This is a genomic window from Zooshikella ganghwensis, assembly GCF_018263875.1.
Taxonomy (GTDB): Bacteria; Pseudomonadota; Gammaproteobacteria; order Pseudomonadales; family Zooshikellaceae; genus Zooshikella; species Zooshikella ganghwensis.
In genome coordinates, this window is record NZ_JAEVHG010000021.1 from 1 (window position 1) to 57,671 (window position 57,671).

The 57,671-nt window shown below is 39.0% G+C and carries 61 protein-coding genes and 2 pseudogenes (1 of these 63 running past the window's edge); 36 read left to right on the top strand and 27 right to left on the bottom strand.

Going from position 1 to position 57,671, the window contains the following annotated elements; genetic code table 11:
• Positions 1-858: 858 nt before the first annotated feature.
• A complete protein-coding gene (locus KHS79_RS21365) occupies positions 859-1,872 on the bottom strand; it encodes an ATPase, T2SS/T4P/T4SS family (protein WP_212721896.1) in 1,014 nt (337 codons plus the stop codon).
• Positions 1,869-2,567 carry a hypothetical protein gene (locus tag KHS79_RS21370; RefSeq protein WP_212721898.1) on the bottom strand — a complete coding sequence of 233 codons (699 nt, stop codon included), beginning with the start codon at positions 2,565-2,567 and terminating at the stop codon, positions 1,869-1,871. Before KHS79_RS21370 ends, KHS79_RS21365 begins: the two co-directional genes overlap by 4 nt.
• A gap of 202 nt (positions 2,568-2,769) precedes the next feature.
• Here KHS79_RS21370 and KHS79_RS21375 point away from each other — a divergent pair, with 202 nt between their 5' ends.
• From KHS79_RS21375 to KHS79_RS21400, 6 genes are all read left to right on the top strand, one after another.
• Positions 2,770-4,821 (top strand): TraM recognition domain-containing protein, encoded by a 2,052-nt coding sequence (locus KHS79_RS21375; RefSeq protein WP_212721900.1) that lies wholly within the window; start codon positions 2,770-2,772, stop codon positions 4,819-4,821.
• A gap of 139 nt (positions 4,822-4,960) precedes the next feature.
• A complete protein-coding gene (locus KHS79_RS21380) occupies positions 4,961-5,389 on the top strand; it encodes a hypothetical protein (RefSeq protein ID WP_133296228.1) in 429 nt (142 codons plus the stop codon).
• Between the two features lie 415 nt (positions 5,390-5,804).
• The gene (locus KHS79_RS21385) at positions 5,805-6,350 is read left to right on the top strand and encodes a hypothetical protein (RefSeq protein WP_212721901.1); all 546 of its coding nucleotides are present in this window, start codon (positions 5,805-5,807) and stop codon (positions 6,348-6,350) included.
• Positions 6,351-6,746: 396 nt separating this feature from the next.
• The gene (locus KHS79_RS21390; protein WP_212721903.1) at positions 6,747-7,766 is read left to right on the top strand and encodes a DUF4214 domain-containing protein; all 1,020 of its coding nucleotides are present in this window, start codon (positions 6,747-6,749) and stop codon (positions 7,764-7,766) included.
• A gap of 283 nt (positions 7,767-8,049) precedes the next feature.
• A complete protein-coding gene (locus tag KHS79_RS21395) occupies positions 8,050-8,514 on the top strand; it encodes a DUF1203 domain-containing protein (protein ID WP_212721905.1) in 465 nt (154 codons plus the stop codon).
• A gap of 787 nt (positions 8,515-9,301) precedes the next feature.
• Complete coding sequence (locus KHS79_RS21400; protein ID WP_027709591.1) at positions 9,302-10,939, top strand: WD40/YVTN/BNR-like repeat-containing protein; 1,638 nt, start codon at positions 9,302-9,304, stop codon at positions 10,937-10,939.
• A gap of 254 nt (positions 10,940-11,193) precedes the next feature.
• Here KHS79_RS21400 and KHS79_RS21405 read toward each other — a convergent pair whose 3' ends face one another.
• The 4 genes from KHS79_RS21405 to KHS79_RS21420 form a co-directional block, all read right to left on the bottom strand.
• On the bottom strand, positions 11,194-11,961 hold the full coding sequence (locus tag KHS79_RS21405; RefSeq protein ID WP_212721907.1) for an N-6 DNA methylase: 768 nt from the start codon (positions 11,959-11,961) through the stop codon (positions 11,194-11,196).
• Positions 11,962-12,100: 139 nt separating this feature from the next.
• On the bottom strand, positions 12,101-13,138 hold the full coding sequence (locus tag KHS79_RS21410) for a hypothetical protein (protein ID WP_212721909.1): 1,038 nt from the start codon (positions 13,136-13,138) through the stop codon (positions 12,101-12,103).
• Positions 13,139-13,299: 161 nt separating this feature from the next.
• Positions 13,300-13,677 carry a hypothetical protein gene (locus KHS79_RS21415; protein ID WP_212721912.1) on the bottom strand — a complete coding sequence of 126 codons (378 nt, stop codon included), beginning with the start codon at positions 13,675-13,677 and terminating at the stop codon, positions 13,300-13,302.
• 10 nt (positions 13,678-13,687) lie between these two features.
• The gene (locus KHS79_RS21420) at positions 13,688-14,854 is read right to left on the bottom strand and encodes a ParM/StbA family protein (protein WP_212721917.1); all 1,167 of its coding nucleotides are present in this window, start codon (positions 14,852-14,854) and stop codon (positions 13,688-13,690) included.
• 265 nt (positions 14,855-15,119) lie between these two features.
• On the opposite strand from KHS79_RS21420, the gene KHS79_RS21425 reads away from it, so the two are divergent.
• The 3 genes from KHS79_RS21425 to KHS79_RS21435 are packed head-to-tail and all read left to right on the top strand — an operon-like array spanning position 15,120 to position 17,012.
• Positions 15,120-16,073, top strand: coding sequence for a ParB/RepB/Spo0J family partition protein (locus tag KHS79_RS21425; protein WP_051311684.1), 954 nt, complete (start codon positions 15,120-15,122; stop codon positions 16,071-16,073).
• Positions 16,074-16,075: 2 nt separating this feature from the next.
• Positions 16,076-16,633, top strand: coding sequence for an AcaB family transcriptional regulator (locus tag KHS79_RS21430; protein WP_027709587.1), 558 nt, complete (start codon positions 16,076-16,078; stop codon positions 16,631-16,633).
• Complete coding sequence (locus KHS79_RS21435) at positions 16,587-17,012, top strand: hypothetical protein (RefSeq protein WP_212721931.1); 426 nt, start codon at positions 16,587-16,589, stop codon at positions 17,010-17,012. Before KHS79_RS21430 ends, KHS79_RS21435 begins: the two co-directional genes overlap by 47 nt.
• 140 nt (positions 17,013-17,152) lie before the next feature.
• Here the strand turns inward: KHS79_RS21435 and KHS79_RS21440 are convergent, their stop codons facing one another.
• Together KHS79_RS21440 and KHS79_RS21445 are read right to left on the bottom strand one after the other, a co-directional pair.
• The gene (locus KHS79_RS21440; RefSeq protein ID WP_212721933.1) at positions 17,153-18,796 is read right to left on the bottom strand and encodes a hypothetical protein; all 1,644 of its coding nucleotides are present in this window, start codon (positions 18,794-18,796) and stop codon (positions 17,153-17,155) included.
• 3 nt (positions 18,797-18,799) lie between these two features.
• On the bottom strand, positions 18,800-18,976 hold the full coding sequence (locus KHS79_RS21445) for a hypothetical protein (RefSeq protein WP_157365546.1): 177 nt from the start codon (positions 18,974-18,976) through the stop codon (positions 18,800-18,802).
• A 979-nt stretch (positions 18,977-19,955) separates the two neighbouring features.
• Here KHS79_RS21445 and KHS79_RS21450 point away from each other — a divergent pair.
• Both KHS79_RS21450 and KHS79_RS21455 read left to right on the top strand, forming a co-directional pair.
• A complete protein-coding gene (locus tag KHS79_RS21450; RefSeq protein WP_212721936.1) occupies positions 19,956-20,315 on the top strand; it encodes a hypothetical protein in 360 nt (119 codons plus the stop codon).
• Positions 20,316-21,441: 1,126 nt separating this feature from the next.
• Positions 21,442-21,792 (top strand): hypothetical protein, encoded by a 351-nt coding sequence (locus tag KHS79_RS21455; RefSeq protein ID WP_212721938.1) that lies wholly within the window; start codon positions 21,442-21,444, stop codon positions 21,790-21,792.
• 72 nt (positions 21,793-21,864) lie between these two features.
• Here KHS79_RS21455 and KHS79_RS21460 read toward each other — a convergent pair whose 3' ends face one another.
• The gene (locus tag KHS79_RS21460) at positions 21,865-22,356 is read right to left on the bottom strand and encodes a hypothetical protein (RefSeq protein WP_027709867.1); all 492 of its coding nucleotides are present in this window, start codon (positions 22,354-22,356) and stop codon (positions 21,865-21,867) included.
• A 73-nt stretch (positions 22,357-22,429) separates the two neighbouring features.
• On the opposite strand from KHS79_RS21460, the gene KHS79_RS21465 reads away from it, so the two are divergent.
• Together KHS79_RS21465 and KHS79_RS21470 are read left to right on the top strand one after the other, a co-directional pair.
• Positions 22,430-23,470, top strand: a complete 1,041-nt coding sequence (locus KHS79_RS21465) for a hypothetical protein (RefSeq protein WP_212721940.1) — start codon at positions 22,430-22,432, stop codon at positions 23,468-23,470.
• A gap of 67 nt (positions 23,471-23,537) precedes the next feature.
• Positions 23,538-23,756: a hypothetical protein gene (locus KHS79_RS21470; RefSeq protein ID WP_212721941.1), complete on the top strand. Its 219-nt coding sequence runs from the start codon at positions 23,538-23,540 to the stop codon at positions 23,754-23,756.
• A 105-nt stretch (positions 23,757-23,861) separates the two neighbouring features.
• On the opposite strand, the gene KHS79_RS21475 is transcribed toward KHS79_RS21470, so the two are convergent.
• Entirely contained in the window at positions 23,862-24,128 is a 267-nt protein-coding gene (locus KHS79_RS21475; RefSeq protein WP_212721944.1) for a hypothetical protein, read from the bottom strand.
• A gap of 107 nt (positions 24,129-24,235) precedes the next feature.
• On the opposite strand from KHS79_RS21475, the gene KHS79_RS21480 reads away from it, so the two are divergent.
• The 14 genes from KHS79_RS21480 (at position 24,236) to KHS79_RS21545 (ending at position 36,288) form a co-directional block, all read left to right on the top strand.
• Positions 24,236-24,583, top strand: coding sequence for a VirB3 family type IV secretion system protein (locus KHS79_RS21480; protein ID WP_212721946.1), 348 nt, complete (start codon positions 24,236-24,238; stop codon positions 24,581-24,583).
• A complete protein-coding gene (locus tag KHS79_RS21485; RefSeq protein WP_212721949.1) occupies positions 24,552-24,896 on the top strand; it encodes a hypothetical protein in 345 nt (114 codons plus the stop codon). The genes KHS79_RS21480 and KHS79_RS21485 overlap by 32 nt, the downstream gene beginning before the upstream one ends.
• A complete protein-coding gene (locus KHS79_RS21490; protein ID WP_212721953.1) occupies positions 24,896-27,412 on the top strand; it encodes a VirB4 family type IV secretion system protein in 2,517 nt (838 codons plus the stop codon). Before KHS79_RS21485 ends, KHS79_RS21490 begins: the two co-directional genes overlap by 1 nt.
• Positions 27,409-28,296 carry a hypothetical protein gene (locus KHS79_RS21495; RefSeq protein ID WP_212721955.1) on the top strand — a complete coding sequence of 296 codons (888 nt, stop codon included), beginning with the start codon at positions 27,409-27,411 and terminating at the stop codon, positions 28,294-28,296. Before KHS79_RS21490 ends, KHS79_RS21495 begins: the two co-directional genes overlap by 4 nt.
• A gap of 77 nt (positions 28,297-28,373) precedes the next feature.
• Positions 28,374-28,817, top strand: a complete 444-nt coding sequence (locus KHS79_RS21500) for a hypothetical protein (RefSeq protein ID WP_027709875.1) — start codon at positions 28,374-28,376, stop codon at positions 28,815-28,817.
• A 117-nt stretch (positions 28,818-28,934) separates the two neighbouring features.
• Positions 28,935-29,891, top strand: a complete 957-nt coding sequence (locus KHS79_RS21505) for a hypothetical protein (protein ID WP_212721957.1) — start codon at positions 28,935-28,937, stop codon at positions 29,889-29,891.
• Between the two features lie 3 nt (positions 29,892-29,894).
• The gene (locus tag KHS79_RS21510) at positions 29,895-30,653 is read left to right on the top strand and encodes a hypothetical protein (protein ID WP_027710244.1); all 759 of its coding nucleotides are present in this window, start codon (positions 29,895-29,897) and stop codon (positions 30,651-30,653) included.
• Positions 30,650-31,489, top strand: coding sequence for a TrbG/VirB9 family P-type conjugative transfer protein (locus KHS79_RS21515; protein WP_027710243.1), 840 nt, complete (start codon positions 30,650-30,652; stop codon positions 31,487-31,489). Before KHS79_RS21510 ends, KHS79_RS21515 begins: the two co-directional genes overlap by 4 nt.
• 1 nt (position 31,490) lies before the next feature.
• Positions 31,491-32,897, top strand: coding sequence for a TrbI/VirB10 family protein (locus KHS79_RS21520; RefSeq protein WP_212721959.1), 1,407 nt, complete (start codon positions 31,491-31,493; stop codon positions 32,895-32,897).
• On the top strand, positions 32,875-33,246 hold the full coding sequence (locus KHS79_RS21525) for a hypothetical protein (RefSeq protein WP_212721962.1): 372 nt from the start codon (positions 32,875-32,877) through the stop codon (positions 33,244-33,246). The genes KHS79_RS21520 and KHS79_RS21525 overlap by 23 nt, the downstream gene beginning before the upstream one ends.
• A gap of 11 nt (positions 33,247-33,257) precedes the next feature.
• Positions 33,258-33,845, top strand: coding sequence for an OmpA family protein (locus KHS79_RS21530; protein WP_212721964.1), 588 nt, complete (start codon positions 33,258-33,260; stop codon positions 33,843-33,845).
• Positions 33,842-34,285: a TrbM/KikA/MpfK family conjugal transfer protein gene (locus tag KHS79_RS21535; protein WP_212721967.1), complete on the top strand. Its 444-nt coding sequence runs from the start codon at positions 33,842-33,844 to the stop codon at positions 34,283-34,285. The genes KHS79_RS21530 and KHS79_RS21535 overlap by 4 nt, the downstream gene beginning before the upstream one ends.
• A 50-nt stretch (positions 34,286-34,335) precedes the next feature.
• Complete coding sequence (locus KHS79_RS21540; protein WP_027710283.1) at positions 34,336-34,812, top strand: hypothetical protein; 477 nt, start codon at positions 34,336-34,338, stop codon at positions 34,810-34,812.
• 150 nt (positions 34,813-34,962) lie between these two features.
• The gene (locus tag KHS79_RS21545) at positions 34,963-36,288 is read left to right on the top strand and encodes a protelomerase family protein (protein WP_212721969.1); all 1,326 of its coding nucleotides are present in this window, start codon (positions 34,963-34,965) and stop codon (positions 36,286-36,288) included.
• 53 nt (positions 36,289-36,341) lie between these two features.
• Here KHS79_RS21545 and KHS79_RS21550 read toward each other — a convergent pair whose 3' ends face one another.
• From KHS79_RS21550 to KHS79_RS21570, 5 genes and pseudogenes are all read right to left on the bottom strand, one after another.
• Positions 36,342-36,569: a DUF4113 domain-containing protein gene (locus KHS79_RS21550; protein ID WP_212721979.1), complete on the bottom strand. Its 228-nt coding sequence runs from the start codon at positions 36,567-36,569 to the stop codon at positions 36,342-36,344.
• 68 nt (positions 36,570-36,637) lie between these two features.
• Positions 36,638-37,846, bottom strand: coding sequence for an IS256 family transposase (locus KHS79_RS21555; protein ID WP_212722104.1), 1,209 nt, complete (start codon positions 37,844-37,846; stop codon positions 36,638-36,640).
• Positions 37,847-37,877: 31 nt separating this feature from the next.
• Positions 37,878-38,930, bottom strand: a complete 1,053-nt coding sequence (gene umuC / locus KHS79_RS21560; RefSeq protein ID WP_212721993.1) for a translesion error-prone DNA polymerase V subunit UmuC — start codon at positions 38,928-38,930, stop codon at positions 37,878-37,880.
• A gap of 186 nt (positions 38,931-39,116) precedes the next feature.
• Positions 39,117-39,362 (bottom strand): hypothetical protein, encoded by a 246-nt coding sequence (locus tag KHS79_RS21565; RefSeq protein ID WP_212721996.1) that lies wholly within the window; start codon positions 39,360-39,362, stop codon positions 39,117-39,119.
• Positions 39,359-39,571, bottom strand: a pseudogene (locus tag KHS79_RS21570) (integrase core domain-containing protein); the annotation flags it as partial. The gene KHS79_RS21565 and the pseudogene KHS79_RS21570, both read right to left, overlap by 4 nt.
• A 206-nt stretch (positions 39,572-39,777) precedes the next feature.
• Here KHS79_RS21570 and KHS79_RS21575 point away from each other — a divergent pair.
• On the top strand, positions 39,778-40,788 hold the full coding sequence (locus KHS79_RS21575) for a type VI secretion system Vgr family protein (RefSeq protein WP_212721999.1): 1,011 nt from the start codon (positions 39,778-39,780) through the stop codon (positions 40,786-40,788).
• Between the two features lie 94 nt (positions 40,789-40,882).
• Positions 40,883-42,544, top strand: coding sequence for an IS66 family transposase (gene tnpC, locus KHS79_RS21580; protein WP_094789102.1), 1,662 nt, complete (start codon positions 40,883-40,885; stop codon positions 42,542-42,544).
• A gap of 47 nt (positions 42,545-42,591) precedes the next feature.
• Here tnpC and tnpB (KHS79_RS21585) read toward each other — a convergent pair whose 3' ends face one another.
• From tnpB (KHS79_RS21585) to tnpA, 6 genes are all read right to left on the bottom strand, one after another.
• Complete coding sequence (tnpB, locus tag KHS79_RS21585) at positions 42,592-42,948, bottom strand: IS66 family insertion sequence element accessory protein TnpB (RefSeq protein WP_094789101.1); 357 nt, start codon at positions 42,946-42,948, stop codon at positions 42,592-42,594.
• Between the two features lie 2 nt (positions 42,949-42,950).
• The gene (locus KHS79_RS21590; protein WP_212722002.1) at positions 42,951-43,412 is read right to left on the bottom strand and encodes a hypothetical protein; all 462 of its coding nucleotides are present in this window, start codon (positions 43,410-43,412) and stop codon (positions 42,951-42,953) included.
• Between the two features lie 961 nt (positions 43,413-44,373).
• Entirely contained in the window at positions 44,374-45,420 is a 1,047-nt protein-coding gene (locus tag KHS79_RS21595) for a Fic family protein (protein WP_212722005.1), read from the bottom strand.
• 155 nt (positions 45,421-45,575) lie between these two features.
• Entirely contained in the window at positions 45,576-45,779 is a 204-nt protein-coding gene (locus tag KHS79_RS21600; protein WP_212722008.1) for a hypothetical protein, read from the bottom strand.
• Positions 45,780-45,921: 142 nt separating this feature from the next.
• The gene (tnpB, locus tag KHS79_RS21605; protein ID WP_212722010.1) at positions 45,922-46,278 is read right to left on the bottom strand and encodes an IS66 family insertion sequence element accessory protein TnpB; all 357 of its coding nucleotides are present in this window, start codon (positions 46,276-46,278) and stop codon (positions 45,922-45,924) included.
• Positions 46,275-46,565 carry an IS66 family insertion sequence element accessory protein TnpA gene (tnpA, locus tag KHS79_RS21610; protein WP_212722012.1) on the bottom strand — a complete coding sequence of 97 codons (291 nt, stop codon included), beginning with the start codon at positions 46,563-46,565 and terminating at the stop codon, positions 46,275-46,277. The genes tnpB (KHS79_RS21605) and tnpA overlap by 4 nt, the downstream gene beginning before the upstream one ends.
• A 48-nt stretch (positions 46,566-46,613) precedes the next feature.
• On the opposite strand from tnpA, the pseudogene KHS79_RS21615 reads away from it, so the two are divergent.
• A pseudogene (locus KHS79_RS21615) lies at positions 46,614-46,832 on the top strand (transposase); the annotation flags it as partial.
• A gap of 208 nt (positions 46,833-47,040) precedes the next feature.
• Here the strand turns inward: KHS79_RS21615 and KHS79_RS21620 are convergent.
• Entirely contained in the window at positions 47,041-47,325 is a 285-nt protein-coding gene (locus KHS79_RS21620; RefSeq protein ID WP_212722030.1) for a hypothetical protein, read from the bottom strand.
• A gap of 337 nt (positions 47,326-47,662) precedes the next feature.
• On the opposite strand from KHS79_RS21620, the gene KHS79_RS21625 reads away from it, so the two are divergent.
• Positions 47,663-48,754 (top strand): GmrSD restriction endonuclease domain-containing protein, encoded by a 1,092-nt coding sequence (locus KHS79_RS21625; RefSeq protein ID WP_212722031.1) that lies wholly within the window; start codon positions 47,663-47,665, stop codon positions 48,752-48,754.
• A 353-nt stretch (positions 48,755-49,107) separates the two neighbouring features.
• Positions 49,108-49,242, top strand: a complete 135-nt coding sequence (locus tag KHS79_RS26180; RefSeq protein WP_267910769.1) for a hypothetical protein — start codon at positions 49,108-49,110, stop codon at positions 49,240-49,242.
• A 435-nt stretch (positions 49,243-49,677) separates the two neighbouring features.
• Here the strand turns inward: KHS79_RS26180 and mep72 are convergent, their stop codons facing one another.
• From mep72 to KHS79_RS21640, 3 genes are all read right to left on the bottom strand, one after another.
• Positions 49,678-51,531 (bottom strand): biofilm-associated metzincin protease Mep72, encoded by a 1,854-nt coding sequence (gene mep72 / locus KHS79_RS21630; protein WP_212722032.1) that lies wholly within the window; start codon positions 51,529-51,531, stop codon positions 49,678-49,680.
• 46 nt (positions 51,532-51,577) lie between these two features.
• Positions 51,578-52,258 carry a biofilm-associated metzincin protease inhibitor BamI gene (gene bamI / locus KHS79_RS21635; RefSeq protein ID WP_212722033.1) on the bottom strand — a complete coding sequence of 227 codons (681 nt, stop codon included), beginning with the start codon at positions 52,256-52,258 and terminating at the stop codon, positions 51,578-51,580.
• A gap of 274 nt (positions 52,259-52,532) precedes the next feature.
• On the bottom strand, positions 52,533-53,381 hold the full coding sequence (locus tag KHS79_RS21640) for a transporter (RefSeq protein ID WP_212722036.1): 849 nt from the start codon (positions 53,379-53,381) through the stop codon (positions 52,533-52,535).
• A gap of 562 nt (positions 53,382-53,943) precedes the next feature.
• Here KHS79_RS21640 and KHS79_RS21645 point away from each other — a divergent pair.
• From KHS79_RS21645 to KHS79_RS21660, 4 genes are all read left to right on the top strand, one after another.
• The gene (locus KHS79_RS21645) at positions 53,944-54,597 is read left to right on the top strand and encodes a hypothetical protein (protein WP_212722039.1); all 654 of its coding nucleotides are present in this window, start codon (positions 53,944-53,946) and stop codon (positions 54,595-54,597) included.
• A gap of 231 nt (positions 54,598-54,828) precedes the next feature.
• Positions 54,829-55,131, top strand: coding sequence for a hypothetical protein (locus KHS79_RS21650; protein ID WP_212722041.1), 303 nt, complete (start codon positions 54,829-54,831; stop codon positions 55,129-55,131).
• Between the two features lie 12 nt (positions 55,132-55,143).
• The gene (locus KHS79_RS21655) at positions 55,144-55,566 is read left to right on the top strand and encodes a type 2 periplasmic-binding domain-containing protein (RefSeq protein WP_212722044.1); all 423 of its coding nucleotides are present in this window, start codon (positions 55,144-55,146) and stop codon (positions 55,564-55,566) included.
• Between the two features lie 152 nt (positions 55,567-55,718).
• Positions 55,719-56,468, top strand: coding sequence for a substrate-binding periplasmic protein (locus KHS79_RS21660; protein WP_212722046.1), 750 nt, complete (start codon positions 55,719-55,721; stop codon positions 56,466-56,468).
• Positions 56,469-56,625: 157 nt separating this feature from the next.
• On the opposite strand, the gene KHS79_RS21665 is transcribed toward KHS79_RS21660, so the two are convergent.
• Together KHS79_RS21665 and KHS79_RS21670 are read right to left on the bottom strand one after the other, a co-directional pair.
• Positions 56,626-57,036 carry a hypothetical protein gene (locus KHS79_RS21665; RefSeq protein ID WP_212722049.1) on the bottom strand — a complete coding sequence of 137 codons (411 nt, stop codon included), beginning with the start codon at positions 57,034-57,036 and terminating at the stop codon, positions 56,626-56,628.
• A gap of 590 nt (positions 57,037-57,626) precedes the next feature.
• On the bottom strand, positions 57,627-57,671 hold the final stretch of the coding sequence (locus KHS79_RS21670) for a hypothetical protein (protein WP_212722064.1). 357 nt of this gene lie beyond the right edge of the window; the window shows 45 of its 402 coding nt (coding positions 358-402); the start codon falls outside the window, past its right edge; it ends in the stop codon at positions 57,627-57,629.

Genomic DNA, 57,671 nt, shown 5'->3' on the forward strand with positions numbered 1-57,671 from the left:
GCCTATGGGTGTATGCGTTAACCATGCGTGTATCCCCACCCCCTATAACAATCGACATTTAATTTATTTATTTTATTTTTAATTAATTATTTTTATTTATTTTATTTTCCTATTTATTTTTTAATTAATTAATTTATTTATTTATTCTGCTATTTATTTTATTTTTAGTCGTTTTTTTGAAGTGCTTTGGGATTTATTAATTAAATTAATTCTATAAATTATTCTGGCTAGAGAGATTATATTTTTCAGTCAAATATCTGATTTATTGTTTGAATTAATTATTTTAATGTTGATTTAATGGTGTCTTTCTTTGGGGAGTTATCTGTGGGGGTGATCTTATATCAATCCATCATCCTGATAATATGTGATGTGTTTTTTTGGTAACTGCTAACTCTAAACTACAAGTGACTACTTTCAACGCAATACTCATAAACTCGCCACTATGGGGGTGCAAGCCTTTGTATTACTCTGGGGGTGTATATGATTTTACCTATGAGAATGTACCAATCCCTTGTTTTTCATTGCCAATTCATACCAAGATCAACAAAACCAATTGCCATTTGCCTATCTTCCATTTCCAGCTCTCCCAAGCCTTTCTAAGCCCTCATTACATGATACCCGCTCCAATAACCTCACAGCCTCAAATTACACTCTGAGAGCCTAACAGCTCCTCTGATAACCTATTTGGGCTTCCATTCTAAGATAGATAGGTCAACCAAGAAATCTCAATAAGTGCAATAGGTGCAACCTAAATAAGGGAAGCATCGTTAGGCCTGATATAATTGGATACCTTGCTGTTTTAAATAATTACCAAAAATGCGCGTAAAGCCTCGCCCAATGCGGGCGGGGAGTGTCAGACTAACACTTCACAAAACCACTTATTTTTGGATCAAAACGAAATTTGTCTATCAACTCTCCATCACACATTTCAGCAATTTGCATAATACGACGACCATACATTGGATGATATGCAGTAATAATAATAATATCCAAACTACGTTTCAGGTCTTTGTAAATTGTCTCCCAACGGGAAACTGATACTGCATCAGAAACAAGATCAGTTAAGCGCTCTAAAGCTCCCTGAGCTGTTTCTGCATGCATAGTAGTCGCTATCCCTCTATGTCCAATACTCAACATCTCATAAAACACTTTAGCCACTTGAGGGTTACGAATCTCACCACACAATAACCTATCCGGCATTTTCCTTAACACTATCTCCATCAATCCAGCAAAAGTAATTGCTTTACTTGCGCGAGGACAGACCAAAGGCTCATAATTCTCCTGCTTAATAAATAGCTCATGCGTATCTTCAACAGAAATCACTCGTTCATGAACACCTATAAATTCAGAGAGCATACGTAGCAACGAAGTTTTACCACTTCCCATTTCCCCACCAATAAGAAAAATTGACTTTTTTTCCATATGCATTTTTAAATAATCAAGTATTTCCTGATTGAACATACTTCTTTCAAGCAAGCCAGCACTTGTCAAAGGAGTCTTAGAAGTCAATCGAATGGTCATTGCATGTCCACGCGGAGAGATAGATTTATGCGTACAGTTCGCCCTACTATGATCAGGAAAGGCTATATCAACTACAGGTTGAGCTTCACCAAACTTGATATCGTTACCTAAAGTCTTAGTTAGCGAATGTATCAACCTAAATAGATGGTCTTCCGAGTCAAACTGTGCATTTGTTTTGATATTTTTCCCGCTTTGTCTCACAAATATTAAGTTGTAACGTACAACCATAATCTCTTCATTGCGACTATCTGCATATAGATCCAGGAGGGGGGCCATGTTATTCATCACCACCGACCAAAGTTGATCCCCTTCAGGTAACAGCCCAATAATAGAATCTCGCATCCCTGTCATAAGTAGTCCTCAATGAGTCCAAACTGGAAGAAATTGCGACCATGAATAGCACTAGCTTCAAATGTCGCATCTGTTTTTACCAAACTATTACCCTTGCTTTGGTAGTACGGCCAACGTGCTTGGTGAAAAAGTTTTTCATAGGTATCACGCATCACAGCATGCTGAAAGAGATAGATTACTCGCTGATAATGCCCCTTTTTAATATTTTGTAAATGAGATAAATAAGCGTTAAAAATCCATTTTGATGATTTGCGTGTTACCTCAATTTCATAAGCATTTTTACCCACCAGCAAGTCTGGTATTTTGATATTTTTACCATGAAGATATTTTTTAGCATTTTTAACTTGTAGAGGCTCATCAAAGGCCGCAGCAACCCCTTGTACTCGCGATTCATGCAAGTAAGTTGAGTACGCCACATTGTAAATTCTTTTTGTATCGGTAGGTGGAAATAAGTACTCCGCTAATTTTGCACCATTACTACCCAACCTATATAACTTGCGTGGTAATATTTTTTGATCAATAGCTTCAATGATGCGTTCTTTCTCTAGTTTACTAAAATAGTAGCCTTGTCCTAAGTGGTTTACTTTAAGTGCCTTTGACAGTGTAAATCGATCACTGAAACCAAACTGACAAAGCCACCACAACACCAATTGATTTTTTTCAGTATGGCGTGCACGCGTCATTAATTTTTCCATTTAGTCAGCTAATCCTTTTAGCTAGATATGAAAATAAGATACTACTAATTATCCTTAAAATATAATAAGTTAATAATAATATTATGTATTTATTTTATAAAGATTTTCATATAGCATTCTATATAATCTACTAATAAAAAGCTATATAAAATAATTGTATATTTTTTGACCGTTTACTCGAGTAAACAAGGACTTTTCTAACATGGACTCGATCTTAAATTCGCTTTTACAAGCATACTTTTACTATAGTCACTTCTTTATAGCTGGCTTTTTAAGTTTCATGATTATTTTTGGTTGGAGCAAAGTTCAAATTAGTCAAGATGACACGCTCTTAACTATAGGTTTAACCTATATACGTAGAGTGCTATATGGAGGCGTACTTTCACTGGCTTTTGCCTTTCCACTAGTACTACATGGAGTCAGCTATGCATTCAATCAAAATACTCAAGTTGCTTTTAAAATATGGTTTTTAATCAAAGAAAGTCTCTTAAATCATGTACCATTAATTTTATTTTCAATCGTTTGCCCATTGTTTATACGGCTATTATTTGTACGATTGATACACCCATACTTATCCAAGCTAAAACGCGATCTTGGAGTAAAACAAAGTGCAGATAAACAATCTGATATTAGAACATTAGAGAACCGCTACAAAACAAAACAATTTGACCCACGGCAATACTACAAAGAAGGATATTTTTTCTTTGGAGTTGACCAAGATAGCCAACCTATCTACCTAACAGATGAAGAGTTTAAAAAGAATCAATTAAAAATTTTAGGCCCAACTCAAACAGGTAAAGGGGTAATACAAGGCTGTTTGATCGATCAGGCGATTCGTAAAGGCTATACCGTCTTTTTTATTGATAATAAGCCAGACGACTTTATTATCGATATAATGCGCGAATCCTGTGTTGCCAACGGTCGGGCGTCACCAATTATCATGGACTTAAATGGATACGGTCCAGGTAAATATGAACCTTTTTTATCAGGCTCAGACCTTGAAGCCTTAAGCCGAGTGAATTATCTATTTAACCTCAATCCTACAGGCACCAATGCCGATTTCTATAAAGGTGCTGAACGTAAGGAGATGATCCAACTTATTAAACGTGGTTTATGGGATAAACGTATCCGCTCACTTAAGCGAATTTTCCTTAGTATTGACCCTCATGCAGAATACTCAATTGACCCTAGCAAAGTACAAAACTCAATTAATTTATTAGATGAGTTGGAGTTCCTGCCTTCGCTTGGTGCTAGACAAGATCGTGGGTTTAGTATCGAGCGCAGTATCCGTGAAAACCGTGTTGTATATATCCGAGCTAGTATGAATAACCGACTGGTGCAGCGTATTGCAACTATTATGATGATGGACTTTGTACAAACAGCAATGCGAATTGGTAAACAAGAAAAACACACTTACTTATGTATTGATGAAGCAAAGTTTGTCATCAGTGATGTTTTAGCAGATGGACTTGCCACTGTACTATCAAAAGGTGTAAATATTTCGATTGCTTACCAATCAATCAAAGATCTATTAAATTTACCAGACAAGACACTCAACGCTGAAGCGATTAAGTATGCCGTAGAAACAAACGCTAAAATTACCATGGTTTATCAAAATAACGAAAAAGAGACAAAAGAGTGGGCCGCTAATATGTCTGGAACACTTATTAAAACTATTAAAAAATCAGAACGAACTAAAACTAATTCAGCTGGGGCCGAAGTGTGGGAAGGCGAGTCTAGCTTGGGAAGTATAGAAGAAAACCTTATCACTGAAAACGATATTCAGTCATTTGAACCCCAAGTTGCAGGGTTATTCATACCAGGGAAACTGTCTCGTATTCTATATACCGCATGGGTACCAGTCCAAGAACTAAGAGGCATGCCATTAAGACCCTCCTCACAACCTATGCAACCTATGCAACCTATGCAACCTATGCAACCTATGCAACCTATTGTAAACCCAGCTTCACTGGCTCCTACCAACATAACTGACGAAAATGAAAGCGATGGCCAAGAGTCACAAGTAACGACAGGCATACCACATACTACAGAACCTGAAGTTACTACAACACAGAATAACACCGCCCAAGAACCTGTACAGCCACCCCCGATTAATGAAGAGGAGTTAAACGAATGGCTTAACTCTCTCACAGATATTGATAATAACCAACCAAGCAGAAATAATATCTCTTCTCAAAATTCAGAAAGTAGCCTCCAAAATTCAACAAATGTAGTACGATATGTAGAACTTTAAGCTAGTAAATATAAGGAGATAAGAGTATGGGAAAAGGCATTAGAATGTTGGTGTCCCCTCGGACAGCATGCATAGTTTAATTTTTATGGCGCCACATACTCACTGTATGTACTGTTCTAATGCCATCGGACACTGTAATATGAAATCAAAAATATATTTATGGATAACTACACTCCTCATTGGTATTCCTGTATTTTTATTATTCAGGGGGGTTGGTTATGAAAAGGCTTATGGTTACGCCTCTATATACGAAACAGTATTTTATACCCTTGTGATTATCGCTCCACTTATAACTGGGGCGTTTTCTGTAAACAAGCAAAATAGATTAAATTTTATAATTAGACTATTGTCTGCGGCATGGTTAACTGTACTGCTAATATATAGCAATCAAACATGGATGTTCTCAACATCTAAAATGCTCAACTATTTTTTAAGTGGAAAGTTTATTGAAAACCCATTGGGAATTATTGTCACTATACCTATATTATTATTCTATATTGCTATTTTTGTCATATTACGAAATGATATAGGGAAGTGTATCAAGCGTATCAGTAAAAATGACTCGTAGACTGAATACAGTTAGCTGCTCCTTACCCACTTCGCTGGATACCAGAAACCATAAAACCTACAATGAGGTTAGGTTTGCGTAAGGGTAATGCTCATTAGTAGTTATGCGGAGAAGTATAGATAGCGAACGACTTTACAGTATCCCCTCTGCTAGCGTGTATGGGTGGTTAAAAATTTTTGTTCGTCGGATAAGCGGCATCTGGTAACAGGTGCCGTCTATCCAACTACTAAAAATATTTCCACCACTGCATGCTTACCGAGGGGACACAAACAAACAGATAGGTGTCCTCTCGGTAAGCGTATGCCATAAAAAAATTTTCAAGTCCCGCACGCCTGCCTAGGAATATATGAGGGAAATAGTATTAGCACAGGCTATAGGTTATTTAGTACTGAGCTGTCGTAATAGGTATAAATAAATGGAAAAGTATCAGGTAGAAGTTTTCATAGATGATGTTCAGTACTACGTAACGATGATGCCCAAGTTCTGTCTTGAAGAGCTCATACTTTGGAACTTTGATGATTACTATACAGATAGTGAAGTTATAGCTGATGGTGGGCCACATATATCAATTGATATAAGTTTGGATCAACTAATAAGTGCTATAAAGACAAATGAGTTGTTAGATCTAGGAAAGGGTGAAAGGAGCAAAATTTTTGGAGATGTTTCTATGTATCAGGGAAGAACAGCTTGTGACACAGGGACATATTCAAGGTATATAACTTCATTATCTCTTAAAGCTCAACTCTTTGACTCATATGCCAAGTTTGAGTTTGTTGGAACAGCTGGAGAGTTATGGAGTGTACATGATGGTAGAGGTGGAAATGAGCCAAGCCATATTTCACTAAAACTTTGGTTTATTTTAAAAGACTTTCAAATAGATGAGTTTTTTGAGGATGAAGAAGATAGCATCAAATATAAGGAAAAGATATGTTATCTTAGATCTAAAAAGGATGAGAGTTAATTTGTAGTCTTCTTTCATTAGGTGTACTGACTCATATCTGATCGTATCGTATTCCCTCAGTAAGCGTGTGCCATTGAAATTTTTTTGGCACCACATTAGCTGCTGAGGGGACACGCTTCTTTTCTACTTCCGCACTTCGTGGCCGTGCCATCCTTAAACCTCCGTATCCTCTCGGCAACTATGTGTGAATGATTAAAAAAATTTTTGTTTTCACGCATCTTCACCGAGAGTACACCAATATCATGCATTTTAAGGGGTTGTTGTAGGTAGCATTTGGCATTGGTATTATCCGCGCTCGGCTAACATCCCTTTATTATTTTGCTTGTATTCCGGCAAGCAGTAGAAAATGAGTGGCCGTAATAGAATCAATACCAATATTGTTGAGTAGACGTATATATGAAGCACTTACTGCTAGTTTTAGCGCTTATGCCAATGATGGCGTTTTCAGGTTACCCAGATCTGACGAAGACCTGGCCAAGCAATCGTATTGCTGTGTGTTTTGAAGAAATTAAGCCGGGCTTGATTGCTGGTGGACGGAATCTTTACCAAGAGGCTAGAGATGCGGTAACGAATTCTTGGCAGGCAAACTCTGGCCTAAGTTTTTATGGCTGGGGCAAATGTAGTGCGAATGCTCAAGGCATTCGTGTCCGAATTGTAAGTGATAGTCCTTTTCCAGATCAAGAAGACATTATCTTGATTGGTGACTCGCAAGTAAACGCATTGGGCTTTGATATTAATGGGAAGAAGGCTGGTCTTGAGCTTTACGTTGAGCGCCAATGTGCTGCCGAGAACGAAGATGGCTACGACCCGAAGACTTGTTGGAAATACGTCGTTATACATGAATTTGGTCATGCGCTTGGATTTGCGCATGAGCATAATCGATCTGAAAAACACTGCTCTGATAAAGTAGAGCAAGGACCTGATGGTAGTATTTATTTTGGTGACTACGATAGAACGTCTGTAATGAACTATTGCAGTAGCAAATCAAGACGAACCGTTTCGCTCAGTGCTGGTGACAAGCGAATGGTAAGCTGGATTTATCGATCTTATCCATTTACTAACCAAAATATCATTGATAATTATTACTACCACTTTACTGGGAAGTTTCCGAGTGTAAACGATAGTGGTTACGTCTACTGGCAGGGTGAGCTGGCATCTCGTGGTTGCAATGAAAATACCTTAAGAGACATTATTTGGACTTTTGTGAATCATGGATACACCTTGGATGATAATAAAGCTCGATTTGTAAGCGCTATGTATCAGGCTGCGTTTAATCGCGACCTTACCGCGAAGGAAAAAGATGATCCATATTGGGTTAAAGAAATGATTAAGGGTGCTACGCGAGCTGATGTCGCTTATGCCCTGTTACACTCTGAAGAATTCACCCAAGTCTCTCAGAAAATTTGCGGGCAGTAGGCTTACACCAGTTACTTGAAAAAACCACCGCTTAGCGGCACTACTGTCCCACAGTTGTGCCGCTAAATAGAAAAGCCTGAATCCATCTTGGTAACAAGTTAGGCCAACGTTGTCGGCGACTTTTAGCCATTACCAATCATCAGGCTAAGTGTGTCCAAAATAAGTTCGTTTTTATGCTGAATAATTTTTGCGACAGAACCCGTAAAATTACTTGTCCAGTTTTAGGTTGTAAGCGTGATAAATTATTGAGTATATTTTCGAAAAAAGTTACTTGATAATACTTATGAAAATTGATTTCTTAATTTTACCTTTAGATAGCAGCTTATTTAATTCATTGAGTCATAGTGAGTTAGAAGCAGCGAATGCAAAGTGGTTAGAGGTTGATATTTGCCCTGGTTACCCATGTCGTGTATCGCTTGAAGATGCAAAAGTGGGAGAAAGATTGTTGCTGCTAAGTTATACACACCATAAAGCAACAACACCCTATCAAAGTTCAGGGCCAATTTTTGTGAGAGAAAATGCCATAACAGCTGAAACTAAAGTCAATGAGATACCATATATGCTTCGCCACCGACTTTTATCAGTCCGAGGTTATAGCAATGATGGAACTATGTTAGAAGCAGATGTTACAGAGGGCGATGAACTTGAGAAACATATCAATGGTATATTCCAAAATGCTGACGTTGACTATATCCAGATTCATAATGCTAAACCCGGCTGTTTCAACTGTACAGTGGTAAGGGCTTAGTGTGTATCCTCGACAAGCGTGCGGATTAAAAAAATTTGCTTTCAGGCATGTTCACCAAGGGAACACACATCAGTAAGAATTTTTAGAGGTACCCTTGTGCTTTTAGCCAAACATCATCACTAGATGATAATACTGATCACGATTGACAACCTCACCGCCCTGAGGGCAGTGATTCCCATAGATAGGCTACGATCGGTTAACAGCAGTGCATAATCGCTGCGCTCCTCCCGCTCTCGAAACACAAGTTATTAGGCGCAAAACGATAACAAGCTACGGGTACTTTTCTTCTTTTGATACTAGAGCCCACATGCCTACCGTGATAGCTTTATTGTGTATGACCCGATATATAAGCGCCCCTTCGGCCAACGTTCGTGGCTCCCCTGTATACAATACCAAATAAGAAGACATGCCTGATGTGTCATACGATGCATGATAGAGACATCAATGCAGCTGTAGCCTCGCTGGGCTAACAGTTTATGTTCAAGCCTTACGTTATCAAAGACAACAAAACAGTTTAAATGTGACGACGTTAGAACTATAATCCCTTTCCTTTACTTCTAGTTATCATCATGCTCAGTGAATATATCCTGCATAAAATACACAGTCTGGCTTTTATTTATAAAGGTATTTCTCAATTCTTCAGGTGTCTTTTGGTATATACATAACCGTTTTGTAAATCAAGAATCAAAGCTAGAAAATAACGGCTTATTGTTGTACTAAATAAATTTAATATCTTGATATTTTAATTATTTAGAAATAAAGCTTACTCCATAACTAAGGTTAACTAATGTATTTTTTTTTAAAACTAAGAACAGCCATATTGATTTTATTGTGCATTTTCTTAGCATCTTGTTCTACTTTACAAAGCCTTCCGCCAGATCAACAAGTTAAGTCCCATGGCTTAGTTGTTGCTGCTGTAATTTCAAACACTGTAGCAATAAGTACACTTCATGCACAATTAACAGGTATAACCATTAAATCATCAAGTGATGGTACAACATATAACTTATGGGTTCAAAAACCTCAATTTGGTTCTACACAAATATTCTCAGGTATGATTCCACAAGGAAACTATAAAATTATTAGTATGTATGCTGAATCACCTGTAGGAAGTAGTGGGTTTTATGGAGCTGCCAATCTTTTAGACTCTTTTACTGTTGAGCCAGGCAAAATAACAAACCTTCAAACAATAATATATCAACCTCTAGGAAATAGAGAAGTAACTTTAATTCAAGCAAATAAAAGTATTGATTTAGAAAGTTATACTAGGCAAAATTATCCTTTACTTGCAGATCTTTTATTAGAGAATGGCTCACATAATGTCTCGTTTAAATCTAAGTTTCCATTAGAAAAAGCAGGAGTTGGAAGTGCCACCAATCAAGGGTTAATCGCAACAGCCTTAATAATTGCTTCAGAAAGTGCAAGCAAAATGAAAAAACAACTTCAATGGGATAAAGTGCATTCAAATAAAGACTTAGTTAAACTAGCAAAAAAATCTACTCTTACCCTTAATAATGTGTTTATAGATGACGATAACAATGCATACTTTGGCAGTAAACTAGGACAGGTTCTTACACGAGACAGTAAAGGTCATTGGAACTATTTAGATACTGGTTCTATTTATGAGGTTTTATCAGTCTATAAAGATAGTGATGGGCTTTATGCTGGGCTTGAAGATGGCCAAATAATAGTTACTCGTAACAAAGGGCTTTCTTGGGATTCAATAAACACTAGTACAAAACTTGGCCCAATCGTTCATATCTCAAAAACCGCTTCAAACCAACTATTAGTAGTGACTAGGGAAGGGGGCATTCCCAGCAACGTAATAAATGTTTATATGGTCTCAAAGGATAATACTGTTAATCAAATAAAAAGTGTTAATCAAAGTACAAATACTTTATGGACAATGCAACCAAGCTACTTTAAAAATATTCATGCACGAACAAAAAATAAGCTCTTTATTGCAAAAGATGCCTCTCATATAGAAGTGTATGATTTACCAAGTAATCAGTGGTCCACAATTGAATCAAAAGATAACTTTCAGTTGCTTAAATCAAATAACAATAGCAATACTCTTATCCTTGTGGATCTTATGGGATTAACAAGAAACCACTTTATTTCCAATGACGAAGGTAAGTCTTGGAGTTTAGTTAAAGCCCCTCATATGTCATCAAACCTACATTTTAGCGATAAAAATAATGGGTATGGAGTAGTGATTAACATGGGTATTTTGTCATCAAGTACTGGTATAATAAAAACTGTGAATGGTGGAAAAAACTGGCAAGAGTCCAAAGAGATGACTGAGAATTGTGTAAATATGATCGTTATTGATAATACTGAAGAAGTATTATGCTCCACACCTTCAGGAAAAATCATGAGCACAAAAGATGGAAACTCTTGGTTAATAGAAAGAGCTAACTATTAAATAAGGCTATAAAACCCTCAATTAAAAGCAAAAACCCACACTTATGTGGATTTTTGTACTTATACTCAGAGCGGTGAAGTTAAAGTGGTTTTATCATGTCCCCTCAGCAACTGTGTAGGTGGTAAAAAAATTTTTGTTCTCACTTACCTTCACTGAGGGGACACTTTGTTTTTATAATAAAGCGAATACTCAGTAGCATCACTTAAGACAAATATGTTGGTACATCCCCCTAGATAATCTAGGGGGACAAAGACTTAAAAATCAAAGCCAAATTGACCATCATCCGCAACAGTTATTGGAGATTCCTCCTCACACTGATAGGCCACTACAACGCTAGGCTTATCGTCTAGTGATTCTGATGTATCCAATATCCGCACATCATCAGAGACAAAAGCTGGATTTTCATAGTTCACAATGACTTGCTTTACCTCACACCTCAGCGAGTCACCATGAATTACTTGCAAGACTTTTATATCGCACTGATGAATCAGAACATGCGCCATAATTTGCACTGCACACATCTTCGTACAAATACGATCAAGGTCGATAGCCGTCAACGAAAGATAACGTATTAGCTCAGGTGCTTCAGCCTGGATAATAGACATCCAGGCTAATAACATCACACCCGAACCACACGTGGGTTCTAGGATAGACACCTCCCCTCTTTGCTGAGCAACCGCTTTAAGCTCATCCAGCGAAAATTGCATTCTCGCCATCATTTCAGCCAGCGGAAAAGGAGTGAAATACTGCCCCATACCTTTTCGGTTGTAGTTGTTACTGATTTCCAGATAAAGCACACCTAAAATGTCGTCGAAGGGATGGGCAATCACTGCCTTGGCATAATCACCAGAAACCGCATACAGTGCTTCACGACATAGTTCAGGGGGAATATCCTTTTCAGGGATACGACGCCCCAGGGATGCTAAACAATCATCAAGTAACCAATCAAACCACTGATCAATCGTGTATCCATGCCTTAAATTTAGTGCTAAAAAACGACTCACAAATTCTTGAGTTTTCATCACTACACCTGTGTTGTGTAGCGATAATTTCATCGTCCATTGACGATGAAACCATCGCCAATGGACGTTAAGCACTTTACAGCTAGCCATTAAGTGCTATTGCTAGCACTCATGAATCTGCCATAACTATCCGTAAACTTCAATTATTTGTTGCACTTTTTTTATCTGTGTTCTTTTTAAAAACCCAAGTCAAAACATCTTTTTTATCTACGATAAACTGAATATTTTCTTTTTCAGTTTCTAAAAAATACTCCTCACCTAGTCTTGATTTAATCATGATATTTTTAAGTACACAGTGCTCACCCTCTAATGTAATGTCGACTCCTGCACTTTTAATTGCCAAGCAAGAGTCCTTTTTAATAACTAATTTTTCAACTTGAAAATCTCCAAATTTGTATATTTTGTTAACTGCTGAGGGTATAACACCCCACTTTGACAAGTAACAAAAATACATAACTAGGATAACAAAGCCTGCGAATACAATCATTCCGAAATCTTCTTTAACTTCTCTAAAACTAATAGCAACAATGTTATATACAACAAGAGCAAGTATAAATAATACTTTATCAGAATCTTGTAGCTCTCCATCACTTAAAACTATATCAAAAGGAACAGCATATAAAATTACTGAAATTATAGATCCAACCCATATAACAAGTGAAACCACAACATCGTTTTTCTTAAAAACTTTAGTAAAATATTTTCTTTCAGGTTTTTCATTTCTTGATACAAATACATATTGATAGCTTATTAAAAAAATAGCGGCTTGCCAAAAAAATAGTAAATATAAACTTGTATATAATGCAATACCAATACCTAAGAAGTGGGCTAGTGTATAATAAAATGCTAATATCGCTAGTTTACGATCTTTTTTCTTATGTTGCGACTTATCTCTATTCCAGTACCTGTGTTTTTTGATACGCCTAATACTTGTAAATAAATTCCATCCAAAAGAGGGTAAAAGAAAAATAACTGTTAATATGAATAGGACCCAAATACCCGCTACAGCGGCACAAGTAACTACTGCCAAGTAAGACTCTAATTGAAACTCTGGTGTATACCCTATAGAACTCCAGTAAATAGTAAATACACCAAAACCTGTAACCAAAAATATAGATAGAAGTACTTTAATGACATTCTCATAAAAATAATTAACTAATTTTTCTTTATTTATCATACAAGTCCTTTGAACGAATAGTACTGCCTTTAAAAAAGCTATTTAAACCAGTGATATGTATACCCTGGTTTTACAACATCTAACGTAGGATTTAAAAGTGAAGATAGACCTTTAAGGGAAATAAACGTTCCCCCTAAAGGTGGCATAACGAGGACTAGCTCTTAACTCTTCTTGATGGTCTGCATCAACAAAGGAGCTGTGGAAGAAGGCTGGGGCGGTGTAGGATGAGATTCTACTGGCTTCTGAGGGCTTTCTTTGGCGCTTTCAACGACACCTGAAGGGTTTGCTTGATCCGCATTTAACATGGTCAGAATCGTCGCTAACGCCCGCTCAACAGGTAAGCCTCGATCATACATATACAGCACATCGTTGAGGATACCCCACTGATCAAGGATTGCGCCTGCTGCACTGAGTTGACGTAAACAGGCCATTTTATTTTTAGCCTGCTCACGCTTTTCATACACCAGTTTTTGTTTTTCATCATCCAAATAGAGGTCCATTGGACACTGGACTTTTTGGACTTTCTTCGTATTCGCCACAGATCACCTCTTATGCTGTCGCAGGTTCAGCGACATCCGTTACATCCGTTGTTACTGGCCCAAACACCGCATCAATCGCTTGATCAATGTTAATATGTTGCGCTTGGTCTGACATAAAAGTCATTATTTTCAGTAAACCACAGGCATTTTCAAATTCGACTTGTGACGTATCTTGATTGACGTAAGGTAATGCTTCAAGATGATCTTTGAATACATAAGCACCACCACCCACAATTTTAATTTCATTCAGCTGACCAAAATTGTGTTTCAGGCGCTTTGTAGCCTCATCCACGATATCCCGTGCAACTCGAGCCACTGCTTCTGCGACTAAATCACTGACATCCACTTGCTCTGCACCGTTCCAAAAGCGCTTGGTTTCGACAATATCACTTAATACTGAACGATGCCGTTTAGGGTCAAAGTAGTCTACATAAGTTGGGTATTGGCGAACTAATAATCGATACAGTTCATCATTAACATTTAACACACCCAAGGGAATCGTTTTCGCGGTGCTCGGATCAAGTTGGAAATGTTTTTTAATAATGCCGATTTCTGTAGTACCACCACCAATATCCAAATACCCTACAGCATTATGCTTTTCGTCCACTTGGCCTTCGTTATCACATACCGCATTCACGTAGGCTGAAAACATTTCAGCAAAGCAAGAAGCATGAGTGACATTAGCTAATTGATGATTTGGATTATGAGGCTGTATAGGTACCTGCTGGAATAATCCTGCTCGTTTAGCAATTAGCTCATGATTTTGCTCAAATAAGCCAGTTTGCTGATTTAGCTTAAAGTAGGAAATACCCCGCTCATGCACTAGTGGTAAATTGGTAGCTAGGGCTAAAGAGCGGCCACCTAGTCCAGCTAACATTAACATCGCATGCCCTAAGACAGCGATAGCATCTGACGTTGCCCCCCGCGAAAATAAATCAATACTGTCACTACACCCCTTCTCTACCGTGTAATACTCTTTGCCACGCACCAAAAAAGAATATTCTTGCGATTCAGCAGCCGGTAATCCCATACGCATATTGGGACCACCACTGCGCACATGGCTTGCAAGTTTATAACACATTATTTGTCGTTGACCGCTCTCATCTCGGCCCCACAGCGCCAGCTTTGTATAAGAGTTGCCAACATCAAGTCCAACAGGGATCAGGGTATCAGTCATATACATTACCTGTAGTTTACCTAGCTATTCTATAGTCTTTATTAATGAAACCTTGATGACTAAACCGCATTCACGGTTACTCATAACAGGCTAAACATTTAGTATAACTATACTACAACTTTCATATGTTTTTCACTATATTTTAATTAGTTTAATCTAAAACTATTGTATGAATATTGCTATTTTTATATACTACATGTTGAAATAACTATAAATATTAACCAAGTATTAGATATAATAAATACAAAAACTATATGGAAATTATATGAAAGATATGGATAAGCTACATTCAATTCCTGTTGAAAACATATACCCAGATACTCAACAAGATCGCCAAAATATTGATCAAAAAAAACTCGAAGAACTTGCAAGCAGCATTCGTACATCACAGCAAGTCTTCAGCCCATTGAGTGTGAAGCCTCATCCATCTGAAGCAAACAAGTTCATCCTTATTGGTGGAGAGCGTCGTTGGCGTGCAGCAAAACTCGCAGGTATGCAACAGGTTCCTGTTATCGTTCGTAACAACGATGCCAAAGCTAATAGCTTAGAAATGCTGATTGATAACTTGTTACGAGAGGACCTCTCTGGGTATGAACTTTCATACGCTCTACAAAAGCGTTTAAATGAGGGTTGGACTACGAGTGATCTGGCGAAACATTTAGGCAAAAGCAAACCATGGGTCTCGAAATACACATCTATCTTTAAATTAAATGAGCGTATTCAAGCGCTATATAAAGAAAAAATCATTACTGATATTAGTAAATTACAACGACTAGCAAAATTACCAGAAAAAACCCTAAATATTGCATTAAAAAAGATACGTGAAGGAGAAAATGCTACAGAAGTTTTAAAGGTTTCAGAAAATATAGCAAAATACCCTGAACCCTTACAAGACGCATATGCTGACTGTGCCATTCAAGATTTAAAATTACTAAAAAAAGCATCTAAATTAGATGATGACGAACTAGATGATTTTATAAAAAGTGCCCAAAAAGATAATTCTAGCGAACATTTATCAGAATTTTTAGAAGAGCGCATTCCATCAAAAACGTCCAAAAAGACTAAAGCTCACATTGCCTTACAGTTGAACTTACACACTGCACGTGAACTCTTGAAAGATCTGCGGTATGCTGCCGAAAGCATTGCTGAGATGGATTTACAGCAGTGTGAAGCAACACTAAATGCCTATTTATCAGAGAAAGCTACAGGTAGTGCTTAAAGATGAGGAAACATCTAAAGTTCAGACTAGCAAATGACGTTAGTTGTAGTATCTACGATCCGAGCATTTTCAACAATTCTGAGCAGCTGTCAGTTAAGACAGCTGTTGAGGCAATCGCTTCAATTTTGTATAACTTGAACAATGCAGATCCGCTGATTAAGCAAGTTACTCTCAAAGCCCAGGATATTATTGATAATAAGATTCACTATGACTTGCTAACACCACTCACAGATAAACTCAATGAGTTAAAAGGCTTGGCAGATACCAGCCTTGCTCTTGAACTAGTAAACAGCTCTGAACCGCATGAATATGTGCTTCAAGGTAAATATAATTACCCAGTTAATAACCAAGTCATACGCGCTATGTTAGTGTTTGACCAAATCATTGACCAGCTATTGTACTTACAGGCCACAGGGGTATTTTCTTCCAAAGTGTTTTACCGTGAGCGTAAAAACATCATGAAAATGCCTCGTCGCTTTATTTTGGACATACTAACACTGGCTAGACGCTATCATGACAACAAGAAAAAAAGGCTCGCCACCATCGAGGCCGCCGCTTGAGCGGCTAGCCACTGCTGATGATTACATACCCTCAACATTAGGAGGGTATGTCCTATCTTTTGATGATCGAATGATACCTGGTGTATGGACAGAAGATCCCAAGCAAGGGGCTGAAGAATATAACGCTTGGGTGATGAAAGCGGTTCAACAGAAAAAATACCACCAACAAGTACAACAGCTATATGATCAGTGTATGGAGCAACATGACTATAGCACAGCTTTCTTTTTACACTGCATACATGCCCATGATCCAAAAGGCTTTATAAAAGTACTCAATACAAAGTACAAGCTGTACGCTGAGTTAATTCAATGGTATGACGGAAAAGCCCTTGAAGAAGAGCAGCTGATAGCCTTAAAACAGAAGTTCTTATTACGATAGAGCAGATCTAGTTACAAATGAATTTTTTGAAAATAGTAGTGAGTTCACTACTTATGCAGTATAATTGACTTGTTTGATGCGTCGCAAAGCAAAATGTCTCGCAAACCTAAAAGGCCAGTGTTTCAGTACACTGGCCTTTTTTAGGCGTCTTCAGTCCCAGATTCAAACTTAAATTTGCCCGCCCAGCCAAAGTCATTTAGTTCTTCAGCCGTAGATCTATTTTTTAGTTTTAGCTCATCAACATGTTTACCTGTGTTGTCAGCATAAGCTTGATTAAGTTTAAGTTGGTTCATTTTTTTAGCACGAAACACCTCTAATGAACCACAAACATATGACAATACACGACTTACTTCTGTAGTTAAGCCTCTACTACGAACAAAATCATCAATTAAACAGTCCGCCAGATTTCGATCATACTCTTCGTCATAATGTGGGTTTTGCGCAAGTTTCTCAAACACTGCTTCTTTAAGCTTATCTGAGGTCCACTCATCTTCATTGACTGTCGTCCACCAATTCCAGCCCTTTTGAAGATATGCTTTTAACCTTCGAATCCACATGTCACGAGAGTGTTTTTTACCTGAATTGACTTCAGTAAATTGTGGCAATTTATAATCTAAAAAATGTTCACTGTACTTCTTAACGAGGTTACTTCTAATAGTTGGAGATAATAAGTTCTCAGAAAAACTTACTTTTTCGTTAAGTTTCTCTTGAGACTTATAGTTACCTTGTGCTTGATATGTATCATACTCCGTTTCAAATTGTCCAACGGACTTGGCTGTTTGGTTATAATATTGAGAGCTTTCTTTTCTAGAAATTTGTTGTTCATCTTGTTTAGAATGAGATTCAAGCTCAACAAGCCTATACGGTTTATCTACACTTTCTTTTTCATCTATTTGAATATAAGCTGAGACAACATTCCTATTCTCTTTATGCTCTATAACTTTAAGATCAATTGCAAATTCATCAGAGATTCTAGGTAGATATCTAGTGAGATTATTTCTTTTGAAATGCGCCCATTTTACTTCACTATCACCTAAATGAAATAAATCATACCAGCCTTTTACTGGCCACTCAGGAGTTTTTCCTTCATAAAGATTGTTATATATTATCTGAGATAATAATAATTGCTTTCCCCTTAGATTTTTCAAAATATTTTTGTCATAAATAAAAATATTTTTACTTTTTATCAGGGGAGTTAATGCAGCTATGCTTAACTCAAAAAAATTACACCCTTTGTACAGATCTTTATTAACATGAGAGTTCCATAGCTCTCTAATTACATAGGTTATGGAAGAAGGTGTTGCTGTTTTTCCAAAGTCAGTAAACCTAAACATTGGACTTTGATGGATATTAAGTAACACCTTCTCAGGTATAAACTTATGCTTTCTTACAAGAGACTCTTTTATCTCCAAGAAATCACAAATTTTTTGAGAACTCCATTGGAAAACAACTTTCTTTTGAAAGTCATTCACTAGAAACTCAGGGCTTTTTTCAATTTCCAAATTATCTAAATTTACAAAGAACTCTCCAGACTGAGTAAAGTTATAAAAATAGTTATATAAGTCATCCCCAGCTTCTACTTTATATATAAACTTTTGTACTAGTTCAGCTATTTTACTTTCAATGCCTAACCAAGTTCTTATTTCATTACTAGTAAACTTTTCCCACGCTCGACGACAAGACTCTATTAAATCAGGGTCAGTAACCTCTTGTAGACTTTTTAATAAAGTAGGTGATGCAGGTAGTAAGATATACTTACGTGACGCTGATATGTCATTGCTCATAAATTAACCTTTACGGTTTAACTCTTCTTGACATAGTGTAACCAGCAGTTCTCTACCTGTTTTAAACTTTCTTAAAGACTTAACTTTACTAATGAGCTGAGCTTCATTAGTAAGCAGTAGAGCTTGAAATGTTACTTTGTCTTTTCGGTGGTTGTTATAGTGTTTATCTTTATTCGACATTATACAAATATACTAGCTGTGTGTAATTAGTATACTATACGTCATGACGTGCCTAATGTCAATCCATGTATTGTTTAAATTTTATACAAAAATTTTTGGACCTAATATATATATATAAATATATTTATTTATTTTGTTTCTTTATTTATTTTTGTTTATTAGGAGCATTCTACAAATTTAAACAAACCAAACCACTGAAACTTTAAGTTGCTTTGATATTTTTGAAGTTTCAAATCCCTTATAACTCTCGACATGGCTTAATCCCTACGATATAAGACGTTTAGGTTGTAATTTAATACCCTATAGGCTCTCCAAAACATTGATCAAGTATGCGTGTAATGTTGTATAGCTCCAATTAAGCATATAAGGCCGTATATAGAATTTTAACTATTACCCTTTGGGGGAGGTGTGACTTGAATAAAAAAGTTTATTTGCGGGCCTCACGAGGGATTTAAAGTCTGCTTGATTCATGGGTTTCATCAAGCAAGGTGAATTATCTGATGTTGTATATTAATACTGTCGATCAATTTGGTGGTAAAACCAGTAGTTCATGGATCAGTTTGGTGGCAAATCCCCAGTCTCGTGGATCAATTTGGTGGTAAATCCCCAGTCTCGTGGATCAATTTGGTGGTAAATCCCCAGCTTCGTGGATCAATTTGGTGGTAAATCCCCAGCTTCGTGGATCAATTTGGTGGTAAATCCCCAGCTTCGTGGATCAATTTGGTGGTAAATCCCCAGCTTCGTGGATCAATTTGGTGGTAAATCCCCAGCTTCGTGGATCAATTTGGTGGTAAATCCCCAGCTTCGTGGATCAATTTGGTGGTAAATCCCCAGCTTCGTGGATCAATTTGGTGGTAAATCCCCAGCTTCGTGGATCAATTTGGTGGCAAATCCCCAGTCTCATGGATCAATTTGGTGGTAAAACCAGTAGTTCATGGAGCAATTTGGTAGGTAATTTTAAGTTTCGTGGATCAGTTTGGTGGCAAATCCCCAGCTCGTGGATCAATTTGGTGGTAAAACCAGTAGTTCATGGAGCAATTTGGTAGGTAATTTTAAGTTTCGTGGATCAGTTTGGTGGCAAATCCCCAGTCTCATGGATCAATTTGGTGGCAAATCCCCAGCCTCGTGGATCAATTTGGTGGTAAATCCCCAGTCTCATGGATCAATTTGGTGGCAAATTCCCAGCCTCGTGGATCAATTTGGTGGTAAAACCAGTAGTTCATGGAGCAATTTGGTAGGTAATTTTAAGTTTCGTGGATCAGTTTGGTGGCAAATCCCCAGCCTCGTGGATCAGTTTGGTGTTAGGAGAGAAAAGCCTTGTTTCTCGATGATGCTTTAAGGGCCAACTCCAAATATTTTGTCAGTTAAGGGCCAGATACCCCACAAATTTTCTCGGTTAAGGGGCAGGTACCCCACAGATTTTCTCGGTTAAGGGCCAGATACCCCACAAATTTTCTCGGTTAAGGGGCAGGTACCCCACAGATTTTCTCGGTTAAGGGCCAGGTACCCCACAGATTTTCTCGGTTAAGGGCCAGGTACCCCACAGATTTTCTCGGTTAAGGGCCAGGTACCCCACAGATTTTCTCGGTTAAGGGCCAGATACCCCACAGATTTTCTCGGTTAAGGGCCAGATACCCCACAGATTTTCTCGGTTAAGGGTCAGGTACCCCACAGATTTTCTCGGTTAAGGGCCAGATACCCCACAGATTTTCTCGATTAAAGGTAGCCCCTAAGAATACTTTTGACAGAGTGCCTCTGTTATATGAGTGACACTCACTGAGCTAGAGATGAAAGCAGTGATGACACCTACCAAAGTGCTCCATGAAACTGGGTGATACCTACCAAAGTGCTCCACGAAACTGGGTGACACCTACCAAAGTGCTCCATGAAACTGGGTGATACCTACCAAAGTGCTCCACGAAACTGGGTGACACCTACCAAAGTGCTCCATGAAACTGGGTGATACCTACCAAAGTGCTCCACGAAACTGGGTGACACCTACCAAAGTGCTCCATGAAACTGGGTGATACCTACCAAAGTGCTCCACGAAACTGGGTGACACCTACCAAAGTGCTCCACGAAACTGGGTGACACCTACCAAAGTGCTCTACGAAGATGGGTGATACCTACCAAAGTGCTCCACGAAACTGGGTGACACCTACCAAAGTGCTCCATGAAAATGGGTGGCACCTACCAAAGTGCTCCACTAAACAGTGGATTTACCAAAAATGCGCATAAAGCCTCGCCCAATGCGGGCGGGGATATAAGCGCCCTGCCGTAAGGCTGGTATAAGAATTAGTAAAACCAGTTGTTTTTTTACTAAACGTGTTGTATAAAAAAATGGTCAGTAACACGCACTTATAGCTGACTGAAAGTGTGTCACCACCAATCAGAGAGATAGATACAGTCTCTCTGATTGAGAGCAACTGTATCCTATCTCACTTATCGTGAGTAAGGATGCCCACATGAATAACTCATTCACTCAATTTAATAACTTTGATTGTCTGAAAGATCTTAATTTAACTGCTGAAAAATTTGTTGAAAATGATGGCTCATTAGATAAATTTTTGTCTGACAGAAATTTATACCGGCTGATATTTGAAGCAAAGCAGTTATTTCTTCAACCAAGTGCATTTCAGGAATTCTGTTATGAGCTTTACACTGCAAGATGTGGCCAGTACTTGATTGTAAAGCACTTACACAGCAGAGATTTGATTGTACTTACTTCTCCTAGTGGTGAATCATTAAGGTTCACGCAAGTAATAGATGCTCTATCTCGCTTAGGGATTGTGCACAATTCGCTGTCGTCTTTATAGGCTGACTGCAGATGAATGAGTAGCTTTAGCTGCTCATTCATCAATACGTTACTTTGTGTGATAGCTGGCAGATTAAGATGATTCATTAATTTCGTTCAAGAAACTTAATAACTTCTTTGATGAGGTAGCAGATAGCTCTATCTGATTGTTATCAAGATTAAGGATTTTGCTGCCTGAATGAGTAGTGAAGAGATCAATTTTAGTTGAGGTTATGACGGAATCATCAAAATTAACTATAACGCTATCTCTATAAACAAGCTGAGATGGATCTTTAACAGTAGTAAAGGTTAGAGTAAATGACCTATTTTTAGCTGTTTTTAAGGACAACTTATGTATAGATTCAATGCTTGAAGGTTGCTCATTTAAAAGTTTATCTAGTTGAGCTAGTAGTTCGCTAATGATTTTAGATGGGATATTTCCTCCCTGTTCATCATTTACCCTAGCTTTGTACTGGTAAATAGACTGCCTTTGTACATTAAGGTATGCAGCAAGGTCAGTGTCTGACTTTATTCGTAATAGCCGCTTAAGCTTGTCAATAATTTGTGCGTTACTATAAAAATTCATATTGTTTTATTTACAAACGAAATGTTATGTATATAATCTAATGGTTATAAGGATATGTATCAAGGACTGTGCTATGGATCTAGCTAAAATAACCACAATCAGCATTGGCGCTTGGTCCTCACGTATAGCGTCATATTTACTTTCAAGCTATTTTGCATATACGTTTGTTCAAAATTTAGGCTACTTAGCTATTGTCTTAGCTTTGCTCTTCATTTTGGTTACAGATTTAGCATGTATTGAATCCTTAAAACGGCTTATTTTGAGGCAAGAAAAGACAACAGTTGATGTATTTGTTTTTGTATTATGCCTTGGGATTAGTGTGGTGACTATAAGTGGGGTTGTTACTTCTGTGTCACTGAATGATCACCAGCAACACACCATGGTTAATGAGCACCTCCAAGTCTTAAATGATAAGATTTCAGCGCGTACGGATGAAATTGAACAGCTCAAAAAAGAGCGGATTATATATACGGCGTCAGAGAAGATCCGTTTAGAAGTAAATGCTAGGAATGGCAAAATCAAAGTGCTTACTGCTGAAAAAGAAGCTCTACAAGAAGAACGACTGAAGTTATTGAGTGGTAGTACACCACAAATAGATGCTTATCAGGGGATTGCAATAACGTGGGCTGCTTTCTTACCTATAACAGCACAACAAGTAAACTTACTGATGGGATTGCTGGTAGGATTGGTATTTGATTTCTTAAAGCTAGTATTTATTGTTTGGCAAACTAAAGCAAGATGTACAGCATCAGTTATTGATGAACCTAGCAGTAATACATCGGATAGTGATAAGACTAAGATCATGGGGTACCCTGAACTAGCTTTGGCTTCAAGTCAGCCAGCTGCTAAGGTGGCTCAGCATATGAAACCTAAGACTAAAGGTGTTCTAACTGCAAGAAATGGAGTGTCAGAAGAAACCATTGAAAAAGCAATTGATGTGATTCAACAAAAGGAAATTACTAGTGGTTTTCATTCTAAATTAAGGGACAGCTTAGCAATAGCGGATGCGAAAGCTCGTCAGTTATGTCAGGAGTTAACCAATCGCCAAATTTTAGAGCGAGAAGGTAAATATTATAGGTTAGGGCCTGCTTTTCAATGCTTGGTGGCTGCATAATGAAAGGTAACATAATATTTTGTTGTTCAATCGAAAATGCGTACCTACGTGCAAGCAAGGTGAAGTGGTGTGTGATCATACCCGTATTAAGTTAAGCTGTACGACACGTACATTGCAGTGTTTAAATTGTGGTAAAGAGATTGATCCCTTTGATCACTGTTGGCGGCTAGCTGAAAAAGGTGAGCAAATCATGGTTGATATTCGTCATCTGAAAGCTGAGCGAGATAAAATAGAGCGTGAACTTGAAGAATTACGAGTGAAAAAAAGTGAAATAGATAAGTCATAATTTATTGCAGAGTGTAGATAAAATTCGATAGAATACGGTGTTATTCGTATAAAAATAATCTATATCACCGTACTCTAATAAGTTGTAATAAGGAAGTTAACTAGATTATTGCTTACTCTCTTGAAGTAAGTAGTGAGTGTGATAATAAGACTTAATACCACGCGCTAGCTCACTGTACAGCGAATAGGAGTCATAAACTGCGTCCAAATTAAGGTGTTCCAGGGAGTCGAGAGAAAGCCGTATTAGCTCGCGAATGACCATGGAGCGATTGATCACTTTGGGGTCACAGTCTTCGTTGACGACATCAATAATGTATTCTTGCAAGTCGTCAATCATTTCTTGTGGCAGGTGAAACGTGATGAGTTTTGCCATGGTTCATTCCCTGAATGGTTAAAAAAGGACGTGAAAAAGGAACCTATATAACTCCTTATATAATATAGGTTTGACGAAATCATACTGAATATTATTTCGGGTGACAAATGGATACGTCTTTTCAGGAAGAAGCAGACGAACTAAAAAATTTACGTTTTTTTAATCAAAAAACCGTACTTGGTGTGCCAATACCCCATGTAATTAAAGCCTTTATATTTTGTTTATTGCTAAGTTTTCAAGTGTACTGGTGGTTTGGAGTATCCCTATTTACGGTTTTGTTTTTAACGGCCTATGTCATCTATCGTGATGATTATGAAGCGTTAACGTCATGGTGGGCTGCATGGTCTGTTAGGCGTTTGTCTGTAGGTAAACCAACATTAAAAAAACAATTAATTATTCTTAATCGACAAGGAGAGAGTGTCAGTGAAAAAAGGACTACCGAAAAATTTAGTTAAATATTACACAACATACTGTGTATTGTTTTATTCGTCCTTGGCTTCAGCTGCTTACAACCTTAATGCACCTACTACAGGTTTATTTGCGGGTCCTAACAAATTTTTTCAGGATCTAATAAATAATATGACGGGGCCTTGGGCGGTAGGTTTTACCATTGTATCTGCGGGGGTAGGCCTGATGATATGGGCATTTGCCGCACAGCAAGGTAAAGCTATTCAAACATTGGCTCGTGCGGTAATTGCAGGCATTGTCTTTTTGAATATCACTGCTTATGTAATTGCTATTCAGAACTATTCAGGGAGTTCCACCTAATGAAGGCCATTAGCCAGCTGATTAGTGCATATGGCCAATGTCAAAAACAGATGATTACCACTAATGGACATGTTTTATGTGGTTTAAACATTGAACATGGTATTGAACTGCAACCTTATGAAGAGGCGACCTTGCGTCGTCTCAGTCAGTTGTATAAGTCCTTGTATGAGCAATACAGTGATACTATTTATTGGCAATTCTATCTTCATCTTGAAGGTTATAAGTATGTTCCCATGCCTCGTGATCATTCGCGTAGTCAGCTGGTTTCGAAGCGTCGTGCACAGTTCTTGAACGAAAAAGGCCTCAGCCTTTCCAAGCTCTTTCACTGTTATGAAATTAAGCGGCCTCATCGGTTAGAGTTAAATTTGTTAAGGTTGCGTAAACTGGTCAAATCCATGACTAGCTTACGTGAAATAAAAAAAATTAAACCGTTATTTTCATTGCAAGATAATCTCTATTTAAATAATGAGTTATTAAAAGATCAGTTAGAACAAGCCGAAGATATGCTGCATGTACTCAGTGATAGGCTAGATGCTTACAGTTTTAACGTCCAATCGATGAGTACTACAGATCTGTGGCGGCTTTATCACTTTCTGGTGAATTTTGATAAAAATGTGTTTTTACAGTCGACATTCAATCAAGCACCATCGACTCATTGGCATGAACTGCTCGGCCAAGGTGATCAGGAAGTGGTAGAAATTGAAGGACTGGGTACAGCGCTTAAACTCCACGGTGCAGTACCAGTTTACATTAAAGTGTTGTCAATCACGGGGTCAGGGGACTCTCACGTCCGTTCTGCTGCATGGCTACGGGGTAAAATACCATTATTACAGCGAGGTAATTATGTGGTTATTACCCGATATGAACCGTACTCGCGGTTGCAAAAATCTTTATTTGTAAAAAATAAAAAAAATGAAGTGGCTCAACAAACGTTAAAAGTGAGTGATATTTTACTGGGTAATGTTAAGAATGCGGATGAACGATTACGTGATGATGCTGCATATAACGAAGATGCAAAGCGGGCTATTCAGGATCTAAACAGGATTCAAAATGACCGTATTTTCGGACACTATCATGCATCAATTTTGGTATTTGATGATGATTTAAATGCTTTAAGAAAAACGGTAAAAGATTTTAATCAAGCACTTAACACCGCTGATTTTAACTTTATTTGGGAAAGTGCAGGGATACAAAAGGCTTATGCGGCCTGTTTACCGGGCAGTAAAGAGTCTAAATACCGTAACTTACAATACAATGCTGCCCAGGCATCAGCCTTAAGCTTAAACTATAAGTCACATACCGGATTACCACACTGGCAAACTACCAATGTCAGCGAAGAGAGTTTGGTCATACTGGAATCAGCTGATGGTACGCCTTTTCATTTTTCACCGTTTGTGGGCGACAAATGTTTACTGTTATGTACGGGACCTATTCGTAGCGGTAAAAGCTTTTTACGTATGCTATTAGCCATGCATATGCTCAAGTTTGGCACACTGTACTCTGCGATTGATATTGATGAAGGAGCTATTCCCCTTGCCCGCTTTTACGGTGATGATGCGGCGATGATTAATATAGGTGGTGATGGTTTTGGGTTTAACCCATTTCGTCTACTGGATGATCCTGTGGTAAAGGATACGCTCTATAGCCATTTGGTAACACAAGTGCGATTGATGTTACTAAATAACAAAACCATCCGTGAAGAAGAGCGTCTTTTACGGCCAGAAGAGCTGGAAGACCTTATTCAGTGTATTGGGCAAGTAATGAGCTTAGGCGTCGAAGGTCGTTTATCAGGAGTGTTTGAAATGCTGATGAACACTACAAAGCAACGACTTACAGCATTTTTGCCAGGGAGCCATTATGGGGATCTCTATGGTGTTGCTGAAGATGCTATTGGCGAATTAAAAAAGCGTATTTCTGTTTTTAATTTAAAGCAGTACAAAGATAACGATGAATTACTGCCAATTTTAATGAATGAGATGTTTTATCGGGTGTATATGCAGTATGAAAATGAACATTTACGCACTATTCCAAAATACACCGATATTGATGAAGCCCACCACTTGCTCAGCATCGAAGCTGCCAGAGATGCCTTATTAAAATGTGTTCGTACCAGTGGAAAATACTTTGGTGGGTTTGGGCTATGGACCCAAGGTCCTAGGGAATACATGTCGATACCGGACTGGCATGTCGTACGAGGGGCTGCAACGGCCTATATTTTTATGCCGGATTCAGAGGGCGATGCTTCATTGTATCAACAAGCCTTTGATTTAAGTGCTGATGAGTGCGCCTTGATTAAAAAAATGAAACCTAAAAAACAAGCGCTCATTGTTCAGCGTGAGGTGGGTATCTCTAAAGTGGTGAATATCAATGCAGACCCCGCACAGTACGTCATTGGTACCAGTCGGCCCCAGGAAGCACCTATTCGCAACGAACTGTTTAAACGTTATCAACATAACCCTGACCTTGCCATTGAGGAAACCATCAAACAACTGAGACAGCAAGGATGTCGAATATGAGACTTAAAAAGCTCGCAAAAAAACTAGGTTATACACTCGCCTTATCAACCCTAATGAGTAGTTCGATTGTATTTGGTTCTGGAGGTACTGGAGTACCTACTTCGGATGTTGCTCTTTACCCCTTGCTAGAAAAGATAGCTGAGGGAAACAAAAAGGTGCTGGAGCAGCTTTCAGATAATGAAATCACTAAATTGATCGAGCTATACGGTAAGCTTGATGATCAATATAAGAAACTCAGTGCAGAGTATGAGCATTTACAACGTATTGCACATGGACTGAAAACCATCGTTAAAGATCCTGAGCAGTTAAAACGCTTAGCCTATGAGCGTTTAGTAACAAATCGATCTGTGTATGATGATATACAACTGTATGATAAAAATGGTGTTTATAACGCTGATGAAGGTGTTAAGCGCATTTACCAAAGGGTGTTGGGAACCAGTGAAGTAGGCCGCCAACTGATTCCTGATAGGTATAGAGATAAAGGTTTTACCAGTGCAATGCGTGAAAAAGAATTAGCTAACTATGATCGTGACTTTCAACGTTCTCGCTTAGCTGATATCCATGCTTTTGATGTGAAAGATCTTGAGACAAAAAGAAGAAGTGCTATCAAAAGGTCTTCAGACTTAGATGAGCTTAGGCGTGATGTTGCGTTAGATAATAATAATGAGTTGGCTACGCTACAGTTAATGGCTTTGCAAAATCAGCATATTTTTGAAAATTTACAAGTAATGCAAGAGATTCAACAAAAGCAGTTTGAACATTCGAATAAGTTTTCAGATTTTATTTTTGCTAAGCAAGCTCAGGGCAGGTTGGAGCGTATTGAACGTATCCAAAGAGCATTAAACCAGTCACCTACAAAGATTGATAATACTGGGCGTTGGTGATGGTTTGATGAGTAAGGTCTTGGCTACTCAACAGCTTTATCAAATAAAGGTTTATAGGTATCTTACAGGATGTATTTATGAAAAACATGGTTTTAGCTTTTATTAGTTCTATATACACCTTAAATGGTATGGCTGCGAGCAATCCATATATTGACCCATATTTAGAGAAAAAAGCAGAGTACCATGAGCAGTTAAAGAAAGGTTGTAAACAACAAAAGTCGAAAAGCGTAGAAGATTTATTTAGTTGCTATAAGAATATCAGAAAAAGAATAGATAATGAGATTCCTGATAGAGGTACAGATGCTTACTGTAAAAATAAATATAACAGAAAAAGTAAACAGGATACTCAGAAGCTTATAGTTAAACTTAGAGCACTTAGAGATAACGCGAGGTCAAGTATACATGTGAGTGAGAGAGTTAAAGGAGAGGTTTTTGAAGAGGACTTCGACTTTGAAGTACTTTGGCTTCGAAAAAATATCCTTAAGGAGGAACTAATGATGTACGATGATCGTGGCTTTTAACCTGTTTTTTTAAGTTGTAATACCCTTAACTTTATAGCTCCTATAAATTATATATATAGGATTCTATATATTTATATTTTTTATCCTATTTTATTATTCTGCAAGGATGCGTAACGAATGAGAAATTCTGTAAAACCGCTGTTGCTGTTTGCGCTCCTGTTGCTGGTGCCTGGGGTTGCGCTGGCTGCGGATGCAACAGCCACAGTGAACAGTGATGTGCTGTTTAAAACAACATTGAATGTAATCAGTGATTTTGTGAATTATGTGTTAGGTAGCCAGGGGAGCACGAATGTCCTGGGTAGCTTTGTTTGGCGGCTAATGCTGGTCATGGGGATTATCGCAATAGCTGATGCGTTGCTTCAGTGGGTTTTTTTTCGAGGTGGGGTTGAAGTTGCAGTACTGACGACCATACGTATTCTGCTTTGTGTTACCGGTCTACTTTTCTATGATTATCTGACAGATCTACTGTGGTCTGGTATTAACGATCTGGGCTTTGCGATCCAAAAAGTAGCGATTGGCAATACCGATCAATTTTTTGTTTACATTCATATTAAAAAAATCCTGAGTCGCTTGATTGGGATGGAATGGGATTTATTTGATAAAGGTTCACGTATTCTCGCGTCATTATCCTTTTTACTATTTAGTGGCTTGCTTAATCTAAGTGTGACGGTTGCAGCAGGTTGGTCAGTTATTGGTTTTGCATTTTGTAAATTAGTGGGTTTTATTTTTATTCCTCTTGCGGCATGGCGTCAAACTTCCGATTTTCTAAAAAAAATGTTTGGCATTATGCTTGGTTTTTTACTTTTTGCATTTTTTGTACGTGTAGCCTGTGTCCTCGTTTTGATGCTGTATGAAGCCTTCTTGTTTGGCGGTTTTACTATCGGTGGCGTTAAAGAGCCGCAGGTGTTGCAAATTACTGCTGCGAATGTCACTGAAATTACATTAATTACGGGGTTAGGAATTGTTTTTGTAGCAAGTGCAGGTCCTTTGGCGTACATCTTAGCATCTGCGAGTGTGGGTAAACCCCCAAGCATGACGGGTGTGGTCTTTAAATTGCTCAGGATGAGGAAATAAACAATGCAGCAGGATGAGGCACAACAGGCCAATGCCGCTCAAGTGGGCTTACTTGTGGCAAAAGAGCTTAAAAAGATACACAACAACTGGTTGTATCTTATTATAGCTGTCAGTATTGCGTTGAATTTTTATGGTTATCTCAAAGTCACGGAATTATCCGCACTGGCTGTTGCGAATACTGAAGTTGTTTGGGTAAAAATGTATCCGAATGGTACTTGGGATATTGATTTCTCAATACCAGATGATCCAGAGCGTTTTTTTCAATCTAACATTGATAAGTCAATCAGTGATTTTATTCATTATCGCTATGGTCGTAATCCATATTCTATTAATACAGATTTTCCCAAAGCAACCATGTTTATGACATCAGAGATGCTCAACTGGTTTTATGATGACAAAAAAGGCTTTAATGCAATTAAGAAAGCGGCTGATATTGTTGCTGCTAAAAAGTATGTCAATGTTACTGTTGGTCGTCTTCAGCACTATGATGCGCAAGGGTCGGATCTGGTTGAAGGTACTATCTATCGCACCAGAGTACATATTCGTCGAGAGCAGACAGATGCTAACCATACGCTCATCGGTAAACCTACATTCGATATAGTGGAGTTGCAATGGAGGTTGCTATCACGACGAGAAATTATGCAAAAAACCGCTGGGAGTCGTGAGGAAGCTAAAGATTTATTGCATGTTAATCCTGCGGGTATTGAAATTATTCAAGCACAAATCTTTCAGGACTTTAAGGAAGAGGCCTCAGCATCATGAAAAAATTAATAACAACTACATTATTAGCTAGCTCGCTGGTAACAGTAAATGTGTTAGCAAACAGTTGTAAAAAAATAAACTGGGAACCAGGAAAAATCTACACTATTTATGCCCCATTTAATGGTTGGACTCATATAGAACTGCCTGACAATGTGTTAACCAGTCAGAAAGGCCCACTAATGCTTCTTGGTAATGAAGCTCTTTGGGAAAAGACGGGGGGAGCGAATCACCTATATATTCAACCAAATTCTAAAGAGCCAGAAGGTGAAACTACGACACTGCATGTGATTAGTGAACAAGGTTTAAGCTTTAATTTTAATGTACGGCGTACTTATCAACGTAATACACCCTGCTATACGATTATTAATAAAGGTGAAAACCTCAATAATGTAACTGCTGCACTGACTAATTACATTCATCCAGCGGCTTATCAAGCACAACAGCAGATGACATTTTGGAAAGCCAAGTATGAGGAAGCTAGTGCCCAGCAGCAGGAAAAAGTGGATGATGCTGTAAAAGCGGCGTTACGTCGCTATCGCCATTTTATTTATACTCGTTACCAATGGGACAGTAATAGTGGTTTTATTGGTAAAGATATTGTGTCAGATGTTTACGATGATGGTCGTTTTACGTATATACGTTTACTTAATGATAATAAAGGTATTTTAGCCATTGAGGCTACTGTTGCGGATAAGCCTGAAATTATTCAAGCCAAATATGATGATGTAACTAATTTATATCGTGTTGTTGGGATTTATCCTGCATTCCGTTTGAAATATGACGATATTGAAATCGCTATTGAACGGCGGGATGGTATTACAAAGGGGGCATTCTAACATGTTAGGAGAAAGCCAACCTAGCACGCCTGTTAGCCCTTCAACGCATCGTAGCAAGCTGCAAATGTATTTACTCATGGTATTTGGTGGAGTGGTGATTATTAGCGGTATTTGGGTGATGACATATCAGCCAGTTAAAAAGGACAATACACCAGCTTCACCCTATCAGTCAGCTAAAAGCGAAGAAACTAACACAAATACCGCTCGTTCGTCATATGAGGTGGCATTAGAGCGTTTTCAAAAAGGACAGGAAGAGTTTCAAGCGCAGCAACCCGTCGGACTACTTGAAGCACAACAGCAAGCGTATGCAGAAGATGAAGCTAGTACACAGCACAGCGCACAAAATACCGCACTGTTGCAGCGCTATCGAGACTTGGAAAACCGCTATAACTTGATGATGTCTGAGGTGGAAAAGCTGAAACAGGCTAATCAAAAACCTGACCCCATTCGCGAAGTTGAAAAGGAGTTCAAAAAAAGTGAACGGATGCGTGCGCTTTCTTCATACCAGAAACGAGAAACCATAACATTTCCAGTAGAAAAGCATGGAGGGAGTACATTAGCAGAAAATACACCCAATATACTCAAAACTGTGCAGCAAAAAGCACAGCAAGTGATTGATAAGCAGTCAGTTATAAATCAGCTTAAGTCACAACTTGGCGTACAACCTGCGGTGTTGAATCCTGGCACAGGTATTGACTCGTTAGCTAAAGCCCTGGCTAGACCTCAATCTCAGCCCCAGGGACAGAAAGTTGCTTCGCAACCTGTTGTCCAAACTACTGACTCTAAGTTAGATGCTACTGTACAGCTGGCTGGTAAAAAGCGACTTCCGCCCGGTACAGTGGTGAATGCAGTTTTGAATGAGTACACCAACAGTGATTATTTAGGCTCATATCGTGCGATTGTTACGCATGATGTTTATGACATTGCTTATGAAAATGTTCTTATTCCTAAAGGTACTGAAATTATAGGGCGTTCAATTGCTTCTAGCGGTCCGAATGCAGTGCTGCATAACCGCTTGGCTCTACCTGCTACTCAATTTATTTTGCCAGATGGTTCACCCATTAATTTAAAAAATAAAGTCACCACAAAGGACCGTGGAGGGATTGCTGCAATTAAAGGCTCAGTTGATTATCACCTATGGGAACAGTTTTTAGGTGTTACCGCTTATGCGATTGTTTCCAGTTCAGCAGATAGTGATCGGTCCAGTGCCATATCCGGTTCTACAGAGGTCCGTGGCGACTGGGAAGAAGGCTTAAGAGAACAAACTTCACCTTTGGTACAAAAGTACCTAAATATTGTGCCCACTAAAGAGCTAGATTTAGGCACTCCTATGAAAATTGTCTTTGATGATTATTTATATTTAACGCCATGGAGCAGCATTTTCGATGAATATATTACTCAAAATTAAAAAAACTAAATTAATTCGTTATGCATTAAGTAGTGTGCTATTGAGTTGGAGTACACACAGTTTAGCGTTAGAACCACTAAATTTATATGTAAGAATGGTACTGCCACCAGAAGCTAAAACGGTGCAAGATGCTGCAGAATATCTGATTAGTCATACTGGCTACCAACTAAAGCTCGATGAGCCAGCACCAACGGATGCCCAACAGATTGCCTCAAAAACGATCAAGCCTATTGCTCGCATGTCTAGGACGATGAGTGTCATGGATTCGTTATTAGTGTTAATTGGCCCTGAAAATTATTTAATTGTAGATCGTGAACATAAATTACTAAGTTTTACAGCTAAGCCTTAAGGAATGAGGATATGAAAAAAACAGTATTTTTAATCAGTGGATTGGTTTTGGTTGGATGTAATACTCAACATTTAAATTTGCAAGATGCGAGTATTTTTAAATTACAGCAACGCAATGTGATTGAACGTGATTTAACCCGCCCTACCCCGACGTTTACAACCTCGCCTATTGAGGAGCCTGCCCCAGTAGAGCAGATTGAAATGCCTGCGCCCAAGGTAACAGCCGTTAAGCAACAGGCGCGGTATTTTATTGATTTTGCGAATGACAGTGTCGCAGTGACAAATTATAAGCAAACCATGGAATCCTTGCTTCCTGCATTAAAAGGCAAGCAGGTATTTATTATTGGCCACTCTCATGGCCATAGCCATGTTGGGACTTCCACCCTTGCCGTAAAGCGCGCCAAAGCGGTTAAGTACCTTTTGGAAGGCCATGGTATCCCTGCACAAACACTGCATACTTTGGCATTTTGGTCAGAAACAGGGCGGGACTTTGCACCTGCTAAAGGTGTGCAAGTGGTGGCATTAGACAGCCAGCAAAGTACGTTAGACGAGGTCCTTCTTTCGTTTAATGCAGAGCACAACAGTAGGCCTCAAGGATGAAATCATTAATCACTTATGGATTCTGTCTGTGGTTGGTGGTGGGCGTATCTACGAGTCATGCGTTATCGGATGAAGCGGTACTGGCATGTGGCGCTGTGCTGTGTTTAGCATCGCCTGCTGCGCCACCTCAATGTAACCCGTATTTAGCAGCTTTCTATGCTATAACGGATAAAAAGTGGGCGAAACAACTCCAAAAACGTACTGATTTCTTAAAGCTTTGTCCAAACCCAACCATACAATCAGTGGCGTCTATCTATGCGGTAGGTATCCGAGATTATTGTGATGCTACTGGATTAAACCGTCGCAATCGTAGGAATCGTGATGGAGACCCTTATATTCTAGCTAACATGCCAGCTGATTGTGAGCAATTTTATAATTACAGCTGGAACCAGTTACATAAGCGGCCCGTTTACAGAAATAACAGGTGGTATGATTTATAGCGTAATGCAATCTTTCACAGGATCGTGAGCCTAATAATAAGGATAAAACAATGATGCAAAATAACCTGATCAGCGCCCAACACTATTCGTGTAGCCAGCATATTTTACTGGCGGAGAACTTGGATTTTAAAATTACACCGATTTGTACGTATCACAAAAAAGCCAATATCACTTACCGTAGCCCCATAAAAATGGGAAATATCACTGTAGATGTGGTGGCAACAACCACATTGGATATGGAAACCCTGGTAAATTTACGCGTGGAAAAGATTGATGAACAGTTCTGTGTGGTGAATGATTCTGCATCACAGCTAACGGACCCCATCAAGCTAATTGTGAAAAGTGAAGCTGTTGGTTATCGGCTTATTCAAGCTATCATTGATACGTACGAGAAAAAAGCAGAACAGCCAAGTGAGGTTGTAACCATGATCAATAAAAGCCAGATTGAGTTATTAGCGCCTTTTATTTTTATTGGCTGTAGTGTGCTACTTACAATATCACTGTCGTTTTGGTTACTGTTTAAGTAAAAATTTATACTCATTTTGCTTATTTATTGTTTATTGCTTGTTGTTGTGCAAGTGTTGGCATTCAAAGTGTGTGAATATTTTGTTATAGGGGTTGAGGGTGTATTTAAAGAGTGCTAGTATCACACTATACATGATATAGGGGGCGATACAGTGGCATTTAAAATTGACGAAAGAATCACGCTATTATTCCAAAAAATAGCAGAAATTGAAAAACAAGATATCACGCGATCTGCAAAAACCCAAAAATTACAACGGCTTGCAAAAGCGTTTATGAAGCAGTTACATGAAAGTGGTTTGTCTGAAAAAACCATCGTTAAATATATCTCGAAAACACGTAAAGAGATTTATGATGCAAATTTACGGCACCACAATTTAGACCAGCAGTTAGAAGTAATTTATAAATATCACCCTGAACTGAAAGATGAGCTAAATAAATTATTAAAACTACCAATGTCTCATGCGATTCAAGGGTTAGTGCAGTTACAAGAAAAGTATAACGGTCAACCAGTGCATAAACGACTACAACAGTTACAGTTGGGACATGAAGTATTACGGTTTATACGCATGGGAGACTTATGTAAGAAGCTTGAAAAAGAGTACAACCAGTTAGTACAAGACAGGCATAGGAACCCTATCACCGTTAACTATCAGTGGTTACTTAAGACAATTGAATCACTACTAACTGAAAAAACTAAGAATGGTACTTATAGTTATTCTCGTTTGGCATTGGGTTTAGCGCTTGCCACGGGGCGCCGTGCTATCGAAATTTTATATCAAGGAAAGTTCAGTAAGCACGGTGAGAGTCAATATCAAATTGAGTTTAAAGGTGCAGCTAAAAAGCGAATGTCTGTTGGAGAAGGCGTATTGTATACAATTGTACCTGCCGAGCTTGTGATGAAAGGGGTTTGGCATTTACGTCGTTTACCAGAAATTAAAGCTTTACAATCGTTTAAGCATTTACCTGAAGGTGAACGGAATGCATTGATTAATCAACGCTGTGCTCGTACATTGAACGATACTACGAAGCTAGTTTTTGGCGATAATGATGCGTTGTTTAAAGACTCTCGAAATCTCTACGGCCAGTGTGTTAAGCATATGCACTATGATGCGTGGCGAAAAGAACATAAGGGAACAGAAACAGCGTTTTTGCAAGACATGTTTTTACATGAAAATATTTCTACTCATACTATCTATACTGCATGGCAGCTTGATTTTACTGAATATGAGATCGTTGAAATACCTCGCAAGGAGCTAAAGAAAACGCGGTTGGCAATAGTTGATAAGTTTAGAGAACATGAAGATGCAAAAGCAGCATCTATACAACGGCTGTTGGATGTCACAGAGGAATTGATCAAAGAAGATCCGCAAATAGTGATTAGTCAGACTATGTTACGGAAAAAGTCGGGTTCAGGGGTACCAGTGATTAAACGGTATTTATCATTGGTTGGTGATGAGATTAATCAAGATATTGGTTAGGGGGGCATGCAAGACTAACCTTTCTAACCCAGGTTTTATTCCTGGGTTTTTTGTTATCTAACGAGGGGCAAATCTTTCCACTGGGTTGTGTAAGCTGGGGACAAGTAGTGTCTCTGCATACTCCATGCTTTCTTAACTCCCTGACTAGCCAAAAAAATATTTTTTCCTGTTTGATTGATCTTATCGATTGTAGCCATTAAAGCCTGGCTCTTAGAGTCATTTCCACACTCAGAAAACAAGCTCTGTTGAAATACACCATGCTCGTAGAAATCACTTAACATTATTCCTGCTTTGGCATACCTAATGCCATCTCGCGACCCTGTAAATATTTCTGTGTATCCGCCCAGTTTTAAATATAGGGTCTAAGTCTATCTTCAAACTCAATCATAAATCGATTGAGCGCGGCTTTCCAGTTTCGAATAGGCATTGTCCACTTTTTTGATGCATCTTGAATCGCTAAGAAAATAACTTTTCTTGCCGCATCATCCGTTGGAAACAGTTTACGCTTTTTAATCGCTTTTCGAATGACACTGTTGAGTGATTCAATGGCATTCGTCGTATAAATCGCTCTGCGTATGTCATCAGGGTAATTAAACAGCGTTCTTAGGTTTTCCCAGTGATGTTGCCAGGAGCGACTAATTTGCGGGTATTTATGATCCCACTGCGCTCCAAATTGCTCCAATGCTTGAAGCGCTTCTTCTTCCGTAGCTGATTGGTATATCCGCTTAAGGCCGCTAGTGACTGCCTTATAGTCTTTCCAAGGCACATACTTCACCGCATTACGAACCATATGGACGATACACAGTTGTATTTGTGTTTCAGGATAGACGGCATTAATCGCATCAGGAAACCCCTTCAAGCCGTCCACACAAGCAATTAAGATATCCTGCACGCCTCGATTTTGTAACTCAGTGAGCACGCTGAGCCAGAACTTAGCGCCTTCCTGTTCGCCTAGCCATAGCCCTAATAGTTCTTTCTGGCCTTCCAGGTTAACGCCTAAGGCTACATACACTGCTTTATTCACCACGCGTTTATCCTGACGGACTTTAACCATAATACAGTCTAAGTAGACAATAGGATAAACCTCATCTAAAGGGCGAGATTGCCACTCAACGACCTGTTCAATGACCGCATCAGTGACTTTTGAAATTAAGGTGGGTGATACTTCAGCACCGTATAATTCATGGAAAGAGGCCACAATCTCTCGCGTGGTCATGCCTTTCGCATAAAGGCTCAGAATTTTATCGTCCATGGATGTAAAGCGCGTTTGGTATTTCTTCACCAACTGAGGTTCAAAGGAGCCTTGTCTATCGCGAGGGGTATTCAGTTCAAAAGAACCATCTTCGGTTTTTAACTGCTTTGAGGAGTAGCCATTTCGACTGTTTTTTTCGGTAGGTTGGGCTTGTTTGCTATCATTTAAGTATTCTTCTAACTCTGCATTAAGAGCTGTTTCAACCGTGACCTTTTTGAGCATTTGTGCAAATTGATTGAGGTCTTTTTCTGTTTTAATGCCCTTGGCGGCTTTTTTAGCAAAGGCTTCGAGTTCTTTTTGAGTCACCATAATGGCCTATCCTTATACATTGTTAACATTAAGAATAGGCGGTTACACAGAATCTTTTACAGTCTCCATCTCGCCAAATGAAATCAAGTAACAGCATAGCCACTCGTACAATGTCTCGGGTGTCATCTGTTGGCATATCTAGCGTTGCAGATGCTGAGTTGCTGTAATGTAGCTCGTTTGGATTAAAGGGACTTGAGCGAATGAATACGCTGACAACTTTAGTGCATCGTTTCTGACTTCTCAGCTTTTCACCTGCTCGGCTCGCATATTCGCTAACAGCTTCGCGCATAGCGTTGGTTGTCGTTATACGAGACCCAAACGAACGACTACATACAATTTGCTGTTTTGCTGCTGCTATTTCTTCAATATCAATACAACTCTCGCCGTTTAGCTCTCTCACTGTTCGTTCTAGGACGACAGAGAAGTTCTTTCTAATAGTCTTGGGATCTGCATTAGCTAGATCGAGGGCTGTTATGATTCCTTGAGCATGCAAATGCTTAGAAAGCCTACGTCCAACGTCCCAAACCTCATCAACTGGGTATAGAGCCAACAAACGCTTTTGACGCTCAGAACAGCAGAGATCAACAACGCCGCCAGTTGCGGGAAAATCTTTCGCAGCATGGTTAGCTAGCTTTGCTAGCGTTTTGGTGGGAGCGATGCCAACACATACGGCAATCCCTGTATACTGGCCAACCCTTTGCCGAATGTCTCGACCAAAACCTTCAAGCGAAACAGCACTTTCAACGCCCGTTAAGTCTAAGAATGCTTCATCAATAGAGTAGACTTCTACGCGAGGTGCTAAGGCTTCAAGCGTACGCATCACACGGCTAGACAGATCAGCATAAAGTGTGTAATTCGATGAAAATGTCACTATTCCATGCCGCTGTATCTCTTCCCTAATCTTAAAGACAGGCACACCCATTTTTATACCAAGCTGCTTAGCTTCCTTGGATCGCGCCACCACACACCCATCGTTATTTGATAGGACTACAACAGGCTTGTTCTTAAGGTCTGGTCTAAACACTTTCTCGCAGCTTGCGTAAAAGCTGTTGCAGTCAACGAGGGCGAAGGTCTTCGTCATTCAAGCTCACAAATTGTTGCATAAGATATACTGTATATTTGTACAGTATAATATAGAGCAAGATTTGTGCAATCTGTTACTGATCCTTCTAGCTTGTTTCTGGTGTGAGACCTATATGAATACAAAGGGTAACCGATGGAATATCAAGGCGGATCTAGTTAATTGACTAGTCCATTTAGGGTACACCTATAATGGACTAGTAGGATAGCTCTCAAAGTCTACAGAAAATGTTTCCTCTTCATCAAATGGAAAATACTTTAATAAACGCCAAATTTCTGTTTTTATACCTTTATTATCATAATTTATAGAGTTTACTGCAAAATGAAAGGCCATCCGTAAAATTATATTTTTATCTGTAGTTCCTATAATTTCGAATATTATATTTCCTTCTTTATATTCCTCATTGACAGTATATGAAACTGTACTGGTCAACCCAAATTGGACACATTTAGTTGAGAATTTTCAAACTCTATGGGTGACAAATCACCATTGGCAGAATGCAGTCGCTCTATGTTGTAATACTTCATATAAGCTGCCACATCTTGTTTCATAAATTCCCTCGTTGGCTGACTCACCTTAAAAAGCCAATCGTGTTTCAAGCTACCAAAGAAGCGCTCTACAACAGCATTATCCCAACAAGCGTGTCCTCTTGGTAGAGGTGCGTGACACTTCCTAGCATTAGTGTATTTCCGATAATGATGCTTTAGCTTGATATTTTCCAACTGAATCACATAGTTACATAAATCATACGGTTTACTTCATGTCTTCTACGTATCCCACTTTGGAGATTCAAGCACTCCCGAGATAATTAGCCTCTGGTCAGCGAGTATGAAGTAGAAGGAACCGTATGCGTTTAGGTAACTCCAGCCTGTTTACGTTTGCAGTACAAGGTAGTAATGATGAGTTTCGAGTCGTTAAGTTTGACGGCAGAGAACGTGTTTCAGCCCCATTTTATTTTGTGGTTACTATAGCTACGACCAATTTTGAGTTAGAGACGAGTACCTTAATTAATAAGTCTGCCTGTTTAACGCTCTTAGCTGAAGAAGTAGCCCCCCGCCATATCCATGGCTGTATTGAAAGCATAATGATGATGGATGTGGGTCGTCGTTTTGCTACCTATCAGTTGGTGTTAACCCCAAAACTCCATCGCTTAGCACGCCGCAGCCAGCAAAAAATCTTTCAGCAGCAGGATGCGCAACAAATGATGCGCACGATATTAGTGGATGCAGGGTTAATTGAAGGAGATGATTTTCGCTTTGAAATCACAGGAACCTTAGCGCAACGCACATACACAACACAGTATGCTGAAAGTGATCTGGACTTTTTTAACCGAATACTGGCAGAGGATGGCCTACATTATCATTTTCTTTTTTCTGCCGACCGCCATGTGTTGGTAATTAGCGACACTCAGTTTATTTTTAAGCGCTTAACAGAAACACCTGAAATCCCTTTTGTAAAGCATACGGGTCTTTTAAAGCGAGATTATGCCATTCATGACTTTAGTCTGCAGACAAAACTACAGCCGAATAAGGTCACGCTCAAGGATTATAACTTTACCAAGCCTTCATTAAACCTTGAAACATCAGAGCAAACAGGGTCAGGTGATTTTGAGGTCTACCATCATGGAGGCTTATACCAAGAGCCTGATCTAGGCCAGCAACAAGTAAAAACGTTACTTAAAGCCTTTCAGGTTACGACAGAGTGTGGTCATGGTGAGAGTAACTGTGTGTATCTGAGTGCAGGTAAGCTCTTCGCTCTGACTGACCATAATAATCCTGTGTTTAATCAGGAATACCTGTTACTCGATGTACGTCATACAGGCTCACAGTGTCCCCTTTGCAATCGTGTGCTGCAGTAAAAAACGTACACGCTATACCGCTAATGTCTTCTTACTCAGTTCTCTGTCTGTCTAGTACGCTGCATTCATTTCATAAATAGCCGTTTACTGTTGTATGAAGCTACCCAAGATTGAAACCTTATCCCCTGAAGCCTATCAGGATCTCCAGCAGGCCATTACGGCCTCATCATTAAGCCAGGACCATAAAGCCCTCGTCATAGGTGTGTTGGATCTCTGTTTATGGCTTCAGCAAAAACTGACCTTCTCAAAAATCAGCATTAATACCCTGAAAAAAGTGTTTGTGATACAAACAGAGAAACGTCATCGACCTCAATCCGACGCAGAGCCAGACATCACATTTGCAGAGACAGTAACCACTGAGGCGGCTAATGATGAGGGTGTGCTCCCTGTCAATGCTGATGATGGCGTGAAGGATGATCAACAGCCTCCTAAAGGTCATGGGCGTATTGCAGCAGAGGCGTATACTGCTGCAGAAACCATCATGCTGAATCATCCTGACTATGCCCCAGGTGATCCTTGTCCTTTACAGTGTGGTGGCCGCCTTTATCAATTGAAGACACCGGGTGTATTTATTCGTATTGAAGGGGGACAGCTGTTTGAAGCCTATCGCTATGAACAGCAACGCTTACGCTGTGCGGTTTGTGGTGAAGTCTTTAAAGCCTCATTACCACCAGGCATTATCAATAAATACGACGAGCGCAGTAAAGCCATGATCGCGGTGTTAAAGTACCAGTTAGGGTTGCCACTGTATCGGTTAGCCCAATGGCAGCGGCAAACCGGAGTCCCGTTGCCCGATACCACGCAATGGGAGCGTTGTGTGGAGGTCTATCAAGCCATCCTGCCAATTTACCATCTGTTGGTAAATTACCTGGCACAAAGCCCCTGTATTTATCAGGACGACACCTGGGCACGCATTCTCTCAGTGAAAACCCAAAAAGAACATGATCCCCAACGCCCTGACCGTAAAGGCACCTATACCACGGCCTTAGTGGGCGACTATAGTAATCATCCTCTCTATATCTTTATCACCAGTCTGAACCATGCGGGTGAAAACTTAAGTGAAGTATTAGCACAACGGGATGAGTCCTTACCCCCTGTCATGCAAGCCTGCGATGCGTTAAAGAGCAACCAGGTGGATGATGCCTTTACTACGCTTGTTTGTCATTGCCTGGTACACGGTAGGCGTAAATTTATCAATTTAGAAAGCTATTATCCTGACCAAACTGGTATGGTTCTCGATACCATCAGTGCCGTCTATGCCCACGAAGCTAAATGCCAAGAGGCTAACTTATTTCCTAAAGCGCGACTGGCGTATCACCAAGAGCACAGTGGGTCATTGATGGCTAACCTCAAAGCCTGGATGGAGCAGCAAATAGCTGAGCGTAAAGCGGAACCCAATAGCCCTTTAGGTAAAAGCTACAACTATTGGTTAAAGCATTGGCAAACGCTAACACGTTTTTTAACCCATGAAGGTGTGCCCTTGGATACTAATCGGGTCGAACGGGCCTTAAAATTAGCCATTCGAGTACGCAATAATAGCCTGTTTTATAAAACGCTTAATGGCGGTCATGTAGGGAGTGTCCTCATGTCGGTGATTCATACCGCATTACATAATGGGATTAATCCCATTGATTATTTAACCGATCTACAAATCCATGCGCAATACGTTAAACAATCACCTAAGCAATGGTTACCGTGGTGTTATCAGGAAACCTTAAATTCGATGAATAATCCCCAGGAGGATTTAGCGGCTTAATTAAAAAAATTAAATTAATTTAATTTAATTTAAAAAAATACACAACATTATTGAGCGACAACGGGTTTCCAATCGTCACTCATGGCCGCACGCTGTGGATGGCCTTGATACAACAAAACCTGTAAGGCTTGTGCATTAAGGGTGTACGTGTACGTGTCCGCTTTAGGCCACCATTTTAATTGGCCCTGTGAAAACCGTTTCATGCATAACCAAAAGCCTTGGCCATCGTAGACTAATAATTTAACCGCAATGCGTCGTTTATTGGTAAAGACAAAAATAGTCCCGCTATACGCATCTTCATTTAAATGCTGCTGACACAGTGCAATTAAACTATCGATACCTTTACGAAAGTCGACGGGATTCACCGCTAATAATAAACGATGATGAGGTGTTAATTGCAGCATAATTACGCAATAAAATGATGAATTAAGGCATCCACGGCACTGGTGGGTAATTGATGAATTTTTAAGACCGTGCCATCAGGACGGGTTAACTCAATCCCAAGCACCATCGGTGATACTGACGGCTTGTTATCCTGGTGATTAACCACACCTGTCGCGGCAAGATCCACGCTAATAAAATCAGTCGCCATAGATGCACGGGATGGCGATGGTTTAGGTGGCGCTTTCTCTGCAAGACAATCGGGTTCCCCTAATAACAACGCACGCTTATGCATAAACTGAGCACGGGTAAGCCGTAGTGTCGTTAATATCTTCGTGAGTTTATACTGCGCCTGCAGTCGAAAAACATCATGCCATAATGCATCAGGAAAGGGTTTACGAGGTTTAGGACGCTGCCGCCAGGCTTCAAACTTAGCCTTGACGTCTTCCAAAGTCAAAGGGGTTTCAGATTCTGATACCGCTTGCATGGGGCTTCTCCTGAACCATTAACGATGCAGGAAAAGACTAACAGCAAGGGCTAGGAGGAGTCACGCACGGTTGCAGAGGGGACACGATTATTTTCAACGGTTAACAAAATGAATACAAATATCACTTTAAAAAAGTACGATAGTTTAATACAGTGTCACGCGATGTTTAAATTGACCTTTAAACTTCTATGCTTCGCATTGCCTCAATGATCACAGTTCCTCCCGTTTTTTTAGGTTTTGAGGCGATGTTTTTTTCAATTTTTTTATTGCTAATAAAGCCGCAATATTACGCAATTTCAATTAATAACAACAAAAAAATACACTTACTACTACAAAATGATAACGCTCTATTTAAATCTTCACTTGTTATAATGATTGTTCATATTGAGTCATAAGCACTATTATTTAGAATATTCCTTCAAAAAGCGACTCCTCACCTTCCCAACATAATAGACAATACACTCAATTAAATTTAAAAACTTCTCTTCGTGACTTGATAGCTCTTAAAGTGATTCTAGACTGTCAATATACCACTAGATGTGGTTGTGCATAGGTCAGGGACGTGACTACAGTGGACATGACCTTTAGTGGTGTCCTTTGGTGTGAAATACTTAGACTCCCGTGATACTGCACGCACTATAGTCATAGTAGAGTTTAGGTATTTCACACCAAAGGGCATCACCCCTTTTTTAAGCTCCACCTCCACAAACCATATACTGACACAAAGTAAACCGAGCACGTTGAGTAAACGTTAATCGTACACCCGCAGAATCAACACAGGAATATGCAATCCAGTCGCTTATTTTATAGTACAATGATATGCCATACGTAGAAAAACCACTTACCCACGAAATGTACCTTAGAGTCCAGAGCGACTTAGTGAATGCATTCATAGAGGAGTTGAGCTTATACGAAGAGCTTGGTTCTGCAAGCATGTCTACTTTGGCTTTAAAGATAAAGATTATCCCCGAACCCACTTAGCACCACGCCCTTTACCTTTTAACTGGATAATACCCTCTGCTTTTAATTCGCGAATAACATTACGTATCGTTTCATGGCTAACCCCTGGTAAATTATTGACAATATCAGAAATAGCAAAAGGCTTTATTTGGTCAAGAATATAAGCTTTCACCATTTGTGATTTACTGCCTTTTGACGTGCTGAAATCAACCTGGTCTACCCGTCCTTCAAACTCTTTATAAGCCCGAATCAGCACACCCCAAAAATAATTGAGCCAAGGCTTAGGATCATGCATCCCTTGATGCCAGCGCTGTGAGCTTCGCTCTAGCGTGGCATAGTAGTCGTCTTTGGTTTCTTCAAACACCCTTTCTAAACTAATGAATTTACCAACCTCATAGCCCGCTTGGTACAACAGAAGCAGTGTAAGCAAACGAGCTGTTCGACCATTGCCATCAGAAAATGGGTGAATACATAAGAAATCTAAAATGGTTAAGGGAATAATCACCAACGCATCATACAAACTCATTACTTCCTTATAACACAGCTCTAACTGCTCCATAGCTATAGGGGTTTCAACAGCACTGACTGTCTGGAAACGAACCCGCAAAATACGTCCATCTGGGCTTTTCTCTACAATATCATTATCCATCGCTTTCCAGCGACCACCATCCTGTGGCAGATAACGATAAATAAGATTATGTACCTGGCAAATCACATTGCATGAAAACGGCATGTAGTGTGCTGACTCATGGATAAGCTCCAGCACATCACGATAACCAGCAACTTCCTGCTCTGATCGACCACAAGGGGCACTATCGTGTAACACCAAGTCTCTCACTCGTTCTGTGGAGACAATGATACCTTCAAGACGGTTAGATGATTCACTGGACTCAACCAGTGCAACCTTTTGCAATGAGTTCAGAACGTCCGCTTTTTGGTGAGCATAGAGAATCTGCTTACCTTTATGCTCGCCAATGGCCCTCAACATAGCGGTTTGTTCAAGGCTTAAATAAAGCTTATTGAGATAGTCTGTTGTGAGTGATTTCATAAACAAGGTAATATAGATAAATTAATACCCTGTTTATACCAATAAATGAGGTAATTTAAAAGAAAAACAGGGTATAAACATAAAAATATTACCCTGTTATGTTGTATAAACAAGGTAATGCTTCATCACTATCATCACACACCAACTGACCGCATCTAATGAATACCCATGAGTAGAGTCAATAGCTTATCATCCTGTCCAATTTGCGTGACATTCATCACATTATTGCCAATAACTAACGCACGATAACCCCGCAAAACCTGAACATAAGTACATATACGAGTTAGATCAATGTGCTCAGTATCTGTATAAATTATAAACAGATACACCGCTTTTTTGATGGTTGATAACGTTTTCATCAATTTTGAGCAGGGAGACGTCCAATGAGCTTTTTAGTATCGACGCTAAGTCTGTTACTGACCTTCATCTCAGCCTGTAGGTCACAGGTTTTTTGGGTAGGATGAACAATACTCGACATGTCGCCTATTTTACCTAAAATAGTTATCCCGCAACAGCAAATTCCAACGATGGATGGGGTTTAAATTGACTGATATCAAATCCTCGTAAAAGCCAATTAAATTGTTCTGTCGTTAAATGAATGGCGTTTTGCTCCTGTTTTTTTGGCCATTTAAATTTTGCTTTTTCTAACCGTTTATACCACAAACAAAAACCGGTTTTATCCCAGTAAAGCACCTTGAGTTTATCTCGACGCCTATTACAAAACACAAATAATGCGGTTGAAAAAGGTGACAACTGTAAATTCGCTTCCACGATCATCGATAGACCATTAATGGATTTTCTAAAGTCAACAAACTCCCGATGTAAATACACGTCAGGACAGGTGGTTAAATCAATCATGCGAGTTGCTTCAGTAATGCCGCAAGCCAAGTCGGTGATACACCTGGGTTAAGTCGAAGTTCGGTCTTACCATAACGGATAGACAGTACGTCATCATCAACACTGGCCATCACATGTGCCTGGATAAACCTCTGTTGTGGTGGTGGGCTATGACGAAGCTGTCGCTTACGCAAACTGAAGTACTTTGGGCACAGCTTATGCTCTCGACAAAAGGCGGCAGCACTTAAGCCACTTGCCGCTTGCTGATCTAATAAAGACTGCCATTCTTCTACAGTGCGCTTTTTCATGTACGACTCCTATTTAAAAATAGAAACCATACAAAGGATATTTCATCAATGGCAAGGTGTAGTTGCTTTGGCGCTTACAAAAGTGAAACTTATTATGGGTTTAAAGGGCACTTACTCATTGATTTTCATGGTGCAATTGCAGGGTTTACGTTAACACCCGCTAATGACAGTGAGCGAGAAGCCGTCTGGAAGTTAACGAAATTGATGAAGAGTGGTATTTTGCTAGGTGATAAAGGTTATTTAGGTGCAGATTTTAAGGCTGAATTATTTGCGACGGAACCGTTCTGTGTAATCAATTAAAAACAGGTTTAGGCACCTGTTTTTTTATATCGGTTATAGCTTTAAGTAGGTCATAAACAAATCAATCGCGATGATCAAGCAACACCAAAAAAGCATATGCAGCCATACGGATCGACAAAATAGGAACTCTCTGAATGCGCCTTTCAATGCTTCCCAGCGTTTCACTGCAGGCGACCTATGGACTTGCCGTGGGTTGGATTAATCTTTTGCCTGGCATGTCGTCAAGCGCTTGACTCGTACACACCTCACTGGGTTTTAGCACCATCAGTTTATCGTGTGTGCTACTAGGGAGATATTTCCATATTGTTTCAAACAGCGTCGCTTGAGAGCCAGGGATCTGTATTACCCACAGAAACTGCATTACTTTGTTGGCACCTAACTGCTCCAAAGCTTCATCCATGGAGCAGTAATCATCCAAATCACTGTCATGTAACTCATACGCAATGTAATATAGTGCCATTCGATACCCCACCTTTGGACGTTGATATACTTCAAAAGTAGCATGTGACCGATCATTACGCAGCAATCACCTACCAATAACGCTATAGCAATTAAATTACTCTCGAAAGTCTTTCTGGGGATAGGTTAATTGACGTAGGCATGGCCTAGAACGTAAACCCGTCTGGGTTATAGCACATAATAATACAACACAAAACAATCACTTACCCTCTATACACGCCACAATTCTACTATCATTAACTTATATAAACTAAACATTTCCCTACACGATACTAGACGTTTAGTTGCATGTATTTTTATTTGTGTGTACCCTGTCTTCAAAATTATGGATAATAATAATGAATCAAGTTAAAGTTCAATCCAATACAACGACACTCAACATTCAAGCGCTTTGTCGGGAAATTGATGCAGGAAAAGCAGAACAAGGAGGGATCAAACTAAGGCCTTTTTATCAACGGGACTATAAATTTACCAAAAAAGATGAAAGCTTTTTGATCGAGTCATTGCTTATGGGGATTCCTATTCCCACAATTTACTTGGCCTCTGACACCTCTAAATTTCCACATATTTCGAACGTAATAGATGGTCAGCACAGACTGAGAGCGATTCACCGATTTATTAATAATGAATATCTGCTGTCAGGGTTAGAAAAAATGCCCGATTTAAATGGGTTATATTTTGAAGATTTACCTGTAGAGCTAAAGAATAAGCTTTCTGTTCAAACAAGTCTTAATGTGAACTATATTCATGTTCAAGATGATCCTAGCTTAGAGTTAGAAATTTTTCTGCGGTATAACAGGGGAACTAATCCTATGTCTAAACAAGAAATTAGGCATGTACTCTTTGGTTCGCCCTTTAACGACTGGGTGACGCAGCAAGTTGAGCGAATGAAAAAGGAAAAATCTGTTTTAGCTGAAGTTTTTAATATGGTGAAAAAACGAATGGCGGATAAAGCTGTTCACTCAGATTTATTTCTGATGTTTAACATTTTACACTATGGCTTAAACGCAAAGCATGCAGGAACGCCCTACTATGTTGATGAAATTATGTCAAAGACAAGGAAAATGGATCACAATGAAATTCAAAAATTTATAGAAAAATCTACTTTTATGTTTGAACAAATGAGTGATTTTTTATTTCATTTGCGCTCATTAGGGATAAAACATACCTTTTCAAAAGAGCTTTATGCGCCCAGTGAGAAAAGTCATCATTTTCAAGCAAGTATAATGATGATCGTTACATCCGTGTTTAAACATATACTTGAAACGCATTACAACTATAAAGAAGATAATGAGTTGTTGAAAAAAATAAAAAAAGGTTTTTGTTCAAGTATTTTTTATGGGGCTAAAAGTGCCACTACTAATTTTGATCTGGTCAGTGATGCCATGAACAGAATTAAAACTGAGCTTGAAGGGCAGCCTGTATTCTGACCAAGCGATTCATAACTGAGGGTGTACTTTGTATATTCGCAGTATCCAAGTGATCTGTTTTAAACTCTTTAGTGTACAGTTTTCATTAAAAATACCTCAATACTAGAGATTGATTATCTCTCATTAATGGGTCTAGTTCCATTAGGCCTGAACACCTTGCCAGGATTTTATTAAGAGGGTAGTAATCTTTACATAAGATATCATTGCAACAAACAAAAATTACATTATTTATGCTACACAACCCCTATAATCTGCGTCCATTTGGTCTAGGGTGAGTAAATCGACCATAGGGAAGATCAGAATGATCTGCCTGTTCTCCCTCGACCTACCTTAAATTCAAAAGAGTATGATTTATGATAAAGATACTAGCTGTAGTTTTAGCTGTTGTTGCTATTAGTAGTGCATATGCTGACTTTACTCCAGAGTTAATATTGGAAACAGAGACAGCTTTGAATAACTGCCCACCAAGTATTTGTCGTATCAGCTAATGATAGAATAATCAGAAAAGTAAGCTGTACTGGTTTTACCCCGTTGTAAAACCAAAATTAATATACTTTCAGGCTCCACATCGTTGGAGCTGTTTTTTTACCTTCACTATGAAAACCTATTCAATAAAACCACGGCCAGCTTTTATTGATTACGAAGTTTATGGTGTTGTCTCCAAGCTTAAAACTTAGCCTTTACTGCTTCCAAGAAGTGTCTGTGGGTGAATATGTTTTCATGGTGCTTCTTATCCATTCCTGATACAGGAACAGGCTAATAGCAAGAACTAAAGTGAGTTCCATAGGCCGCACTTGATGGAACGATGGGAAACGTTGAAAGGAGCATTAAGGGGGTATGGGTGACGGATGAATATTCTTTCGCTATAACAGATTTTAAAAAAACAGGTACCTAAGCACCTGTTGTTAACTTATTATAAACAGTTACTGAGCACGATGTATTTTAATATCATCCAGATAGTACTCAGTCCCTGCTGAGGGGCCAACTATCATCATATAAGTGCTGCGCACGTTATGGGTTGGCGCAGTGAATGTGCCCTCAATATCGTACCATTGCCCATGATTGACTTTCTTAGTGGAGACCGTTTCCCATATACGATAGCCATTGTTATTTACATAGGTCAGTGCTACCTCAACATTTTCATTTTGTCGTAGACTATAACCCAGTCTTAATTTGGCTTGTACTTTAAAGCGCTGGCCAGGTTCAATAATGCCATGCAGGTTTAACGCGGGACCACTATACGCTGATGAGCGATTATAAGTCAGTAAACTAGCGTAACCTGAGGTTGAATACTGCCATGAGTTTGCCACATAGCTGCCATACCCAAACCAGTTACTGGTACCTTGCTCGAAGTTTTCATCCAATACATAACGGATTACCGGTTTGGGTGTTCCATTCACGTTTGTCTGATCAACTTTCTTCAGCAAAACTTCATCCAGATAAAAGTCAGTGCCTGCATCAGGTCCGTAGGCAAAAACGCGTACAGAGCGCAGCGTACCTATTGGATTAATTTTAAAACGGCCAGCGAGTTTAGAAAGCGTATTGCCTGCCAAAGAGTGATTGTCGACATAGTGATAGTAGGTACCACGGTTATCTGAGACTTCTATCGCTAGGTATCCCATACTCCGTGAGCGATAGTGACTGCTTAACCCCATTTTAGCGGAAAGGCTATACTCAACACCAACCTTAATCTTTGAGGTAATATCTTGTACAACACCACTGTAAAAATAGTGACGGTTGCTTACACGTGCCATATAGTCCCTTCCACATTCACGATCTTGATAATCGATGCTAATGTTTTCAGCACTCGTGTAAGACATCCATACACCCAAATTGTTAAAGTCACCCTCACTGAGTAAGTTACCTTCTAACTCGTCTTTTTGACAAATGGAAATGGGCTTAGGGTTTGGCTTTGATGTGGGTGTTTCTGGCTGAGAGCCTGTGCCTCCATCCGTTGGTGTGGAGGTATCGACCACCTTTGTGGCCATAAAGTTAGCTACTTGATCCCCCATTTTATTCAAGTGCTTAGCAGCATCCGCACTGCCAAAAACACCACATGCATCACCATCACACTGGTAAAGAGAAGGATTAGAAATATAAGGAACAGCTTTAGCCCAGCCAAACACATGGGGGTAAGCCATAATCGTAGCAAAACGGTTATATTGCCCATAGCCTCGAGCCGACCGGTCTACCCGATAATTTTCTGAATTATAGTCATCCTGCTCAGCAGAGTGCCCTGCACCGGCATTATGCATTGACTCGTGTAAAAATGTTCGGTTACCACATTCGACACCCACAAGGTTGTAAGCATTCGCGCTTGCCGTCGAATAAAACGTGTTATTATACCCACCAGGTATGTAGCCTATACCACATGTGTAATAGACCGCATTTCCCTGAACGACTTCTTCGCGAAGATTCACCAGTGTGACAATATCAGCCCCATATTTTCGCCGCAAATTAGCAACTTCACTGTTTTCTGCCAATGCCGCTAAAGCACTGCTGGTGACCCTTTTATAGCGACCAATATCATAAGAATTAAATAATTGCTTGTGTACCAAGCGATATTTCAAGTTAACATGACTACGCTTAAATGTTTCATTTGAATAGTTAATATAAGACGCTATTTGAGTGTCAATATCACCAGCCACGGTATAATTAGCCGCATCTTGGGTATAAAGTACCATGATATCAACCACATGCTCACTTGACTGTGCTGATAGTGCAAAACAGCTTGCCAGCGATAACACGACTGCTTTTTTTGGACACAAAAAACTCATTGCCATACTCCCAGGGTGGCTATTCATTCTCAATATGATTTAAAGATTATTTGGGGTGTGAGTTACGTAAATCGTCTTTAACAGTAATAGCATCAACATGCTCAGGATTTTGGCGTTGTGCAATCTCATCTTCACTGGTGGCACGACCTTTCCCTGTCTGTTTATCAATGACAACGGTCTGATTACCATAACGTGTTGCTAAACTGATAATGGTGGTTCGCTTCCCCTCTGTTACCAGCATGCTTTCGGTGTCATTGCCATCAACTATCTCCCCTTTCCATACAATCTCCCCCATATCACCGTTATAAGTTTCTATTAATTTGGCGGTAACGGAATGCTCTGTTGTGACCTGCATGGTGACAACACCATCCATTATAAAGGAAGATAATACCGAAGGATCCGCTTGAACAGCATACGTTTCTTGGTTCTGAATATCAGCATCTGGAAGCAGCCAAAGTTGATGCTGTCCTTGAGTTAAATCTACTGCTTTTTTTGAGGCTGGTTGCTCTGGTAATGTTACGGCTACTGTAGGGTTATTGGTGGATTGCTTCTTATTTTGCTGTGAGGTTCGATGTTCTGTCTGTTCTGCTCTGACTTTTAACTTTTCAGTAGCGGAATGTTTTATTTCCAATTTATCTGAGGATTCAGAACACCCCACTAAATAAATAGAAAATAGCGAGACGCCTAATGCCGACAATGTCGTACGCATCAGCCAAGTATACTTCACTTAAAATTCTCCAAGAGATGTGTCTGAACACGTTGTACTGCGATGATTCTAATGTGTGGCGGCATACCTTGCCGCACCATCAACGCTAAATAAGACAGAACGATTATACTACTTAGATCAATATTATATGGTGAACTATTTCACATTTATGCGGTTGTGGTGAACTTGTAAAGGAAGGTATAACCTCACTCTTACTTAAGCTTAAGGGATGAAAGTGAAATGGTTTTCATAAATTACATGGCTCAAAACTGAGTATATGTTCAATAGTAAATCTTTAATTCCAGAAAGTCTGCCAACGAATAAAGGCTTGATGTTCTTCAATGAAGCCATTCTTTGTTTTAATATCTTCTCCGTATTGTAAAATTAACCTGCTTTGTCTTGATTTTTTGATAAGGGCTAGTCCGTATCGATGCCGTTCAATTGAATCATGTTGTGAAACACCCTCTAGCTTACTTTCTCCACCTTTATGAAAGTAATAACTTCCTGCGAATACTAACGTTGGTTCTATATTGAACATTAAGGTAGCTTGGGTCGAAAAAAGTAATTTTTGTTGGTATTTTTGATGGGTGAGGCGGTAGTCATTATTTTCTTCAAACCATTGCACATCAGCAGAAACCATAATATCCCAATGGTCACTCAGTTTTGTTTGATAAGCGATTTGCTGAGCAAATGACCAGCGATTTAACCCTAAATTGATCAATTGATTTGAGTTATAGTCTCCTGTTGGGGCGATCAAATATGATGCTGTAGCAAAGTAGCGACCCGTTTGATGATCAGCATAAAACCAGTACGCAAATGCACTGGCGGTATCTCCCAAACCATATTCATCATCGAAAGAAGAGAGTGATTGACTGGGTTTAACATGCAGCCAGCTAGGTTGAATGTAAACGGCGGCAGGTTGGTTGTTAAGAGTAAAGGTTCGTGTATAGCGAACTAAGATTCCATCAAAATTAAGTTGAGTATTCAAACTAGTTTTTTTTCCATCGCTGTATTTGTCCCCTAACTGTATAGCGGTATACGACAGCATGAATGCATTTACATCTGGTGGAGGAGCAATAGCTTGCCCAGGTATAGTATCAATGGCATGTGTAGTGTCAGAGGCCAGTAAAATAACCAAGGGCATCCAACATATCATCTCATTCCTGTTCATGATTACGGTGAATCAACTTTTTAATCAATGATTTGTAGGGGGCCAGCCAGCATTGAATAGTCTACTTCATAACCACCAATATGATGTTACTCAATTGGATATAACTTCTGCAAAGTCTTTAGAACGCGCATTAAAAATTAATATTTAACAAATTCTACCAATAAAAGTATGGTTAACAATATTAAATGCGTAGTCATTTTTTAAAATCATGCTGGCTTTATATAAACTTTTTACTCATTTTATTATTTGATTACCTGAATAATCACTATTTATTAAATATTTTTACATCACTCGCCTTTTAAAAAAAATACATCATTAACCATTTTAATACTTTTTATTTTCTCAATATATAGCATAGATTACTACAATACATATTATGGACTTTTTATTCACTGCCTCTTGATAGTGCTGGCCATGGAAACATGCTCACCATCGATTTTTAAAGTTTTCAAATAAATATAGCCAGTTTAGGTTGACCAGTAATGCATAACAGATCTAGCTTTATAAAAAATAGTTAAAAGACAGTAGTATGATAATGAATAGTATTAAATATGCAGTCAATGGGCTTATTGCTTCTACTATCCTAATCTCACAGACAACATTAGCCGCTCAAATACGGATTGATGGTTTTATCTCCGTTGTCGGTGGAATGACGGTCAATGATAAGAAGCTAGCCAATGGTAAAGAGTCAACTTATGTCACGACACCCGTCTTCATCAATAACTCAGATAAGACGCCTAATGAAAATGCGCGATATGATGATAGCTTTAGTTTTCTACCGGAATCAAATCTTGGCATACAAATCCATTCTGATGTAAACGAAAAACTATCTGCTACAGCGCAATTAACTGCTCACGGGGCCAATGATTTTGATGCCGAGTTAGAGTGGGCTTATGCCTCTTACTCAGTTGATGAGTCATGGACGTTGGTTGCTGGTCGGCAACGTATTCCTCTTTACATGTATTCAAGTTATTTAGACGTAGGTTTTGCCTATCACTGGTTACGTCCCCCTGTAGAGCTTTATGGCGAAGGTGTGAGTGCATACACAGGTCTTTCTGTTAAACACTCAACGGATATAGCAGGTTGGGATCTAAAAAACCAAATTTATTATGGCAATGCAAAAAACTCTCAAGCAGCGCTTGGTAATGTTGAGTTAGAAAACCTGGTAGGTATCGTTATTTCCGCTTAAAATGATGCTTTAACATTAAGAGTATCTCAACATTATGCTAAAGCCGAAGCAGGGGATGGCAATAATGCATATTATACAGAAAATAATAAAGATGCTCTTTACTTTAGTTCCATTGGCGCTAAATTAGACTTCTATCGCTGGTTTATAAGTAGTGAGTTAACTTATTTAACGGGTGATAAAATAATTACTACAACGTCGGCAGAGTTAGGGGGAGATGATCGGTTATCTGCTATGATTAGCGCTGGATTAAGAGTAGACAGTCTTACGCCTCATGTTTCTTATGCTTATCGTTCAACAAGTTTCAAAGCAGAAGATATCAATCACGATGGAGTAACAACAGGAATAACCTTTGATAACAAGGAAGATAATATTGGAACGTTAACACTAGGGCTGCGTTGGGATTTTGTTGAATCTGCAGCCATAAAATTTGAATATACACATTCGAGTGACAAATCAAGCCAAACATTGAAAAACATTTATGGTGAAAGAAATTCTGTTAGCACTTTCGCCATGGGTATAGACGCTGTATTTTAAGTGAACAAAGTCATGAAAAAAACAACCCTATTTTACTTATTATTCATAAGTATCCTACCCCATCTTTCAAGTACAGTAAGTGCTGATGCAATTATTGTTCATCCATCAAGTAGTTTTACATTAACACAAAGTGAAGTATCCAGAATATTTCTAGGCAAAGCAAAACGTTTTCCTAATGGTACTAAAGCTGTTCCTATTGACCAAATGGATACTTCACCAATAAAAAAAGCATTTATTGAAAAAATCCTTAAAAAAGACAGTGGCCAGCTAAAATCTTTTTGGTCTTATAAAATATTTACTGGAGAAGGTATGCCACCAAAAGTGGAATCTAATGATGAAGCGGTAAAGGAATTGGTTTCAAAAAACCCAAGTATTATTGGTTATATAAGTAATAAAAATATAGATGATTCAATTAAAGTATTACTTGAGTATTAAGATGTATCTAATATTACTAACTATATAGAGCAATTTTTAATCATTACAAGGTACAAACTAAACGATTTTTTATGGTGTCAGTGTCTTATTCGTATTATAGTACCCATAATCCATTGTATAAATTTTGCGGCTGACGTAAATAAAGAGGTTTTATGGCAATTGTAATTTCACTCTGCCTTTTCATGCTAGCTTCTTTTGTTTCAGCGGAAACCCTGATATTAACGATTGCCTCCGTACATGAGACTACACCCTATGTGACGAAAGACCATCAAGGCATCTTAGATAAACTCTATGCTGAAGCCTTTAAACGGGTGGGGAAAAAAGTGATTATTCAGCCTGTTTTCCCTGCAAGAGGAATATACCAAGCTAATCATGGTACAGTAGATGGCGAAGCGTTAAGGATAGAAGGTATAGAACTTCATTATACCAATTTAATTCGTGTTCCTGAAATTGTGTGGGAGGGAGATGCATCTGTCTTTACTAACAAAAGACGAACAGATATCAAACCTCATGGTTGGCAGTCATTGGAAGGATATCGCATTGGTTATTTAAATGGTTGGTTGTTTCCTGAACCTTATATAGGAGGGTTTAATAATATTCATAAATCTAACTATTTATCATCACTGATAGATATGGTGGAACATGACCGATTGGATGTATTTATTCATTTACGTTTAGTTACGTTATATTACTTGAAGAAACAGGGAAACACATCGGTTAAAGAGCTTAAGCCAGTTTTGGCCAAGTTACCGTTATATTTGTATCTTCATAAACGCCACGCTCGACTGGTACCGGATCTGATAAAGGCCTTACAGACGATGAAGAAGGATGGTACCTATCAATCAGTCTATGACATGATTAACTGTCAACTCGCGCTACAACACGATAAACGAGGTTGTTGAGAATTCGTCAGTTCTCACAATATAGCTTGTCTATGGTTTATTAAGTCATAAGGTTCTGTGGCATGTGTGCCTACGACACACATGCCACAGAACCACCGGTTTTTATTGGGTTAACCACATATGTATTAACATAAAAATCGTTTGCATTAAGTTATACTTAAATGCGCAACTGAAAATCTGATTCTATAGACCTGTTTACGTCATACTTACCTGGAGTAAAAAAAGCACTGCCATCTTGTTGCTGAACATAAAATATAAACCATTTTGACAAACTGTTATCTGCTGGGTGTACAACTTCTCCTGGTCGACATAATGTGCTGATTGAACGGTAAATTTGTTCTTCGATACTAAAAAAATAAAAGTAAGTGCCGTTAGGCATAAATTGGCTGTGCCATTCACCTTCTACTTGTACGGTATTACCATCTTGGTCATTGACCCAATACCAATAATCCCCACGCATCGACGCGCAAAAAACGTTTGTAGTATCCGCAAGAGCGCCTAATGACATAGTATAAAATAACAGAAAAAAGATTACTTTCTGCAATCGTAAGAGAGATTGGTGAGTCACGATATACCTTAATACGTGAAGCGTAGTTCATTGAGTGCTAGCTTTTTAGTGATCAAAACGCTTAGCGTAACAGAGACTGGATTGTTCTATAGGCAAAGAACAGTGTAATAACACCAGTGGAATTGCAAACCATACTATACTGCTTGACAGTAGCGTTGACGAAATAACACTATTTTTCGTGCCTATCATTAGGTCAAATGTTACATAAGCAAAAAAACTTAAGACACAGGTAACCACAGCACCAACTGGCCAAAATGAATCAATACACTTCAGTAATTTCGAAAAATCATTATTTTTTCTTTTGTTCATGGTTGTATTAGATCCATTTATAATAGAATTAATGCGAAAACACTACCTTGGCATCAATAGCACTATATACATCCGACACAAATTCCTTTGAGTACAAGGTGCTTTATATAGCACTAACGTCGTTTGGTCATACTATAAGTAACTATGTGACTAATCAACCACTTTTTAGTAAAGTATTGCTCATATTAATCGACGTTGCTTTTGTAAGAATGGTGTTAAAGCATTAAAAAAGTCCCAACACTGTGGGACTCCAACGTGACTAACTGATGTGATAAGGGGAATTAGAGCCTGAATTCTGATGGCAACAGATCCCTTGATGTTGTGTT

Excerpts from the sequence above, each read along its gene's own strand:
- KHS79_RS21445 (WP_157365546.1), bottom strand. The coding sequence starts at position 18,976 with ATGTCGAATAAAGATAAACACTATAACAACCACCGAAAAGACAAAGTA.
- KHS79_RS21595 (WP_212722005.1), bottom strand. The coding sequence starts at position 45,420 with ATGAAATCACTCACAACAGACTATCTCAATAAGCTTTATTTAAGCCTT.
- KHS79_RS21390 (WP_212721903.1), top strand. The coding sequence starts at position 6,747 with ATGAAGCACTTACTGCTAGTTTTAGCGCTTATGCCAATGATGGCGTTT.
- KHS79_RS21660 (WP_212722046.1), top strand. The coding sequence starts at position 55,719 with ATGGCAATTGTAATTTCACTCTGCCTTTTCATGCTAGCTTCTTTTGTT.
- KHS79_RS21540 (WP_027710283.1), top strand. The coding sequence starts at position 34,336 with ATGATGCAAAATAACCTGATCAGCGCCCAACACTATTCGTGTAGCCAG.
- KHS79_RS21420 (WP_212721917.1), bottom strand. The coding sequence starts at position 14,854 with ATGACTGATACCCTGATCCCTGTTGGACTTGATGTTGGCAACTCTTAT.
- KHS79_RS21625 (WP_212722031.1), top strand. The coding sequence starts at position 47,663 with ATGAATCAAGTTAAAGTTCAATCCAATACAACGACACTCAACATTCAA.
- KHS79_RS21475 (WP_212721944.1), bottom strand. The coding sequence starts at position 24,128 with ATGGCAAAACTCATCACGTTTCACCTGCCACAAGAAATGATTGACGAC.
- KHS79_RS21530 (WP_212721964.1), top strand. The coding sequence starts at position 33,258 with ATGAAAAAAACAGTATTTTTAATCAGTGGATTGGTTTTGGTTGGATGT.
- KHS79_RS21640 (WP_212722036.1), bottom strand. The coding sequence starts at position 53,381 with ATGCCCTTGGTTATTTTACTGGCCTCTGACACTACACATGCCATTGAT.
- KHS79_RS21515 (WP_027710243.1), top strand. The coding sequence starts at position 30,650 with ATGAAAAAATTAATAACAACTACATTATTAGCTAGCTCGCTGGTAACA.
- KHS79_RS21395 (WP_212721905.1), top strand. The coding sequence starts at position 8,050 with ATGAAAATTGATTTCTTAATTTTACCTTTAGATAGCAGCTTATTTAAT.
- KHS79_RS21365 (WP_212721896.1), bottom strand. The coding sequence starts at position 1,872 with ATGACAGGGATGCGAGATTCTATTATTGGGCTGTTACCTGAAGGGGAT.
- KHS79_RS21575 (WP_212721999.1), top strand. The coding sequence starts at position 39,778 with ATGCGTTTAGGTAACTCCAGCCTGTTTACGTTTGCAGTACAAGGTAGT.
- tnpB (WP_212722010.1), bottom strand. The coding sequence starts at position 46,278 with ATGATTGATTTAACCACCTGTCCTGACGTGTATTTACATCGGGAGTTT.
- KHS79_RS21460 (WP_027709867.1), bottom strand. The coding sequence starts at position 22,356 with ATGAATTTTTATAGTAACGCACAAATTATTGACAAGCTTAAGCGGCTA.
- KHS79_RS21410 (WP_212721909.1), bottom strand. The coding sequence starts at position 13,138 with ATGATAAATAAAGAAAAATTAGTTAATTATTTTTATGAGAATGTCATT.
- tnpC (WP_094789102.1), top strand. The coding sequence starts at position 40,883 with ATGAAGCTACCCAAGATTGAAACCTTATCCCCTGAAGCCTATCAGGAT.
- KHS79_RS21535 (WP_212721967.1), top strand. The coding sequence starts at position 33,842 with ATGAAATCATTAATCACTTATGGATTCTGTCTGTGGTTGGTGGTGGGC.
- mep72 (WP_212722032.1), bottom strand. The coding sequence starts at position 51,531 with ATGAGTTTTTTGTGTCCAAAAAAAGCAGTCGTGTTATCGCTGGCAAGC.
- KHS79_RS21405 (WP_212721907.1), bottom strand. The coding sequence starts at position 11,961 with ATGAAAACTCAAGAATTTGTGAGTCGTTTTTTAGCACTAAATTTAAGG.
- KHS79_RS21425 (WP_051311684.1), top strand. The coding sequence starts at position 15,120 with ATGAAAGATATGGATAAGCTACATTCAATTCCTGTTGAAAACATATAC.
- KHS79_RS21655 (WP_212722044.1), top strand. The coding sequence starts at position 55,144 with ATGAAAAAAACAACCCTATTTTACTTATTATTCATAAGTATCCTACCC.
- KHS79_RS21520 (WP_212721959.1), top strand. The coding sequence starts at position 31,491 with ATGTTAGGAGAAAGCCAACCTAGCACGCCTGTTAGCCCTTCAACGCAT.
- KHS79_RS26180 (WP_267910769.1), top strand. The coding sequence starts at position 49,108 with ATGATAAAGATACTAGCTGTAGTTTTAGCTGTTGTTGCTATTAGTAGT.
- KHS79_RS21380 (WP_133296228.1), top strand. The coding sequence starts at position 4,961 with ATGAAATCAAAAATATATTTATGGATAACTACACTCCTCATTGGTATT.
- KHS79_RS21490 (WP_212721953.1), top strand. The coding sequence starts at position 24,896 with ATGAAGGCCATTAGCCAGCTGATTAGTGCATATGGCCAATGTCAAAAA.
- KHS79_RS21525 (WP_212721962.1), top strand. The coding sequence starts at position 32,875 with ATGAATATATTACTCAAAATTAAAAAAACTAAATTAATTCGTTATGCA.
- umuC (WP_212721993.1), bottom strand. The coding sequence starts at position 38,930 with ATGACGAAGACCTTCGCCCTCGTTGACTGCAACAGCTTTTACGCAAGC.
- KHS79_RS21435 (WP_212721931.1), top strand. The coding sequence starts at position 16,587 with ATGACAACAAGAAAAAAAGGCTCGCCACCATCGAGGCCGCCGCTTGAG.
- KHS79_RS21430 (WP_027709587.1), top strand. The coding sequence starts at position 16,076 with ATGAGGAAACATCTAAAGTTCAGACTAGCAAATGACGTTAGTTGTAGT.
- KHS79_RS21645 (WP_212722039.1), top strand. The coding sequence starts at position 53,944 with ATGAATAGTATTAAATATGCAGTCAATGGGCTTATTGCTTCTACTATC.
- KHS79_RS21550 (WP_212721979.1), bottom strand. The coding sequence starts at position 36,569 with ATGTTAAGTGATTTCTACGAGCATGGTGTATTTCAACAGAGCTTGTTT.
- KHS79_RS21510 (WP_027710244.1), top strand. The coding sequence starts at position 29,895 with ATGCAGCAGGATGAGGCACAACAGGCCAATGCCGCTCAAGTGGGCTTA.
- KHS79_RS21590 (WP_212722002.1), bottom strand. The coding sequence starts at position 43,412 with ATGCAAGCGGTATCAGAATCTGAAACCCCTTTGACTTTGGAAGACGTC.
- KHS79_RS21500 (WP_027709875.1), top strand. The coding sequence starts at position 28,374 with ATGAAAAACATGGTTTTAGCTTTTATTAGTTCTATATACACCTTAAAT.
- KHS79_RS21495 (WP_212721955.1), top strand. The coding sequence starts at position 27,409 with ATGAGACTTAAAAAGCTCGCAAAAAAACTAGGTTATACACTCGCCTTA.
- tnpA (WP_212722012.1), bottom strand. The coding sequence starts at position 46,565 with ATGAAAAAGCGCACTGTAGAAGAATGGCAGTCTTTATTAGATCAGCAA.
- KHS79_RS21455 (WP_212721938.1), top strand. The coding sequence starts at position 21,442 with ATGAATAACTCATTCACTCAATTTAATAACTTTGATTGTCTGAAAGAT.
- tnpB (WP_094789101.1), bottom strand. The coding sequence starts at position 42,948 with ATGCTGCAATTAACACCTCATCATCGTTTATTATTAGCGGTGAATCCC.
- KHS79_RS21465 (WP_212721940.1), top strand. The coding sequence starts at position 22,430 with ATGGATCTAGCTAAAATAACCACAATCAGCATTGGCGCTTGGTCCTCA.
- KHS79_RS21400 (WP_027709591.1), top strand. The coding sequence starts at position 9,302 with ATGTATTTTTTTTTAAAACTAAGAACAGCCATATTGATTTTATTGTGC.
- KHS79_RS21620 (WP_212722030.1), bottom strand. The coding sequence starts at position 47,325 with ATGGCACTATATTACATTGCGTATGAGTTACATGACAGTGATTTGGAT.
- KHS79_RS21505 (WP_212721957.1), top strand. The coding sequence starts at position 28,935 with ATGAGAAATTCTGTAAAACCGCTGTTGCTGTTTGCGCTCCTGTTGCTG.
- KHS79_RS21375 (WP_212721900.1), top strand. The coding sequence starts at position 2,770 with ATGGACTCGATCTTAAATTCGCTTTTACAAGCATACTTTTACTATAGT.
- KHS79_RS21440 (WP_212721933.1), bottom strand. The coding sequence starts at position 18,796 with ATGAGCAATGACATATCAGCGTCACGTAAGTATATCTTACTACCTGCA.
- KHS79_RS21480 (WP_212721946.1), top strand. The coding sequence starts at position 24,236 with ATGGATACGTCTTTTCAGGAAGAAGCAGACGAACTAAAAAATTTACGT.
- KHS79_RS21600 (WP_212722008.1), bottom strand. The coding sequence starts at position 45,779 with ATGAAAACGTTATCAACCATCAAAAAAGCGGTGTATCTGTTTATAATT.
- KHS79_RS21385 (WP_212721901.1), top strand. The coding sequence starts at position 5,805 with ATGGAAAAGTATCAGGTAGAAGTTTTCATAGATGATGTTCAGTACTAC.
- KHS79_RS21650 (WP_212722041.1), top strand. The coding sequence starts at position 54,829 with ATGATTAGCGCTGGATTAAGAGTAGACAGTCTTACGCCTCATGTTTCT.
- KHS79_RS21370 (WP_212721898.1), bottom strand. The coding sequence starts at position 2,567 with ATGGAAAAATTAATGACGCGTGCACGCCATACTGAAAAAAATCAATTG.